Origin of the sequence: Actinomadura sp. NAK00032 (assembly GCF_013364275.1) — a bacterium.
In the GTDB taxonomy this organism is placed as follows: domain Bacteria; phylum Actinomycetota; class Actinomycetes; order Streptosporangiales; family Streptosporangiaceae; genus Spirillospora.
The window spans coordinates 166282-222025 of record NZ_CP054932.1 but is presented as its reverse complement, the minus strand read 5'-3'; the positions used below and the strand labels follow the sequence as shown (position 1 = coordinate 222025).

The following is a 55744-nucleotide window of genomic DNA, read 5'->3' as shown; positions in this document are numbered from 1 at the left end:
CGGGATCGCGTCGTACCAGTCGCCGCCGACGCCGACGTGCGCGTCGGACGGCAGGTAGCGGGAGGCGACGTCGACGGCGCCGCCGCCGGTCAGGTTGCGCGGCAGCAGGTTGCGCTGGAGCGCGAGGGCGGCGGCGTGCTCGCGGGTGTACTGGCGCGCGTTGTCCAGGCTCAGTGCCGCCCGCGCGGCCAGTTCCTCGGCGAGGACCAGGTCGTCGCGGGTGAACGGCGTCCGGTTGTCGGTGCGGACGAACACGGTGACGCCCAGGATGGCGCCGCGCGCCTTCAGCGGGACGACGATCAGCGTGTGCATCCCGGTGGCGGCGATGACCCGGGAGCGGTCCGGGTCGACGTCGAGCCAGCCGCCGGGCGAGGTGTCGAGCACCGGCTCGAAATGGGACCGGCCCGTGTCCAGGACGCGGGTGAACGGCGAGGCCGGCGGCACGTACACCGGCTCCCCGAGCGGCCACAACGACTCGGGGACGCCGTCATGGACCGACGCCACGCCCGCGCGGCGGAACACCGGGACGCTGTTCTCCGACGAGTCCAGGTACTCCAGCGGCTCGGCGCCCGGCAGGACGGACTCGGCCAGGTCGACGGTCACGTAGTCGGCGAGGCCCGGCACGGCCAGGTCCGCCATCTCCTGCGCGGTCCGCCGGACGTCGAGGGTCGTGCCGATGCGGGTGCTGGCCTCGCGCAGCACGGCGAGGCGGCGGCGGGCCCGGCTGTGGCTGATGTCCAGCGCGACCGAGCAGACGCCGAGCGGCCGGCCGTCCACGCCGTCGAGCCGGAAATGGGAGATCGACAGGGTGATGTCCTCGCGGCCGTCGGGCGACGTCCGGTGCACCTCCTCGTCGAACAGGGGCTCGCCGCCCGCGAGCACCCGGCTGACCGCCTCCACCGCCGCCCGCGTGTCGATGCCGGGCGGCGGGTCGGTGAGCCGGCGGCCGACCCGGTAGTGCGGGAACACCGTCTGCAGGCGCTCGGCCGCCGTGTTCGCCCAGACGCACCGCAGGTCGCGGTCCCAGACGAGCAGGGCGAGGGGCGAGCGCCTCATGAGCGGTTCGAGCATCGAGGACATGCGGTCGGACGCGTCCTCCGTGGAGCCCATGCAGACCAGCCAGGACGGCTGCTCCCCCGCGCCGTCCAGCCGGAGGACGTCGGCGTGCACGACGAGCGCGCCCCCGTCGCCGCGCCGCACCTCCAGCAGCCCCGACCAGTGCTGCTCCGCGCCGTCCGGCCAGGCCGGCGCCGCGGCGTCCGGGCCGCGCGGCGGGAGCAGGCGCACCTCGCCGCGGCCGAGATCGGTGTCGGCGTGGCCGAGGAGGTCGCGCGCGGCGCGCGTCCAGCCGGCCACGGTCCCGTCGGCGGCGAGCACGACGGCCGCGTCCGGTCGCCCGCGCGGCGCCCCGCCGCCCGCCCTGCTGTCGGCTGTCGTCATCGTGGCTCCCGTCCGATGTGAAGACCCGGCACCTCTGGGCAATGCCCCGATACGGAGAGTGAGCGACATCTGATCATTAAGGAGTCCCATGGGGATGGATGTCGGGGCCCGGCCGCTGGAGCGCGGCCCGGAGGCGCGCGCGGTCGTTCTCACCGTCAACGGCCGGGAGCGCGACCTGCGGATCGAACCCCGCGTGAGCCTGCTGGACGCGCTGCGCGAGCATCTCGGGCTGACCGGCTCGAAGAAGGGATGCGACCAGGGCACGTGCGGCGCCTGCACGGTGTGGGTGGACGGCCGCCGCGTGCTGGCCTGCCTGACGCTCGCGATCGCCTGCGAAGGGCGCGAGGTCACCACCATCGAGGGCCTGCCGGACGGCGACCGCCTGCACCCGATGCAGGAGGCGTTCATCGCCCGGGACGCGTTCCAGTGCGGCTACTGCACGCCGGGTCAGATCATGTCGGCGGTCGCGCTGCTGGAGGAGGGCCACGCCTCCGACGACGGCGAGATCGCCGAATGGATGAGCGGCAACATCTGCCGGTGCACCGCCTACCCGAACATCCGGGCCGCGATCCGCGACGTCCGCGACGCGAAGGGCGGCGCGGGGCGGTGAGGGCGTTCGACTACGCGCGGGCGGACGGCGTCGACACGGCGATCGCGGCGGTCGGCGCCCACCCGAGCGGCGCGTTCCTCGCCGGCGGCACGACCGAGATCGACCTCGTGCGCCAGAACGTCCTGCGCCCGGACCTGCTCGTCGACATCAACGACCTGCCCCTGGACCGCGTCGAGGACCTTCCGGACGGCGGGCTGCGCATCGGCGCGCTCGCGCGCATGAGCGACGTCGCCCGCGCGGCCGGAGTGGTGGACAGGTACCCGCTCGTCGCGCAGTCGCTGCTGCTCGGCGCGTCGGCGCAGCTGCGGAACATGGCGTCGATGGGCGGCAACCTGTGCCAGCGGGTGCGGTGCGGCTACTACCGCGACGCCGTTTCACCGTGCAACAAGCGCGAGCCCGGCAGCGGATGCTCGGCCATCGGCGGCTTCCATCGCGGGCACGCGGTGCTCGGCACCAGCGACCTGTGCATCGCGACGCACCCGTCCGATGTGGCGGTCGCGCTGGTGGCCGTGGACGCGGTCGTCCGCTCGCGCGGGCCGGGCGGCGAGCGGGCCATCCCGATCGACGACTTCTTCCTGCTCCCCGGGGACACCCCGCACCGCGAGCGTCCGCTGGAGCACGGGGAGCTGATCACGGCGATCGAGGTACCGGCTCTCCCGGTGGCCCGCCGGTCGGTGTACCTGAAGGTCCGCGACCGGGCGTCCTACGAGTTCGCGCTGGTCTCGGTCGCGGCGGCCGTGGACGTCCGGGACGGCGCCGTCGCCGAGGTGCGGCTGGCGCTCGGCGGCGTCGCGACCAAGCCGTGGCGGGCGCGGGCCGCCGAGCGGAGTCTGCTCGGCGGCCCGGCGACGCCGGACGCCTTCGCCGAGGCCGCCGCGCGGGAGCTGGCGGCGGCCGAGCCCCGGCCGCAGAACGCCTTCAAGGTCGAACTGGCGCGCCGGACGATCGTCCGGGCGCTGACGACGCTGACGAACGGGGATGACCGATGAGCGGATCCATCGGACGTGAGGTCCCGCGGGTCGACGGCCGGGAGAAGGTCACCGGCGCGGCCCGCTACTCGGGGGAGATCGCGCTGCCGGGCCTGGCGCACGCGCGGATCGTCGGCGCGCAGGCGGCGGCCGGGCGCGTCGTCTCGATCGACACGGCGGAGGCGGAGCGGGCCGCCGGGGTCGTCGCCGTCCTGACCAGGCACGACATGCCCGAGGTCGCCCGCGTGCCGCTGGTGCCGTCCCTCATGGGCGGTCCGGCGCCCGGCGAGACGTTCTTCCCGATGCAGGACGACATGGTGCATTACGCGGGCCAGCCGGTCGCGATCGTCGTGGCCGACGGGCTGGAGCAGGCGCAGTACGCCGCGTCGCTCGTCCGGGTGGAGTACGCCGAGGAGCCGTCCGTGACCGTCGTCGACCAGGCCCGCGACGACGCCTACGAACCCGAGAGGCTCTTCGGCGGCTTCATGCCGGCCCAGTCGCGGCGCGGCGACGTCGAGGTGGGGCTCGCGGCGGCCGACACGCGGATCGACACGGTGTTCCGGTTCGCCGCCAACCACCACAACGCGCTGGAGCCCATGACCACCACCGCCGTGTGGGACGGCGACCGGCTGACGCTGTACGACTCGTGCCAGGGCATCAAGGCGGTGCAGCTCACCGTCGCCGCCCTGCTCGGCATGTCGCCATCGAAGATCAGGGTGCTGACCCGGTTCGTGGGCGGCGCGTTCGGGTCCAAGGCGATGGTCTGGCCGCACGTGACCCTCGCCGCGCTGGCCGCCCGGCACGTCCGGCGGCCGGTCCGGCTCGCGGTCACGCGCGAGCAGATGTTCACCTCCTGCGGGCACCGGGAGGAGCAGGAGCAGCGCATCGTGCTCGGGGCGCGGCGCGACGGGACGCTCACCGCGATCCGGCACCACAAGATCTCCGTCACCTCGCCGTTCGACGACTGGGCCGAGCCCGCGTTCGGCGCGTCGTCCCAGGTGTACGCCAGCCCCGCGTTCGAGGGCGTCCACCGGCTGGTGCGCGGCAACACGATGACGCCGACCTTCACGCGGGGGCCGGGCGAGTCCGCCGGGATGTTCAGCCTCGAATGCGCGCTGGACGAACTCGCCTACGAGCTCGGGATCGACCCGGTCGAGCTGCGGCTGCGCAACATCAGCGACGTCGACCCCAACACCGGTCACCCGTGGTCCAGCAGCGGGCTGGCCGACTGCCTGCGGCGCGGCGCGGAGCGGTTCGGCTGGGACGGCCGCGACCCGGCACCCGGCGTCCGCCGCGAGGGCGACTGGCTGATCGGGACCGGCATGGCCACCGCCGCCTACCCGGTGGCGTTCTTCATGCGCACCCAGCGCGCCCGCGCCCGCCTCTACGCCGACGGCACCGCCGTGGTGTCCACTGCCGCTCAGGAGTTCGGCACCGGGATGACGACCGTCCTGACCCAGGTCGCCGCCGACGGCCTCGGGGTCGGCCTCGCGGACGTCCGGCTGGAGTACGGCGACACCGACATGCCGACCGCCGGGTCACCCGTGGGCTCCAACGGCGCGATGATGGTGAGCGCCGCCGTGCACGACGCCGCCGTCGCCGTCCGCGACCAGATGATCGCCGCGGCCGTCGGCGACCCGGACTCGCCCCTGCACGGCGCCAACCCCGTCACCGTCACCGTCGCGGACGGGCGGATGACCGCCTCCGGCGGCGCCGAGACCTACCGCGACCTGATGGAGCGGCACCTCATGACCGACGCCGAGGCCATCGGCAGCTGGGACCCGCCACCGCTGGACACCCCGTACGGGCTGCTGACGTTCGGGGCCCAGTTCGCCGAGGTCGCGGTCGACGCCGACCTCGGGCTCGTCCGGGTGCGGCGCATGACCGCCGCGTTCGCGCCGGGCCGCGTCCTCAACCCCATGACGGCGCGCAGCCAGCTGATGGGCGGCATGCTCTGGGGCATGAGCCAGGCCCTGCTCGAAGGCACCCGCATGGACACCGGCCTCGGCCGGTGGGCCAACACGAGCCTCGGCGACTACCTGGTGCCGGTCAACGCCGACGCGCCCGACGTCGACATCGCGCTGATCGAGGCGGCCGACCCGGTCACCGGCCCGCTCGGCGTCAAGGGCGTCGGCGAGATCGGCCAGGTCGGCTCCGGCGCCGCGGTCGCCAACGCCGTCTTCCACGCGACCGGCATCCGCGTCCGCGACCGCCCGATCACCACCGAACACCTCCTCAACAACCTGCCCGACGCCCCGCGACCAGGGTGGTGACCAGGGACCGAGTCCCGTTTGGCCCCTTCACCGGGTGGAACACATCCTTCGCCATTCGATGTGAACCCGGAAGGAACCCGCACATGAGCACGGACGGGACCCGACCCGCCGGCAGCCAGCCATGGCTGCACCAGCACGGCCGAGAGATCCAGCAGTTCGGGACGGTACGGCAGTTCCCGCTGGCCCTCTCCCATGACGCCCGCTTGTACTCCTGCCAGCGCCTCAACCGCGTCCTCGCGGACACGCAGATCCTCTACGCGCTCTACAAGAAGCACCACTGGCTCGTCCGGGGGCACACCTTCTACCAGCTCCATCTGCTGCTGGACAAGCACGCGGGAGAGCAGCTCGCCCTGGTCGACACCATCGCCGAGCGGGTGCAGACCCTCGGCGGCGTGGCCGTCGGCGACCCGCGGCACGTCGCCGAGATCACCGCCGTCCCGCGCCCGCCGGACGGCGTCGAGGAGGTCCCGGCGATGCTGTCCCGGCTGCTGGAGGCCCACGAGATCATCCTGACCGAGGCGCACGACGCCGCCGCGCGCACCGCCGAGCTGGGCGACGACGGCACCAACGACGTGCTCGTGTCCGACGTCATCCGCACCGGGGAGCTGCAGGCGTGGTTCCTGGCCGAGCACCTCGTCGACACGCCGCTCGTCGTCGCCGACGGCGGCTGAGCCGGCGCGACGGCTTGCCCCGGCCCGGCGTCGTCCGGGCCGGGCTTCGCCGTCGGCGGTTGTGCCTTGCTCCGCTTTGCCGGGGTTGGTGGGCTTAGGCTGTCCGCCGTGACCTCTGCGAAGACGGTGATCGACGGCCGTTTCGAACTGCGCGACCGCCTCGGCAGCGGCGGCATGGGCACCGTCTGGCGCGCGTTCGACCTCGCCCTGGAACGCGAAGTCGCGCTGAAGGAGGTGCGGCTCGCCGAGGCCGGGGCCGCCGACCCCGACCCGGACGTCGCGCGGATGCTGCGCGAGCGGGTGATGCGCGAGGCCCGCGCCCTCGCCCGGCTCGACCATCCGAACGTGGTGACCATCCACCACATCGTGGACTCGCCCGACATGCCGCACCCGTGGCTGGTCATGGAGCTCGTCCGCGGGGAGTCCCTGCACGACCGGCTGGCGCGCGGGCCGCTGAATCCCGCGGAGGCCGCCGCCGTCGGGCGCGGGCTCCTGGCGGCGCTGCGCGCCGCGCACCAGGCCGGGATCTGCCACCGGGACGTCAAGCCCGCGAACGTCCTGCTGCGCGCGGACGGGACGCCGGTCCTCACCGACTTCGGCATCGCGGTGCTCGCGGAGGCGTCCCGCGTGACCGCCACCGGCGGGCTGGTCGGCTCGCCGGAGTACATCGCGCCGGAACGGCTGAACGGGCACGAAGGAGACCCCGCCTCCGACCTCTGGTCTCTCGGCCTGCTGCTCTATGTGGCCGTCGAGGGGACCAATCCGCTGCGCCGCTCCACGACGGCCGCGACGCTGGCCGCCATCATGACGGCTCAGGTACCGCCGCCCCGCAACGCCGGGACCTTGGCGCCCGTCCTGCAAGCGCTTCTGGTGGCCGAGCCCACGGCCCGTCCCACGGCCGACCAACTCGACCACATGCTCACGCAGGTCGCCGGTCAGAGCCCGACGCACCTGTCTTTTGCACCTGCTCCTGGTCCCGTGCCCGTTGCCGGGCCTCGCACCCATCCCGCGCAGGCGGCCCCTCCGCCGCTGCGCCGGCGGAGCCGGGCCGGGCTGATCGCCCTCCTCGTCGCCGTCCCGGTGGTCACCGTGATCGTCGCGCTCATCGGGACCGCCTTCGTCGTCCTTCCCGGCCTGCTCGACGAGGCCGGCGAGACGGGGTCGCTCAGCGAGGGCCGCCCGAACACCTCGCCGACCGACGCCCTCGCCGAGTCCGGCAGCGACCCGAAGGAGCCCAAGACCCTGCTCACCCCGGCCGCCGTCCGGGACGTGATCAAGAAGTTCGCGGCCGCCTCCGGGAGCAGGGAGTTCGCCGAGCTCACCGTGTACCCCGGGCACGCCGACGCGGACGCGCCGGTGGCCGGGCGGCGCGGCGCCTTCGACAACTACACCTACGAGAAGGGCGCGGACGCGGCGGTGCGCCGCCGGGCCAGCATCGCCATCACCACCGGCGACGCCAAGGTGAATCCGGCGACCTTCAACTGGGAGGCGCTGCCCGCGCTGATGCGCCGCGCCGAGCGCACGCTCAAGGTGCCCAAGCCGACCAACAGGTACGTCATCGTGAAGGCCGCCTGGACGTTCAACGGCGACCAGCCGACGATGATGATCTACCTCACCGACGACTACGGCGGCGGCTACCTCGCCGTGAACCGGAAGGGCAAGGTCATCAAGACCGTCCCGTCCAGCTCGTAGGGCCGTCCGGAACGAAAACCGGGGTCAGGTCACCAGGCCGCGGCGGTAGGCGTAGACGACCGCCTGGACGCGGTCGCGCAGGTCGAGCTTGGTGAGGATCCGCGACACGTACGTCTTGACGGTCTCCTGGCTGATCACCAGCGTCCCGGCGATCTCGCTGTTGGACAGGCCGTCGGCGATGAGGCGCAGGACCTCAAGCTCGCGCGGGGTCAGCGCGGTCTCGGGCGGGGTGTCCTCGGTGGGGCGGATCCGGGCCGCGAACCGGCCGACGAGCTGCCGCGTCACCTCGGGCGCGAGCAGCGCGGCCCCCGAGGCGACGGTGCGGATGCCGTGCAGCAGCTGGCCGGGCGGGGCGTCCTTCAGCAGGAAGCCGCTCGCACCCGCGCGCAGCGCCTCGTACACGTACTCGTCGAGGTTGAACGTCGTCACCACGAGCACCTTCACGGGGTCGGCGACCCCGGCGCCCGCGAGCAGCCGGGTCGCCTCGATGCCGTCGAGGACGGGCATCCGGACGTCCATGACCACCAGGTCGGGCTTCAACCTGCCGACGAGGTCGATGGCGGTGCGGCCGTCGCCGCACTCGCCCACCACCTCCAGGTCGGGCTGCGCGTCGATGATCGTCGCGAAGCCGGTGCGGATCAGCGCCTGGTCGTCGCAGACCAGGACCCGGACCGGTTCGGTCACGAGGCGCTCTCCGCGGGGATGCGCGCCCGCACGGTGAAGCCGCCGTCCGGCCGCCCGTCCGCGCTGAACTCCCCGCCGAGCGTGCCGACCCGCTCGCGGAGCCCGGTGAGCCCGCGCCCGCTGCCCCCGGGGGACCCGGACCGCGACCCGGACCCGTCGTTCCCGACCTCCACGATGATCTCCTTCTCGGCATAGCGGACGCGCACCTCGGTCCGGCTGCCGTGAGCGTACTTGAGCGCGTTCGTGAGGGCCTCCTGAACCACCCGGTAGGTGGTGAATTCGGCGTTACCGGTCGAGGTGGCCGGTGTGCCCTCCTCGGTGAAGTCCACGGGCTGCCCGGCGCGCCGCGTCTGCTCGATGAGCGTCCCGAGGTCGTCGATGGACGGCATCCGCGGCTCGCCGCCGTGGTCGGGGTTCAGCACGTCGAGCAGCTGCCGCAGGTCGCTGATGGCGCGCCGGCCGGTGTCGGTGACGGCGCTGAGGGTGTCGTCCAGCCGCTCGGGCGCGGTGGTCAGGTAGCGCGCCGCCTCCGCCTGGACGACCATCGCCGTCACGTGGTGCGTCACGACGTCGTGGAGTTCGCGGGCGAGGCGGCTGCGCTCGGCGGCCCGGGTGGCCTCCGCGACGCGGAGCCGGCGCTCGGCCTCGGCGGCGCGGGTGGACCGCAGCCATGCCCCCACGCCCCACACGACGCCCAGCGCCAGGTAGAACGTCACGTACTCGTCCGGCCGCTCGCCGCCGCCGGCCCGGTCGATGGCGACCGCCAGCACCGCGTAGACCGCGGTGAGGACGGCGATGGCGGTGCGGCGGAACCGGTCCAGATGGGCGCCCGTGCTCAGCACCGCGATGGCCAGGCCGGTGCCCGCGAACGTGTGGTAGCCGCGGAGCTGGTCGATCGCGAAGCCGGCCACCACGAGCGCGAGGCACACGGTCGGCCAGCGGCGGCGAACCACGAGGGGGAGGCCCTGGAGGACGACCGCGACGATCGCCAGCGCGTCGTAAGGGCGGTTCGGGATGTCGCCGACGTGGGTTCCGTAGCCGTGCAGGGCCGGGATGAGCGACCCGACCACCAGCACCAGTGCGAGGGGCAGATCCCGGACCATGGCGTCCCATCGGCGCCACATGTCCGGGATCGTCCGGAGATCGATCACTGGGCGAGGCTAGCGGTCGCGGCGGCGCGGTCGCGGCGCCTCCGGGGAACCAGGTTGCCGCGCCGGTGGGCCAGCCGCAGGAAGGCGACCGTCAGCAGGGCGCCGAACACGACCGAGTACAGGCTCGCCTCCGGGCCGAACGCCCCGCCGCTGACCAGGGTCGGGCCCGAGGTCACACCGTCCAGCAGCCCCTTGGGGGTGTCGTTACCGGAGACCGCAGTGCCGAAGATGCCGGCGCCGGCGAAGTTCCAGGCGAAGTGCAGGCCGATCGGCAGCCACAGGCTCCGGGTCGCGACGTAGGCGGCGCCGAGCATGCCGCCCGCCTCGATCGCGATGGCGATGGCGCCCCAGAAGGTGGCGTTCTCGTTGCCGAGGTGCATCAGGCCGAACACCAGGCCGGTCAGCGACAGCGACCACCAGGTGCCGATGCGCTTCTCGATGATGCGGAACAGGACGCCGCGGAAGAGCAGCTCCTCCGTCACGGCGGCGGCGGCCATGAAGCCGACCAGCGCGATCGGGCCCGTCAGCGAGCCGAAGCCGTCGATCTCGTAGTCACCGAGGAAGGCGATGTTGACGATGACGGCGCCGAACATCGCGAAGCCGATCAGCGCGCCCCGGCCGAGGGCGGGGAGGGCGCCCTCGCGGGCCAGCTCGTCCACCTGGCGGCGCTCCGTCCGGCCCACCACGAAGGCGTACACGAACAGCGCCAGCACGGCGGACGCGAGGCCGAGCCCCAGCGTGGGAAGCGTGCTCCACGTGACCGCCTGGGTGATGCCGCCACCGACCGCGGCCACCGCCCCGACCGCCAAGAGCTGGATCAGCAGCTTCATATCGACTCCTTCGCGAGATCCCCGCGGCATGGGCGCCGCGGCCAGGTAGAACGCTATGGATCACGCGATTCGGAATCTTCACCGTACGGTGGACACTCTCCGGTAGCTCGCTCGGGGGACAAGCGGCCCGTCCCGGCCCGGGCGTGCCGGGCCGGGACGGGGGTCGGGCGGGCCGGCGAGCGGCCGGATCAGCGGTGCTCCTGGACGCGGAGCAGGTTCCCGGCCGGGTCGCGGAACGCGCAGTCGCGGATCCCGTACGGCTGGTCGGTCGGCTCCTGGACGACCTCGACGTCGCGGGCCTGCACCTTCTCGAAGGTCTCGTCGAGGTTCGGGGTGGCCAGCAGGATCCAGCCGTAGGTGCCCTTCGCCATCATCTCCGCGATGGTGCGGCGCTCGTCCTCGGTGATGCCGGGGTCGGTCGCCGGCGGCGCCAGCAGGATGGACGTGTCGGGCTGGCCGGCGGGGCCGACCGTGATCCAGCGCATCTTGCCCTGCCCGACATCGTTGCGGACCTCGAAGCCGAGGACGTCCCGGTAGAAGGCCAGCGACTCCTCCGGATCGTCGTGCGGCAGGAAGCTCGTGTGAATGGTGATGTCCATGGACACCACGCTAGGCACGGCCTCCTGACCTGCGCTTCTCGATTCCTGACCGATTCGGTCCGGACTCGGCCGCGGCCACGATCGCCGCCGCGTCCTCCGGCAGCAGGTAGCGCGCGTCCACGGACTGCTGCGCGGCCGCCCGCACCTTGGCCACGTAGTCGGCGTGCGTCGGGTAGAGGCTGCTCAGCACCGGTTCGGCGGTGCGGGGGAACGACGGGTCGGACGGGTCGCCGTCGTCGTGCCGGTCCCACGGGTCGGCGTCGCCGTTCCACGGGTCGCTGGCGCCGTACAGCCCGCAGAAGACACCGCTGCCGCTGGTGTCGCGCTCGCCGCTGAGGGTCCGGGTCGGGACCGCGACGTCCGGCAGCCGGATGCCGCCGGTGGCGAGGCCCGTGCGCGGATCGCGCAGGACCGTGTTCAGCTCCTGCCCGCTCGGCGGCGCCGCCCCGCCCCGCGCCCAGCCCGCCAGCAGGCGCAGCGCGGCGTTCATCGAGTAGTGCCCGGGTCCGTCGTTGAACGGTGCCGACCCCGCCGCGCAGTCGGGCTTGGGCACGGCGTCGCCGGCGGACTTCTTCAGTGTGGGGCCGCCCAGGTCGAACGCCCACTGGTCGCCGTGCGCGGTGCCGGCCAGCTCCCAGTGGACGACGCGGCCGGTGTCGGGCTGCCGGGCCGCGAACGCGCCCGGGATGTCGGTCTCGGTGAGCACGACGAACGTCGGGACGGTCAGGTCCGTCCTGATCCTGGACGGGTTCGGCATCCACAGGATGTCGGTCAGCTCGCCGCTGATCGGGGACGCGACGGCGCTGTTGCTGTGGATCAGGAAGCCGTCGTAGACCCGCGCGACGGGCTGGACCGCGTTGGCGTAGGTGGTCATGAAGCCGGCGGACTGCGACTCGCCGTCCGCGAGCAGCGTCGTGACCTCCAGCCCGCCGAGCGGGTCGGGGCCGTCCGGGCTGCGCAGCGCCCGCCCGGCCTGGGAGAAGATGTCGTAGGCGTAGGCGTCCCCGGGATGGACGAGGGTGCCGTAGCGGGCCGGGTCCCAGCCCTTGAGGCCCTTGATCTCACCGAGCCCGCCGTTGACGCCGACCGACTGCGCGGAGACGCCGACCCAGGCGTACCCCTTGCGCAGCAGTTCGTCCCGCGCGAACCAGTAGTCGGGGGAGAGTTCGATCTGGCCGCTGACGTTGAGCCACTCGACCACGACGGTGCCGTTGAACTTGGCCGGATCGGCGGGCCGGCGCACCAGGAGCCGGCTCTTGAACGCGGCGCGGCCGGACTCGCGCACGTCCCACCGGCCGTCCGAGCGCCAGAAGCCGGACTTGGCGTAGGACGCGGCCGTGCCGGAGAAGAAGTACTCGCTCTCGGTGTAGCCGAACGAGCCGAGGTCCTCGGCCGCGGCCAGGAACGGGAAGCCGTGCTCGCCGGTGGGCGGGACGCTGGTCACCGGGTCGTCGGCCGCGTGGGCGGCGGGGACGGCGGCCGGGGCGCTGAGCAGTGCCGCGGACAACACGGCACTCAGCGTCGCGGCGGCCGCCCGCCGCTTGGGGAGCCGTAAGGGCAGGCGCATGGTTGCCTCCAGGGGAGGGGGTTGGGGGAAGCACAGTGTCCGCCGCCCCCGGCGCCCGAGGCATCGCGCAAATCACCGGTCTTCTCCCCCACCGCAGGCCACCGGGACGCGGCGCGCTCGGCGGCGGGCGGTCAGGCGTGGCGGGGGCGGCGCAGGACGTAGGGCCTTACGCGGCCCAGGCCCTGGAGAGGACGGGGCCGGAGGCCGGAGGTGTGGAAGGTGCCGGACGAGAGGGCCGCCGCCAGGTCGGGGCCTGCCAGGACCGTCCCCGGGTAGGCGGTGGAGGTCAGGCGGGCGGCCATGTTGACCGGCGTGCCGAACACGTCGCCCAGGCGCTGGATGACCTCGCCGTAGGCGAGACCTACGCGGACCTGCGGGAAGTCGGGGGCCTCATTGAAGTGCTCCGCGATGCGCAGCCCGATCTCGGCGGCGGCGGACGGGGTCGGGGCGACGAACAGGACCTCGTCCCCCAGAGTCTTCACCACGCGGCCGCCGGCCTCGGCGACGATCTCGGCGGCGGCCGACTCGAAGCGCTCGACGAAGGCGGCCAGGCCGTCGCCGTCGAGGCGGCGGCTCAGGCGGGTGAAGGACACGACGTCGGCGAAGCCGACGCCGAGGTGGGCGAGGCCCGCCGCCGGGTCGGACTGGGCGGCGGCCGTGGTGGCGGCGGCGCGCATCCCGGCGGCGGTGAGCTGGCGGCGCCAGCCCTGCAGCAGCAGCCGCTCGAACGCCGGGCGCAGCTCCTCGGTGGCGGCGAGCGCGGCGGTGACCAGCTCGGCCGTCACGGGCTCGTCGGACGGCAGCGCGGCGAGCCGCTGCAGCCACACGTCGCCGAGCCAGCTCGCGAGGCGGCCCATCGTCTGGCCGACGGCGCGGGCGAGCTGGAGCACCATCTCCTCGTCCACCAGCGCGTGGGAGAGCAGGTCCTTGATCTCGCGGAGCGCGGCGACGTCGCCGTCGGTGAACGCGACCTCGTCGTCGGGCGGTGCCGGGAAGCCGAGCGCCTGCCAGATCCGGCGCGCGTAGTCGTCCGTGACGCCCGAGAGGGCCTCGACCTCCTTGCGCGTGTAGCGCAGGGGGCCGCCGAGGAGGGTCTCCTCGATGTCGTCCGCCATGCCCGGCAGCCTATGTGCCATCAGCCGATGTAACAATGCCGCGCGGGTAAGATCACGGGGGGTATATCGAACGAACCGGCGGACGGGGCATGGCCGAGTACCGAATCGACGAGCTGGCGCGGCTGGCCGGAAGCACCGTGCGCAACATCCGCGCCTACCAGGACCGGGGGCTGCTGCCGCCGCCGCGCCTGGAGGGCCGCGTCGGGCTCTACGGCGACGCGCACCTCGCGCGGCTCCGGCTGATCGGCAACCTGCTCGGCCGCGGCTACACCTTCGCGATCATCAAGGACCTGCTGTCGGCCTGGGAGACGGGCAAGGACGTCGGCGAGGTGCTCGGGCTGGAGAAGGTCCTCACCGATCCGTGGTCGGACGAGATCCCCGGCACCACCACCTACGCCGAGCTGGTCGAGATCTTCGGCTCCGGGCTCAGCGCGGACGAGGTGGCCCGCGTCCAGCGGCGCACGATCGAACTCGGGCTGATCGAGCCGGACGGCGACGCCTTCCGGGTGCCGAGCCCGCGGCTGCTGCACGTCGGCGCCGAACTGGTCGCCGCCGGCATCCCGCTGGACTCGGTGCTCGACATCGCCGCGCAGATCCGCGCCGACTGCGACGTGATCGCCGGGCGGTTCGTCAACCTCGTCCAGGAGAACGTCTTCGACCGGCTGGAGTCGCAGCCGTCCCCGGACGGCGCCGAGGTCGCGGAGATCGCCGCCGTGGTCCGCCGGATGCGGCCGCTGGTGAAGATGGTCGTCGACCCGTTCATCGCGCGGGCGATGGAGGTGCGCGTCCAGGAGGCGCTCGGCGAGCGGCTCGAAACGCTCCGCGACGCCCTGGAGCGGCAGCCCGCCGACGGCTGAGCCGTCAGAGCGGCTCAGCCCCCCGTCACAGCAGAGTCGCTCCCCATACGACCTCCACTTGGTGGGTCGCGCCCTCGGAGTCGGTGAACGTGAGCGATCCCTGGCCGGGCAGCCCGATGAGCGCCGTGCGGAGGGTGAGCGTCAGGTCCGTGGTGCCGCCGGCCGACATGCCGCCCTGCATCTCCGACAGGATCAGCTGGTTCGACGACGTCATCGCCGTCCACGTCACCGGCCCGCTCTCGGCGGCGAGGCTGACGTGGGCGGTCTTGGTGCCGTACATCTCGACCTTGCCGGGGTTCACCACGAGGACGCCCGTCTTCGCGGGCGGCCGCGTCGGCTGCGTCGGCGACGGCGAGGACGGGCCGCTCGGGCGCTGCGTCGTCTTCTCTTCGGGCCGCAGGCCGGGGGACGGCTGGACGGGCCGGGCCTGCGGTCCCCCGCTGGGTCCGCCGGGCGTCGGGTGCCCGCCGCCGCGGGAGCCGTGCTCCTGCGGCGACTCATGGGTGATCGACGGCTGCGGGCCCGTCCGGAACGGCGGCCAGGACAGCGTGCCGCTGCCGATGCCGGGCCCCATCGCGAACACCGCGACCAGCGCGGCGACGAGCGCGCCCGCCATGCCGCCGACGGTGAACAGCCACCGGCGGGTGAACGGCGACGGGACGTCCGGCTGGCTCGGCAGGCCGGACGGGGTGAGCGGGCCGCCGCGCGCGGCGATGTCGGCCCGGTAGCCGGCCAGCTCCGGGTCGGTGGCGGTGTGCATGACGCGGTGCCGCAGCGCGGCCGGCAGCACCGGCGCGGGCGCCCGGCGCAGCAGCGCGGCGGGGGACACCCGGCCGCGGCGCAGGCAGTCCAGGCAGTCGGCGACGTGCCGCTCGGTCTCGGGGTCGGCGGGGGAGTCGTCGCCCCCGCCGCGCAGCATCCGCAGCACCCGTCCGGCCGGGCCCGGCCGGACGGCGGGCGCGGGAGGCGCCGCCTCCTCGGCCTCCTGCACCGGGGCACGGGCGGCCAGGACGGCGATCCCGGCGTCCCCTGCGGCTTCGGGGGCCTCCTCCACCGGACCGGCCGCGCAGGCGCGCTCAGCGGCGCGCACCGCGTCCCGCAGCGCGGCCTCCAGCTCGGCGCGGGCCTTGCGCACCCGCATCGCCGCCCGCCGGGGCGACAGCCCGAGCGCGGCGCCGAGCCGGGCGGGCCGCAGCCCGTGCCGGAACGCCAGGAGCATCACCTCCTGGTCGACCGGCTCCAGCCGGGCGAGGGCGGCGCGCAGCAGGCGGTGCATGGCGTCGGACGGCGGCCACTCGAAGCCGAGGTCGTCGCCGTCGGCATGGTCGAGGAACGGCGCGTCGGCGAACTCGGCGTCCCGGTCCCAGTACAGCGCCTTGCCGCGGCCCCGCCGGACGCAGCGGCGCCGCGCCGCCCCGTACAGCCAGGAACCCAGGTGCAGAGGGTCGCGCATCCGGGGCGCGCGGCGGCAGGCGTCGATGAACGTGTCGTGGACGATGTCGGCCGCGACCTTCGCGTCCCCCGACATTGACAGTACGTAGTCATAAAGGCGCTCGGCGTACTCGTCATAGAGCGCGGCGAGCGCCGCCTCGTCGCCTTCGTTCAGCCCCTTGACCAGTTTGTGGTCGGCCGAGCGTGCGGAGGTGGACAACCTGGGCATTCACGCTCCCGGCAGCGGCATGAGGGGCCCGCCCCCACGGGGGTCATCCGGACAATCAGCCCACCTTGCATACACCCGCGGACCCCATTCGCACCACATCATCTCCCGAAATCACCATTAAGGTAACACCCGGGTGCGTTATCGCCTCTCTCTGTGACCACGTGGCGCATGACTCGTCGTCAGAATCGAGTCAGCCGCCCGGTCGGCGCCTCCTCGCGCCGGGGACTCAGCCGGCTTGGTGAACCTCCAGGTCACCGTCGGCGTACCGGCGCCGCAGCACCTTCTTGTCGAACTTGCCCACGGACGTCTTGGGCACCTCGGCGATGAACGACCACCGCTCAGGGAGCTGCCACTTCGGGATCCGGTCGGACAGGAACTCCCGGAGCGCCTCCGGGGTGACGTCGGCGCCCTCGCGCAGCACCACCGAGGCGAGCGGCCGCTCCTGCCACCGCTCGTCGGGGACGCCGACCACGGCCGCCTCGACGATGTCCGGATGCGCCATCAGGTGGTTCTCCAGCTCCACCGAGGAGATCCACTCGCCGCCGGACTTGATGACGTCCTTCGCCCGGTCGGTGAGGACGAGGAAGCCGTCCGCCGACAGGGTCCCGACGTCCCCGGTGCGCAGCCAGCCGTCGTGGAACCTCGCGGGGTCCTCGTCGAGGTGGTAGGCGCCGGTGATCCACGGGCCGCGGATCTCGACCTCGCCCACCGCCTCGCCGTCGTTCGGCAGCACCCGGTCGCCGTCCCCGACGATCCGCATCTCCAGGCCCGCGAGGACGCGGCCCTGGCTGATCCGGGCCCGCCACGCGTCCGCCTCCCCGGCCTTCACCGGCGGGTGCGCGACCGACGCGACCGGCGAGGTCTCGGTCATCCCCCACGCCTGCACGATGCGGACGCCGACCTCGTCGAAACCGCGCATCAGCGCCTCCGGCACCGCCGACCCGCCGCACGGCACGAGCCGCAGCGAGCTGAGGTCGGACTCGTGCTCCTTCGTGTACCGCAGGACGTCCGACCAGATCGTCGGCACCGCCCCGGCCACCGTCGGGCGCTCGGTCTCGATCAGCCGGACGAGCGGCTCGGCCTGGAGGAACCGGTCCGGCATGGCCAGCGAGGCGCCCGCCATCACCGCCGCGTAGGGCATCCCCCAAGCGTTCGCGTGGAACATCGGGACCACCGGCAGGACGATGTCGGACGCGCTCAGCCCGATCGAGTTGCCCGTGCACGTCGACATCGAGTGCAGGTACGCCGACCGGTGCGAGTACACGACGCCCTTCGGGTTCCCGGTCGTGCCGCTCGTGTAGCACATCGCCGCCGCGGACCGCTCGTCGAGCTCCGGCCACGCGAACTCCGCCGGCGCCGCGCCCAGCAGCTCCTCGTACCCGTGCAGCTCCTTGCCCGCGCCCTCCAGCGGCCCGCGGTCGCCGTCCCCCACCACGACCACGTGCCGGACGGTCTCCAGCCGCGGCAGCACCGGCGCCAGCAGCGGGATCAGCGACCCGTCGACGAGGACGACCCGGTCCTCGGCGTGGTTGGCGATGTAGACGAGCTGCTCGGGGAAGAGCCGCAGATTGAGGGTGTGCAGGACGGCGCCCATCGACGGTACCGCCAGGTATGCCTCCAGGTGCTCGGCGTTGTTCCACATGAACGTGGCGACGCGCTGGTCACCGTCCACCCCGAGGCCGCGCAGCGCCCCGGCCAGCCGGGCGGCGCGCTCCCCGACCTCCGCGTAGCTCCGCCGCCGCGCACCGTCCCCGGTCCAGGTGGAGACCTCGGCCGTGCCGAAGATCTCCGCGCCGTAGCGCATGATCGTCGTAATCGTCAGCGGAAATTCCTGCATGGTGCTCCACATGAGCGCAGTTTCCCCCAGGGGGGCTGTGTTTCCCAGGGGGGCGACCCCCTGGAACCCCCGTCACGACGCAGGCGATCCTCACGCCGCTGTTGCGGTCTGTCGTGCCCGTGCGGGTGTGCGTGGCGTCGCTGCGGTCGCCTGCGTCGGCGGGCATGCCCGCTGCGCTCGCTGGCGCTCGCTCCGCGTGCCTGCCCGTGCCCCCGGTCACGGTTCAGGCAAAGCGACACCCCCAGGTTCGAAGCTCAGCCACCGGTCACGGGTCGGGCGGCCGGAGGGCGCCCTAGCGCCCGGAGGCCGCCCGACCCGACGGTCGGCGGGCTGTTTCACCGAGACGCGCCAGCGGATCGGGGAAACGGTCCGCCGACCGGGCGGGGGTTCCAGGGGGTCGCCCCCCTGGGCTAGTACAGCTCTCTTAGGCGGGTCATTGCTCGGGAGACCGTGGATTTCACCGTGCCTACGCTTACGCCCAGGACTTCGGCGATCTCTCTTTCCGACATGTCCTCGTAATAGCGGAGCATGACGGCGAGGCGCTGGCGTTCGGGGAGGCGGTCGAGCGCGCGGCCGAGGGCGTCGCGCATCTCGCTGCGGTCGGTATGGTCGTCGACGGGGCGGTCCGGGAGCCGGTCGGTGGGGTAGACCTCCAGCTTGCGGCGCCGCCACCAGGAGATCTGCGTGTTGACCATGGCGCGCCGGACGTAGCCGTCCACGGCGGCGCGGTCCTCGATACGGTCCCAGGCGAGGTAGGTCTTGGCGAGGGCGGCCTGGAGGAGGTCCTCGGCCTCGGCGCGGTCGGGGGTGAGCCGGGTCGCGGCGCGCAGCAGCACGGGCCCGCGCTCCGCGACGTACGCGCGGAACTCCTCGTGCCGCGTCGCGTTCACATCACCACCGGACCAAGGGGTTGCGGAGCCGCCGTCGGCAACTCCCGGGTATGGTCGACCCTCGCATGAAGATCGTAATTCGGGGCCTACAAAAACTACATATCCGGGTCAACCAGTTCATAATCTTCATCCCAGGTAGATCAGACATCCCCCGGCGGTCGACTTATCGCGACAAATCCGTCGACAGGGCGAGTCACGGCACGTGACTCTTGACGCACCGTCTTCCCGGCGGTCGCCCAGAGTGATCAATCTGCCGGAGTCTCGCGATGCCGCCGTCCCCGCGCCCTGCCGTACGCCGCGAAGCGCACATCCAGCTTGACCTGGTCGAACGCCGGGCTGCGCGGCGTCGGCGGCGGGAGGCCGTGTTCGGGGGGACGGCGGCCATGGCGCAGGACGCCGAGCCGCCGCTGCGCGCGCTGGCCGGGACCGTCCTGGACGCCAGCCCGCACCTGCTGGTGCTGGACGCGGGCGGCGCGGAGGTCCGGCTCGCGATGAGCGACGCCACGCGGATCTGGCACGGCGGGCGCGGGGGCCTCGCCGCGCTCCGCCCCGGGCGGCCCGTGGTCGTCCGGCAGCGCGAGGGTACGGCCGGCGCCGGTGCGCCGGGGGTGGCCGCCGCCGACCGGGTGTGGGTCGGGATCGGGCGCGTCGCCGGCACGGTCCTGGCGTGCGGGAGGGACACCGTGGAGGTGGACATGGGGGCGCACCGCGGGCGCGCCCATGTGGTGATCCCCCCGCACGCCCTGCAGCGGATCCTGGTCCGGCACCCGCGGCTGGAGCCCGGATACCTGCTCGACGTGATCTGCGTCGGGTCCCCCGACGGGCCGCACGCGGTGCGGCCCGGCACGTCCCAGCCCGGATACCGGGCGGACGACCTCGCCGCGCCGGACGCGACGGCCCCCGTGCCCGGGGTGCTGCGCGGCACGGCGACCTGGTTCGGGGACGCCGGCGGCGAGACGCCGGACGGGGCGGCCTATCCGGCGGTCGACTCCGAGGGGGCCGCCGGCGGGTGCGCGGACGCCCCGTCCGGCTGCGTCCCGTTCCCGTACCTGTCGGTGGGCGGGGAGCTGACCGTCCGCAACGAGTGCGGCGGGCGGGCCGCGACCGTCCCGGTGGTCGAGTGCGGCTGCACGGCGGCCCGCTTCTGCGACCGGTGCGTGGAGTGCGACGCGTCCCCGCGCGGCCGGATCGTCGAACTGACGCCGGTCGCGTTCGCCGGGCTCGGCGGCGACCTGGAGGCGGGATGCTTCAACGCCTCCGTCCGCCCGCACGTGCCGCCCGTGGAGGGGCCATGGTGACCGCGTTCCAGAACACCCAGGTGCTGCTGCTGGCGGCGGTGCTGCTGGCGGCGGGCGCGGCGAAGCTGATGGTCCGGGAGCGGACGGCGGGCGCGCCGCCCGACCATGTGCACGGGGTGCCGGTGCCGGCCGGGCTCGCGCGGCTCACCGCGCTGCGCGGCAGCCGCGGCATGGCGGTCGGCCTCGGCTTCGGCGAGGGCGTCCTCGGGCTCGCGCTGCTGGCGACCTCGCACTTATCGGTGCGCCTCGCGACGACGATCGCGTTCGCGGCGGCGACCTGGGTGGTCGGGGAGCTGCGGGTGCGCCGGCCGGACGCCGGATGCGGCTGCTTCGGCGGCCTCAGCGGCAAGCGGGTCGGGCGGCGCAGCGTGCTGCGGGCCGTCCTGTTCACCGGCGCGGCGGTGGCCTCGCTCGGCGCGCCGCTCGCGGGCGTGGACGTGCTGCGCGACGTCCAGGTCCAGGTGGGGCTCGTCTTCGCGGTCGAGGTCGCGCTGTTCGCGGTGCTCTCTCCCGAGCTGGCGGAACTGGCGGAGCGGCGCCGGCGGCCCGCCGGCCTGCCGAGCGAGCGGCGGCGCAGCCCGCTGGCGGAGACGTACGAGACGCTGTACGCGAGCGCGGCGTGGGCCGAGCACGAGAACGCGATCGCCAGCGCCGTCCCGCTGGACGTGTGGCGCGAGGGCTGCTGGCGGTTCGCCGCGTTCGCGGGCCGGGTGGACGAGCGTGATGTGGAGATCGTCTTCGCCGTGTCCACGGCCGAGCGGGACCGCACCGTCCGCTCGGCGATCGCCGTCCCCGATCTCGCCATGTCCGTCTAGCCCCATATTGGACGAGTCCAATAGCCCCGTAGAGACCGCTCGACCGGTGGCCGGGCGACGCTCTTGGACGCGGTCATCGCAGTGTTACACTGAGTAATCATTCGTTCGATAGCGGCATCCACCTCGTCGAACGCGGTGATCGCGCGGCTGTGGGGATGGTCATGGTGGCCGAAGAGTCAGAGGCAGATGGAGACCGCATGGAAACCGGGGACGCCGCCCAAGATCCGACGGACGCGCAGGTACGGGCCCTGGTCACCCGGCTGTTCTCCGAACTCGGCTACGACGGGGTCTCCAACGAGATGATCGCGAACGCGCTCGGTGTCACCGTCAACGCGGTGACCGAACGCTACGGCGGCAAGCGCGCTCTCTACGTGCAGGCCTTCGAGGAGGCCAACCAGTTGTGGCGCGATCACGTGCAGGCTGCCGCACCGAACATCACCCGCGACGCGGACGGTCTCCGCCAGTTGCTGAACCTCTACGTCGACCACTGCTTGGAGCATCCGGAGATGGCCAGGCTGTGGATACATCGTTGGCTGTCCGATGCGAGCGACATCGCCGGCCTTGAGGAGCGGACGAGTGCGCTCAACATGGGGCAGGCACTCGAGATCATCCGCCCGGCGGTCAGGCCGGACGTCGATCCCGAAGCGCTCATGCTGACCCTGGTCTGGTCGATCAACGGTTACCTGCAATCGGGCATTCCCGACGCGTCCGGCCGACCGACGGCGCCTGACACCCCCGACGCCCTGGACCGGTTTCGCCGCTACCTGGACCAGCTCATCCGGCTGATGACCGCCTCCGCACACTGACCGATGCGTCTTCGGGCGCGATCACCAGGTGCTGTCGTCGCTCCCGGACTCGTCCTCGAAGCTTCCGAAGTCGTCGTCATGGCGGGACGGCCCGCGCCCCTCGCCTGGCGAGGACTCGTCCTGCCACCGGTAGCGCCCCGGGTCGTGCCGCGCCGACGGCTCGTCCTGGGCGTCGTCGTCCTGGTTGAACTGGTGATCCGGATCCTGACCGCGGAAGCGGTCGTCGTCTGCCATGCTTCCCCCCGACATGCACGTCCTGCCCGTCACATGGGCATACGCCACCTATCTACCCATCCACCGGTGCCGTCACGTGCCCTGCGGCATGGTGGTCGAGGAAGGGCCGGGCCGCCCGCGGGCGCTGACGGAAAGGACCCGAAACGTGAGTAAGACCGTGCTGTACATGTCAATGTCGGTGGACGGCTTCATCGCCGGGCCCAACGTGGCGCCGGGCAACGGCCTCGGCGACGACGGGCATCGGCTGCACGAGTGGTTCGCCGGCCACATGGCGGACGTGGACCGCGAGGTCATGGACGAGGTCCTGGCCACCGGGGCGGTCGTCGTCGGCCGGCGGACGTTCGAGCTCGCCGGCGGCTGGGGCGGCGACCACCACGACGGCGTGCCGATCTTCGTCCTGAGCCGCCGTCGGCCCGCCCCGGAACCGCGGTGGCCCGGGGTCACCCATGTGAGCGACGTGACGGCCGCGATGACCATGGCCAGGGACGCGGCCGGCGACAGGGACGTCCTGGTCCACGGGGCCCGCACCGCTCGGCTGGCACTCGCCGCCGGCGTCCTCGACGAGCTGCAGATCCACCTGGTCCCGGTCCTGATCGGCCAGGGTGAACCGCTCTTCGCGGACATGCCGCCCGACCACATCGAACTCGAACTGCTCCGGAGCGCGGACGGGGCGGGCGTGACGCACCTGCGCTACCGCGTGCGGACGGAGGGCTGAGGCGATGGCGCTGATCCGGCTGTACATGACCATGTCCCTGGACGGTTACGTCGCCGGGCCGCAGGACGGCCTGGACGCGCCCATGGGCATCGGCGGGTTCCGGCTCTTCAACTGGCTCGACCGGCGCGACGACCCGGGGCCCAGCGGGCAGGTGTACCAGGAGGTGCTGGCCACCCGCGCCGTCATCGCCGGCCGCCGCACCTACGAGCACGCGGGCCGCTGGCAGGGCGACCACCACGACGGCGTCCCCGTCTTCGTCCTGACCCACGACGTCCCGGACGACCCGCCGCCGGGCAGCGTCCGCTACGTAACCGATGCCGCCGAGTGCGCCGCCCAGGCCCGCGCAGCGGCCGGGGACGCCGACGTAATGGTGCACGGTGCCGGAGCGGCGCAGGCGCTGCTGCGCGCGCGCCAGCTCGACGAACTGGAACTGCACGTCGTCCCAGTCCTCCTCGGCCAGGGCCGCCGCCTGTTCGACGGCCTCCCGCCCGAACACATCGAACTCACCCCGGTCCGCCGCTTGACCACGCCCCAGGAGGAAGACCCCACAAAGCACGTCCTGCACCTGCGCTACCGCATCCACCACCCCTAACCCCACCACCACCCTCGAAGTAGGGCGGCGGGGGGTGGTTCTGGGGATTTCTAGTGCTTTCTACAAAAGGAGCTAGAGAGCTTTAGATTTGGCCAGAGGTGTGGCGAGGGGAATATACGGCTCTCTATGGGTGGGGCTAGAGAGTCGTATATTCGGGTGACGGTGCTGTGCCGATGCGGCTTTCTACTGTTCTCTAGCTTTTTTGCTAGAGGACTGGATAGATCCGCAGCGGGGTTCAGGCGGGTTGGGAGCGGAGGAACTTGCCGAAGTGCGGGACCGTGAAGGCGACCATGCCGCGTTCGGCGCTGTAGATGAGGCCCTTCTTGATGAGTCCGTCGCGGGCGGGCGACAGGCTGGACGGTTTGCGGCCCAGCTCGTCGGCGACCGAGGCCGTGGGCACCGGATCGTCGCCGAGCATGGCCATCGCGCGCATGTAGTCGCGCTCGGCGGGGGTGGCGCGCTCGTAGCGGCTGCCGAAGAAGCCGACCGCGAGTTCGCTCTCCGCCTCGGGGGCGGCGACCTTGATGTCGTCCGCCGTGATCGGGGTGTCGGGGGCGACGTCCCAGACGACCTTCGCGTAGGCCTGGACGAAGTAGGGGTAGCCGTCGGCCGCGCCGTACAGCGCGTCGAGGGCGTCCTCGGTGAAGGTGACGTCCTCGCGTTCGGCCGGGGCCATCAGGGCGTGGTCGGCGGACTCCCGGTCGAGCCGGTCGATCCGCGCGTACCGGAACAGCCGCTCGGAGTAGGACTTGCTGGCCGACAGGACGGCCGGCAGGTGCGGCAGCCCCGCGCCGACCACGATCAGCGGCCCGCCGACCTGCGACAGCTCGTGGCACGCGGCGCACAGGGCGGAGACGTCGTCGGCGGGGATGTCCTGCATCTCGTCGACGAACAGGGCGATCCCGACGCCGACGTCGGTCGCGACGGACGCGGCGTCCACGAACAGCTCGGTGAGGTCGATCTCCAGGTCGCCGGAGTCGGCGCGGCCGCGCGCGGCGGGCACGTCGATGCCGGGCTGCCAGCGGTGCGCGCGGGCCTGGGACTTGCCGGACGGCTCGGGCCCCGACTGCGCGAACGCCTTCAGCACGCCGAGGAACTCCTCGATGCGGTCGGGCGCGCGGTGCCGGGGCGCCAGCTCGCGGACGGCCCGGTGCAGCGCGGAGGCGACCGGGCGCCGGATCGACTGGTCGGGCCGGGCCTCGATCTTGCCCGTCCCCCACAGCCGCTGGATGGCCATCGAGCGGAAGGCGTTGAGCAGCACGGTCTTGCCCACGCCGCGCAGCCCGGTGACGATCATGCTGCGTTCGGGGCGGCCGCGGGCCACGCGTTCGAGCACCACCTCGAACTGCTTGAGCTCGCGGTCGCGGCCGGCCAGCTCGGGAGGGCGCTGCCCGGCGCCCGGGGCATAGGGGTTGCGCACGGGGTCCACGCTGTCGGACTCTATGAGGCGATATAGCTGCGGCCGTAGATTTGCGTAGAAAACGCTGCGGCGTGTCGCCTGCCGCCGCCCGCAGCGCGCCGGGGCCTCATGCCCTCGCGTGGCCGTCGCCACCATGTCGCCTCCCGAGGCGAGCGCGTTCCGAACAAGTCGAACTTCTGTTCGACTGTTCGAACACACTAGCGCATGCGCCCGGTCGCGTCACGCGAACCGCGACAACCCGCGGAAGAAGGCCCGGGGGCGGGCCTGTCCGGAGCGGGGTACCGGACAGGACCGCCCGCCGGAGTCAGGCGAGCGACTCGTCGGCGTCGGACCGGTGCGGCACCTTCTGCGCGGGGACGGTGCCCATCCGTCCGGCCTGGAAGTCCTCGAAGGCCTGGACGATCTCGTCACGGGTGTTCATCACGAACGGCCCGTACCGGGCGACCGGCTCGCGGATCGGCAGCCCGCCGAGGACCAGGATCTCCCACCCGTTCGCGCTGGCGAGCGGCTGGGTGTCGGCCGCGCGGACGACCAGCCCGTCACCGGTGCCCTTGTGGTGGGAGCCGGCGAACACGGCCAGCTGGCCCTCGTCCAACCCGACCTCCTCCACGCCGACCGTACCGCGCCCGGAGAGCACGTACACGAGCGCGTTGAAATCCCGCGGCCACGGCAGCGCCAGCTTGGCGCCCGGCGCGACCGTCGCGTGCAGGTAGTTGATCGGCGTGTAGGTGACGCCGGGGCCGTCGTGTCCGGCGACCGATCCGGCGATGACGCGCACGAGGGACGAGCCGTCGTCGGCGGCCAGCAGCTTGACGTCGCGGGCCTCGATGTCCTGGTAGCGCGGCGCGACCCACTTCTGGGAGCGCGGCAGGTTCACCCACAGCTGGACGCCGTGGAACAGCCCGCCCTTGTCGACCATCTCGGGCGGCGGCTGCTCGATGTGCTGGATCCCGGACGCGGCGGTCATCCACTGCGTGGCGCCGTCCGAGATGAGGCCGCCCCCGCCGGTGGTGTCCTGGTGCTGGAACGCGCCGTCGATGATGTAGGTGACCGTCTCGAAGCCGCGGTGCGGGTGCCACGGCGTACCCTTCGCCTCGCCGGGCGCGTACTCGACGGCGCCCATGTGGTCGAGGAGCAGGAACGGGTCGGCCAGGGACAGGTCGATGCCCGGGAAGGGGCGCCTGACCTGGAACCCCTCGCCTTCGAGGTGGCGCTTGGCGGTCACGACCTTGGCGACGCGCCGCCAGTCGGTGTCCGCCTGCGGCAGCAGCGGGAGGCGGGGCAGGGTCAGCGGGTCGGCCATCACGGCGGGCATGGGGTTCTCCCCTCGTTCGGGTGCCCGTCCCGGCCGGGGCGGTGCACTGCTCCCCACAACATAGTTGATGCTTCAACTATTCCGGCGGACGGGTTCCGGCGGCGGGTGCTGCTACCGTGAAGATAGCCTGGGCTAGTTGAATCTTCAACATATGTTCTATACTTTCCGGTATGAGCGAACCTCGCTGGCTCGATGCCGCCCAGCAGCGCGATTGGCGGGCATACGTGGACGGCAGTGTCCGGCTCACCGAGATCATGGACCGGGACCTCAAGACCAAGCACGGCCTGTCGGTGTCGGAGTACGAGATCCTCGTCCGGCTGTCGGAGGCCCCCGAGCGGCGGCTGCGGATGGCCGAGCTCGCCGAGAACGCCAGCCAGTCGCGCAGCCGGCTGTCGCACACCTGCTCCCGCCTGGAGGGCAAGGGCCTGGTCAAGCGCGACAGCTGCCCCAACGACAAGCGCGGCGTCTTCGCGCACCTCACCGACGACGGCTACGCGGCGCTCGAACGCGCCGCCCGCGACCATGTCGAGACCGTCCGGACGTTCTTCGTCGACGTGGTCGACCCGGCCGACCTGGAGGCCGTCGGGCGCGCGTTCAGCCTCGTCCTGAAGCGCCTCGGCCCCGTCTGACTCAGCGCGGCCCCGTCTGACTCAGCACGAGCCGCCTGACTCAGCGCGGGCCAGGTCAGAGGGGGAACGTCACCCCGGTCAGGAAGCCGACGGAGACCAGCGTCAGGAACACCCAGGCGAGCATCATGCCGATGCCGAACGTCCGCCACCTCCCCCCGACCCTCCACACCAGCAGCCCGCCGAGCCCGTACGCCAGCAGCAGCAGCGTGACGAACTGCGGCAGCAGGCTCGGCCGGCGGCTCATCATCAGCGGCGCCCACATCATCACGATGTCGACGAACAGGAACACGCCGAAACCCGCCGCCAGCGCCTTCACGTCCCGGCCGAGGAACACGCGCGCGCGCTCCACCAGGACCTGCGCCCTGTCCGCCGGCAGCCGCGGCTGCACGGCCCCCTGCTCCACCTCCACACTGTGCGCCACGGCGAAGATCTCGTCTTCGAGGCTGGGGAGGTCGCTCTCCTGAGCTTCCGTCATGCCGGCTCCCTGCGACCGGACGTCACCGGGCGACATGCCCGGCGGTTGAGTGAGCGTCCACGGCCCGTCCGTCCCGGCCCCTATCCGGCGGGCGCGCGTTCAAACGCACCGTAGCGAACGCGCAGTGCCGCACGTGCCGCTCCTGAGCTGCGTATGCTGCAAAGATGCCAGGTAGAGGGCCGATTTCCAGCGCGACCATCCTCGCCGCACTGCTCGGGGTGGCGCTCGCGGCGACCGGATGTGGCCGCGGCGACGACTCCGGCGAGTCACCGTCCGCCACGCCGCCCACCGCGTCCGGCGCGCCGTCGCCGTCGGCGGCCCCGACGAACCAGGCCTTCCAGGCCGCGGTCAAGAAGGTGACCGCCGGCGACCTGAAGTCGTCCTGGCGCAAGGGCTGCCCCGTGGCGCCGTCCGGGCTGCGGATGATCGAGATGACGTACTGGGGCATGGACGACAAGCCGCACACCGGCGGGCGCCTCGTCGTCAACGCCAAGGCGGCGGACGACCTCGTCTCCGTCTTCAAGAAGCTGTACGGCATGCGCTACCCGATCGAGCGCATGGAGCCGGTCGACAAGTACGGCGGCAGCGACTTCGACTCGATCGAGGCCAACAACACCTCCGCGTTCAACTGCCGCAACGCGACCGGGTCCAGCTCGTTCTCCCAGCACGCGTACGGCCTCGCCGTCGACATCAACCCCTGCCAGAACCCCTACGTCTACGCGGACGGGCGCACCGCCCACAAGGACTGCGCGAAGTACAAGAACCGCGAGCTGGACGCACCGGGCATGATCCACGCAGGCGACAAGGTCGTGAAGGCGTTCGCGTCGATCGGCTGGGGCTGGGGCGGCGAATGGAGCGGCGCCAGGGACTACCAGCACTTCAGCAGCTCGGGCCGGTGACTCCGCCCTAGGGCTAGCCGAGCATCATCACCGCGGCGACGAGCACCACGACGACCGCGACCACCGCGACGATGCCGACGATCATGCCCACGTTCGGGCCGGACTTCTGCGGCTGCGCCTGGCTGGCGAAGTTCTGGAACTGGTGCGTCGTGCCCGCCGGATCATTCGGTGTCTGCGACATGCCGAAGAGGGTAACGGATGCCTTCTGCCCGAGTCGGCCCCTTTGTAACGTTCGGCGAGTCTCACGGCGAACGTCCCGCATGGGTGGTGCACACCGCTCCGAGCGGAGAGTGTGGGATTCGAACCCACGAGGACTGTCCCCAGCCCTGGGCGCTTTCAAGGCGCCTGCACTAGTCCACTATGCGAACTCTCCCGGCGGCCGGTCGTCCGGCCACCGACCACGATAGCGGTCACGGCGGCGCGTCCGGGACACCTATCGCTCCTCCGGGACGCGGTAGCCGGGGATGGACGGCCACCGGACCGTCATGACGACCGACTCCTCCTCGGCCTCCCACGAGTGGTCGACGCCGCGCCCCCACACCACGTAGTCGCCCTGCTCGGCGAGGACGACGTTCCGGCCGGGGAACTCCAGCCGGAACCGGCCGCTGATCAGGACGAGCAGGGCGGTGCGCTTCTCGCCGTCCGTCCACTGGGCGCGCCGCTCCCCCTTCGGGTGGACGCCCCACTTGATCTCGACCTCGTCGCTGTGCCGCAGGTCGCCGGGCGCCTTGAAGTGCCCGAGCAGCCACCCCCGGTCCCCGGCCGCGTCCGGCCCCGCCTTCCCCACGTACAAGCCATCGGCGTCCGTCACGGAACGTGACCCTACCCGGCCGGTCAGGGCTGGGGCGGGCGTTGGAAGGCGAAGCCGTCGCCGACGACGGCCGCGAGGGTGAGGTACGCCTCGCGCGTCGCGGGGGCGAGCTGCTCCAGCTCAACCTCGGCGCCCTCCTCCAGGTGGTCGTCGTAGGGGATGCGGACGACCGCGCGGCAGCGGCTCTCGAAGTGCGCCTGGAGCTTGTCGAGGTCGACCTGGCTGCGGGTGCGGTTGCGGACCATCGACAGGACGACGACGCCGTTGCGCACGAGGTGCCCGTGGTCGTGCGCCTCCAGCCAGTCGAGGGTCGCGCTCGCGGAGCGGGCGCCGTCCACCGACGGGGAGCTGACCAGGACGAGCTGGTCGGCGAGGCTCAGCACGCCCGCCATCGCCGAGTGCAGCAGGCCGGTGCCGCAGTCGGTGATGCAGACCGAGTAGTACTGCTCCAGGACGACGGCGACGGCGGCGTAGTCCTCGGCGGAGAACGCCTCGCTGACCGCCGGGTCGCGGTCGGAGGCGAGGATCTCCAGCCGCGCCTCGTTCTGCGAGGTGAACGCGCGCACGTCCGCGTACCGGGTGATGTTGTCGCGGTTGTTGAGCAGGTCGCGGACGGTCGCCGCGGTCTCCAGCCGCACCTTGTCCGAGAGCGTGCCGCGGTCGGGGTTGGCGTCCACCGCGATCACCCGGTCGCCGCGGAAGGAGCCGAGCATGGAGCCGAGGCCGGTGGTGGTGGTCGTCTTGCCGACGCCGCCCTTCAGCGACATGACCGCGACCCGGTGGTGCCCGCCGGCGACGGGGGTGCGGGCCCGCGCGATCAGGTCCTTGCGGCGCAGCTCGCCCTGCGACTCGCCGGGGTGGATGCCGCCCGCGGTCGCCTTGTAGACGGCGCGCCGCCATCCGGAGGACGGTGCGATGCGGCGCTCGCCCAGCAGGTTCTCGGAGCTGAGGCTGTCGGTGTTCTGCGGCTCCTGCGGCGGGGCGGCGTGCCCCGGCGGGATCATCTGCCCCTGCTGCGGCCCGTAGCCGGGGTACGGCTGCCCGGTGTTCGGGTCGATGGGCACGTACGGCTGGCCGGTGGCGGGGTTGATCTGCTGGTACTGCTGGTACTGCTGGGCGTTGGGGTCCTGCGGGTAGGGCTGGCCGGTGCCGGGGTCGACCGGCAGGTACGGCAGGCCCGTGGCCGGATCGGACTGCGTGTACGGCTGCCCGGTGTTCGGATCGACCGTGGGGTGCACCCGCGGCAGGGGCGGGGCGTACGGCGGGCCGGCGTTCGGGTCGGGCTGCGGGTACGGCTGCCCCGTGGTCGGGTCGGCCGGCGGGTACTGCTGGGCGGCGCCGTTGGCGTCCTGCTGGTACTGGACGTCCTGCGAGTACCGGACGTCCTGCTGGTACTGCGCGTCCTGCGGGGGATACTGCGCGTCCTGCTGCGGGTACTGCTGGACGGGCCCGGGCTCCATCATCGGCGGGAACTGCGGGGCGACGGCGTCGGGCGGCAGCGGGCGGCCGGTGGCGGGGTCGATCGGCACGTAGGGGCGGCCGGAGTCGTCGGTGTCCTGCGGGTAGGGCTGCCCGGTGGCGGGGTCGATCGGCTGGTACTGCCCGGCGGCGTTCTGCTGCTGCGCGAACTGGTCGGACGGGTAGGGCGGCAGCTGGTCGAGGGGCGGAGCGGCGCTGTCGCCCGCCTCGTACGGCGACTGCTGCGGCGGCTGAGGCGGCTGAGGCGGCTGCGGGACCCGCGACGGGTCGTAGGCCGGGGCCGGGTAGTAGGGCGGCGGGAGCATCCCCCCGTCGAACGGCTGCGGCATGGGGCCGCCCTCGTAGGGCGGCGGCTGCGGGACGGGGCCGCCGTCGTAGGGCGGGGGCGGCGGCTGCGGCGGGCCGTAGCTCTCGGCGCCGAAGCCGGTGTTCTCGGGGGCGCCCTGGAAGGCGGGCGGCGCGGCGAGCCAGGGGTTGCCGTTGTCCGGGACGGGCGGCGGCCCCTGCTGCTCCGGCGCGGGCCCCTGGGCCTCCGGCGCGGCGGGCGGTGGCCCCGGCGCGGCCTGGGGTTCGGGCGCGGCCTGCGGCTCGGACGCGGCCTGCGGTTCGGGTGGGGCGTTCTCCTGCTCGGCGGGGGCGGTCCGCGCCGCCTGCTCACCGTCCTCCGGCGGGCCGGCCGTGTCGCCGCTCATCGCGTCCAGAGAGGCCAGCCGCTCCTCCAGGGAACGCCCGTCGTGCTCGTTCCTCGCCACCGTTTATCCCCCTCGGGCACGCCTCTGATGATCAACACGGTGCAGGTGGGCAAAATGGCCCCCACGCAGGATACCCATCACCCAATACCACGCATCCCGCGCGTAGATCGACCTTGGGGTGGGATGCCGGGGACGGGAGAGCCCCACCGCGCGCCCGGGTAGCGTGATCGGTATGCATGCGATCGTGATCCGCGAGCCGGGGGGTGCCGACGTCCTGGAGTGGACGCGGGTACCGGATCCGGAGCCGCAGCCGGGCGAAGTGCTGATCGATGTGGCGGCGAGCGCGGTGAACCGCGCGGACGTCATGCAGCGGCTGGGCTTCTACCCGCCGCCGCCGGGCGCTCCCCCGTACCCCGGGCTGGAGGTGTCCGGCCGGATCTCGGCGCTGGGCGCCGGCGTCACCGGTTTCGCCGCCGGCGACGAGGTGTGCGCGCTGCTCGCCGGGGGAGGGTATGCCGAACGGGTCGCCGTGCCCGCCTCGCAGGTGCTCCCGGTGCCGCGCGGGGTGGACGTCGCGGCCGCCGCCGGACTCCCGGAGGTCGCGTGCACGGTGTGGTCGAACGTGTTCTGGCTGGGCGGGCTGCGCGCGGGCGAGACGCTGCTCGTCCACGGGGGCGGCAGCGGCATCGGGACGTTCGCCATCCAGTTGGCCAAGGCGCGCGGCGCGCGTGTGGTGACGACCGTGGGCAGCGCGGAGAAGGCGGCCCGCTGCCGCGAACTCGGCGCGGACGTCGCCGTGAACTACCGCGAGGACGACTTCGTCGAGAGCGGCCCGTACGACGTGATCCTCGACCTGATCGGCGCCAAGTACCTGGCCCGGAACGTGGAGGCGCTCGCCACCGGCGGACGGCTGATGGTGATCGGCCTCCAGGGCGGCGCCAAGGCGGAGCTGGACATCGGCATGCTGCTGCGCAAGCGGGCGCTGGTGCACGCGACGGCGCTGCGGTCCCGCCCCCTGGAGGAGAAGGCGGAGATCGTGGCCGGGGTCCGCGAGCACGTGTGGCCGCTGCTGGAGTCCGGAGACGTCCGTCCCGTCATCGACCAGTCCTTCCCCATGGCGGACGCGGCGCGCGCGCACGAGTTGATGGAAGAGAGCGGTCACGTCGGCAAGATTCTGCTGACCGTGTGAGGATGTGATGTTTATGAGCGAGCCTTCGAAGAACCAGTCTGAACAGGAACCGCAGGTGCTCGTGGTCGGCCCCAACGGCATCGCCATGGAGAGCACGGGCGAGGGCGAGTCCGAGGGCAAGTCGGTCACCGAGATGGTCGAGCAGCCCGCGAAGGTCATGCGGATCGGCGGGATGATCCGGCAGCTCCTGGAGGAGGTCAAGGCGGCCCCGCTGGACGAGGCGAGCCGGGCCCGGCTGCGGGAGATCCACAAGTCGTCCATCAAGGAGCTGGAGGACGGCCTCGCCCCCGAGCTGGTCGAGGAGCTGGAGCGGCTGTCGCTGCCGTTCGCCGAGGGATCGGTGCCGAGCGAGGGCGAGCTGCGGATCGCGCAGGCGCAGCTCGTCGGCTGGCTGGAGGGCCTGTTCCACGGCATCCAGACGACGCTGTTCGCGCAGCAGATGGCGGCGCGGGCGCAGCTCGAGCAGATGCGCCGCGCGCTGCCCGCCGGCATGGTGCCGCCCGGCGCCGAGGAGGAGCCGCAGTCCCGCCACCACTCGTCCGGCCCCTACCTGTAGGAGCCCCGACCGGGAGGCTCAGGCCGCACCCTCCGGCGAGGGTGCGGCCGTCCACTACGGGAACAGGCGCTCCAGGACTTCGGCCACGCCGTCGTCGTCGTTGCGGGACGTCGTGTGCGTCACGGCGGCCAGCACCAGCGGGTGCGCGTTGCCGACGCCGTAGGACGCGCCCGCCCAGGTGAGCATCGGCAGGTCGTTGGGCATGTCGCCGAACGCGACGACGTCGCCCGCGGTGAACCCGTGCTCGGTGCACAGCGCGGCGAGCGCGCTGGCCTTGGTGACGCCGAGCGCGCTCATCTCCAGCAGCCCCCGCCCGGACGAGTGCGTCACCGTGACGATGTCGCCCACCGCCTGCACCGCCTTCTCCGACAGCGTGTCGGGATCGGCGTCCGGGTGGAAGGCGAGCAGCTTGGTGCCGGGCCTGGTGACCAGCTCCGCGGCGTCCACCCGGCGGCCGCCGAGCGCCTCCACGTCCCAGCGGCCCAGGTGGTAGCTGTCCTCGAAGTAGAACCCGGTCGGGTGCTCCACCGCGAACTGCAGCTCGGGCGCGATGCCGCGCAGCCGCCCGACCGCCTCCGCGATCACCTCCGGCGGGATCTCCCGCGCCTCCAGGACGGTCTCGGTGTGCAGGTCGTAGACCACGGCGCCGTTCGCGCAGATCGCGACGCCGTGGTGGTCGACGGCCGCGGCGACGTCGGTCATCCAGCGCGGCGGCCGGCCGGTGACCATGACGAGCATCGCCCCGGCCCGCTCGACCCGGGCCAGGGCGTCGACGGTCCGGGCGGAGATCGTGCCGTCGGAGCGCACGATCGTGCCGTCGAGGTCGGTCGCGATCACGCGCGGCGAAGACTGGCTCATGTCACCTTCCAGGGCAGATGCCACAAACCATAGGCGACGCCACCGACGCCGGACGCCCGAGGGTCAGCGCTTGACCGGCTCCAGGACGTCCTGCCCGAGGAACTTGCGCAGCGCCTCCGGCACCCGCACCGACCCGTCCGCCCGCTGGTGGTTCTCCAGGATCGCGACCATCCACCGGGTCGTCGCCAGCGTGCCGTTCAGCGTCGCGACCGGCTGGTTCCTCCCGTCCGCGTCGCGGTGCCGGACCGACAGCCGCCGCGCCTGGAACTCGGTGCAGTTGGACGTCGAGGTGACCTCGCGGTAGGTCTGCTGCGTCGGCACCCACGCCTCGCAGTCGTACTTGCGGGCCGCACTGGAGCCGAGGTCGCCCGCCGCGACGTCGATCACCCGGTACGGGAGCTCGACCTTGGCGAGCATGTCCTTCTCCCAGTCCAGCAGCCGCAGGTGCTCGGCGTGCGCGTCGGCCGGGTCGCAGTAGGAGAACATCTCCACCTTGTCGAACTGGTGGACGCGGATGATGCCGCGCGTGTCCTTGCCGTAGGAGCCGGCCTCGCGGCGGAAGCACGACGACCACGCCACGTACCGCCGCGGCAGCTCGTCGATGATCTCGTTCATGTGGTACGCGGCGAGCGGGACCTCCGACGTCCCGACCAGGTACAGGTCGTCGTCCGGCAGCCGGTACACCTCGGCGGAGTGCGCGCCGAGGAACCCGGTGCCCTCCATCGCCTCCGGCTTCACCAGCACCGGCGGGTACATCGGGACGAACCCGTTCGCCACGGCCGTCTCCATGGCGAGGTTCAGCAGCGCGTACTGGAGCCGCGCGCCGACGCCCGTCAGGTAGTAGAACCGCGCGCCGGACACCTTCGCGCCGCGCTCCATGTCGATGGCGCCGAGGCGCTCGCCGAGCTCCAGGTGGTCCTTCGGCTCGAAGTCGAACTCGGGGGGCTCGCCGATGTGCTCCAGGACGACGAAGTCCTGCTCGCCGCCGGGCGGGGCGCCCTCCTCGATGAGGTTCGGGACGCCCTTCAGCAGCGCGTCGAGCTCCTCGCCGAGCCGGTCGGCCTCCGCCTCCCGCTCCTTGACCTGCTGCGCCAGCTCCTTCGCGCGGACGAGCAGCGCGTCGCGCTCCTCGCCCTTCGCCCTGGACACCGACTTGCCGAAACTCTTCTGCTCCGCCCTGAGCTGCTCGAACGAGGTCAGCGCGGAACGGCGCCTCCCGTCCAGGTCGAGCAGCCGGTCGACGACGGCGCCATCCTCACCGCGGGCGCGCTGCGACGCGCGCAGCCGCTCCGGATCCTCTCGAAGAGCTCGCAGGTCAATCACAGACCCGAGGCTACCGGTACGGGCCCCGCGTCCGCGCGCGCATAACGGCGCTTCTACCGGACGCCGCTCGCCAGCAGCGCGTGCGCGGGCAGCGCGACCTTGCCGCCGTCCACCCCGTAGTCGGCGATGATCGTGTCGTAGGCGTCCTTGATCCGGGCGACGGTCTGCGCGTCCTGCCGCCCGACGATGACGCCGTTCGTGCCGACCTTGGACAGCGCGCCCGTCTCCCACCACTCCTCGGGGTCGACGACGTGCTCCCAGGTCACCTCCTCGACGGCGACCTCGGCGACGCCGGCCTCCGTCACCAGCCGCCGGAACGGCGCCGCCTCCCCGTACTCCATGAACGGCGACTCGGGGATGTCGTCCGGCCACGGCACCCCGGCCTGCTCGATCGCCTCCCGGACGATCCCGAGGGCCCCGCTGCCCGGCATCACCCAGCAGCTCAGCGCCAGCCGCCCGCCCGGCCGCAGCACCCGCCGCAGCTCGCCGATCGCCGCGGCGGGGTCGCTCACGTGGTTGATGACGAAGTTGCCGGCGACCGCGTCGAACGTCCCGTCGCCGAACGGCACGTCCGGCAGGACGGCGACCCGCACGTCCAGTCCGGGCACGTTCCGCCCGGCCGCCTCCGCCATGCTCGCCTCGGCGTCCACCGCCGACACCTCGGCACCGCGCCGGGTCGCCTCCCGCGCGACGAACCCGGGGCCCGTCCCGACGTCGAGGAACCGCGTCCCGCCGGTCACCCCGGCCGCGTCCAGCAGCGGACCGACCAGGTAGCGGGTGAGCCGGGCGAACCCCCGCTCGTACGCGGGGCCCCGCCCGGCCCACAGCTCCCGCTCGTAGAGATCGAAGTCCTTGGCCACCAGGGCAGCCTACGTCAGCGCACGTCCACGTAGTCGGTAGGCGCGTTGGAGGCGATGTAGGTGCTGCTCCCCGGGTACTTCGCCATCCACGTGCCGTCCTTGGACGCGGTGAACGTCTTCCGGAACCACCCGTCGCTTCCCGTCTTGGTGTCGGCCATCCACTTCCACGTGGACGTGCCGCTGGCCTTGAAGTAGACGGAGATCTTCGCACCGGGGCCAGGGTCCACCGTGTCCCGGAAGCGGTACAGCAGCCCCTTGACCGTGATGGTCTTCCCCTTGCTCACCGGCTCCGGCGAGGCGTTGAAGTTGTACATGTACGTCCGGTACTTGACGTCGATGTAGTCGACCCAGCTGATCAGGGGCGCGTTCCGCTCGTTGCCCGGGTAGCGGACGCGCCAGTAACCATCCTGCTTCACGAGCTTGTCGTCGTTGAAGTAGAAGCTTCCCGGCTCGTCCAGGGTCCGGCTCTGGAAGACCGTCCATGTCTTGCCGTCGGGGGAGAACTCCAGGTACACCGGCAGCTTCGCGTCGTCGTCGTAGAAGGGCTGGAAGGCCAGCGTGCCGTGCGCGAGGATCCCATCGCCGTAGGGGAGGGGCTCCGGCCCCGGGTTGAATCCGCTGAGCACAGGGATGTTCCGGACGTTCAGCGTGCCGACATCGCTCTGGCTGCCGGTGAGGAAGCCCGTGCCGTAGTAGTTGGCGACCACGGTTGCCGACGCTCCGGCATTCCGGCCGGCCTTGAAGTACGTCCGGAAGGTGCCGTCCGCCGACGTCCGCACGGATCGGGGATGGGAGTCGACCACCTCGGCGGGCACATGGACCCGGACCTCGGCATCGGCCAGGGGAACCGGTCCTGCGGAACTCTGGCGGACGAGCCTGCCCTCCACGGTCATCTCGGTGTACGGCGCCACCGCCGTCGCCGGTGTCATCTTCGCCGTGATCTGCGTGGCCTGCTGCTGCACGGTGACCGAGGCGATGTGGAACGCGGCGCAGAGCTGCCCCTGTCGGGGAACGTTCACGCTGGGAGCATGATCACCACTCGTCGTCAGGGAGAAGGAGCCGTCCTCGCCCGTTGTCACGGAGTCGTCCGCGCTCCGTGTGGCGACCTTGGCGCCCGCCGCCGGTTCCGGCGCGGCTTCGCGGTACCTCTGCACCATGACCTTGCCGCGCATCGTCACCTTCGAGTGATCGAAGTCGATGACGTCCGGCGCGTTGGCGAAATCGACGACGGTCGTCGTATAGCAATCGTAGAAGCCGTTGTTCCGCGTCACGGTGGCGCCGTCTTCCCTGGTCATCACCACCTCCACGCGAGTCAGGCCAGGGCGGGCGTCGATGTCGGGACGGAACTCCCCCGTCCAGACACCGTCGTGCCCGGTGCCCTCCGCGCGTTCGAGGTCCACCGTGGCGTACGGCTCCGCGTCGGGAGTCAGGTAGTGCATCTTCGCCTGCACGCCGGTGATGGCGCTCTCCGACTGTGCCTTCAGCGTGAACTTCACGACACGGTCCTTGGCCAGCCTGTCGAAGTCGAGCGTCAGGACGGCGTCCGTGGGGTCCGCCCGGGCGGCGGTCGCGGGGACGAGCAGGACCGATGCCGCGAGGGCGGCGGTGGCGAGCAGGGCTGACGATCGGCGCACGGGGCCTCCATGATCCAAGGTGCATGGAGGAGACGCACTTCACATTCGGCCGGTTTACCACGAAAACCGAGAATTCCGGCACGAAATGATCACGAAGGCCCCCGAGCGGGGTCAGTGCTGGCGCGGGGGGACGGCGCAGGTGTCGTCGGTGCAGGCTTCCGCGTCGCCGCCGATGGTGGTGAGGGCGGGGTTGGCGTCCGTCCAGGCGCGGTTCAGGGCCTCCGTGAACGCCTCGGGCGGCTGGGCGCCGGAGACGCCGTAGCGGCGGTCGAGGACGAAGAACGGCACGCCCGTCGCGCCGAGGGCGGCGGCCTCGCGCTGGTCGGCCTCCACGTCGGCGGTGAACGCGCCGGTGGCGAGCGCCTCGCGGGCGGCGTCGGCGTCCAGGCCCGCCTCCGCGACGACCTGCACCAGGGAGTCGCGGTCGAACACCGAGCGGCGGTCGGTGAAGTGCGCCTTGTAGAGGGCCTCGACGACCTCGTCCTGGATGCCCTGCTTCGCCGCGAGGTGGACGAGCCGGTGCGCGTCCACGGTGTTGCCCGCGCGGCCGCCCTCCAGGTGGTACTCCAGGCCGACCCCGGCGGCGCGCTCCTCCATCTGCCGGTTCATCTCGACGGCCTGCTCGCGCGTCATGCCGTACTTCTCCGCCAGCATGCCTGCCACCTCGACGGTCTCACCGGGCGGGAACGTCGGGTCGAGCTGGAACGACCGGTGCACCACCTCTACCTGGTCGCGGTGCTCGAACCCTTCGAGGGCCTTCTCGAAATGACGCTTCCCGATGTAGCACCAGGGGCAGACGACATCGGACCAGATCTCAACGCGCACGGGGCAACCCTTCGGTTAGAGGTTCACCCGCTTGCAACACGCGAAGGGCCGAATCTGTTTCAGCTCGGACGGCCGGTGCGGATCGAGGTGAGCCAGTCGGCCGCCTCGGTGAAGTCGGTGTCGTGGGTGCCGCGCCGGATCTCGGGGCCGACGCTGTCGGCGCGGGGGTAGGAGCCGACGAAGCGGAGGTCGGCGCAGACGCGGCGCAGGCCCATCAGCGCCTCGCCCACGCGGGCGTCGGAGACGTGGCCCTCGAAGTCCATCCAGAACAGGTAGGAGCCGAGACCGGCGCCGGTCGGGCGCGACTGGATCAGCGTCAGGTTGATGCCGCGCATGGAGAACTCGGTGAGGATCTCCAGCAGGGCGCCCGGGTGGTCCTCGCCGATGAAGGCGACGACGGTCGTCTTGTCGGTGCCGGTCGCGGCGGGCGGCGGGCACGGGCGGTGCAGGACGACGAAGCGGGTGACGGCGTCGGCGACGTCGTGGATGTCCTCGGCGAGGATCGACAGGCCGTAGCGGGCCGCGGCGAACGAGCCGGCGAGCGCGGCGTCGTAGTGGCCGTCGGCGACGCGCTGGGCGGCCTCGGCGTTGGACGTGGCGGCGCGCCACTCGGCGTCCGGGACGTGCTCCAGCAGCCAGCGGCGGCACTGCGGCTGCGCGATCGGGTGGGACGCGACGGTCTTGATGTCGTCGATCGCGGTGCCGGGCCGGACGAGCAGCGCGAACGACACCGGCAGATGGATCTCGCCGACGATCTGCAGGGGCTCGCCGGTGGCCAGCTCGTCCAGCGTGGTGGGGACGGAGCCCTCGACGGAGTTCTCCAGCGCGACGACCGCCGTGTCGGCCGCGCCGGTGCGCAGGGCCTCCAGGACGGCCGGGACGGTCGCGTACGGGAGGTGCTCGGCGCCGGCGGCGCCGGGGAGGGTGAGCAGCGCCGCCTCGGTGAACGTGCCCTGCGGACCCAGGTAGGCGTAGCGCGCTGTCCTGTCGTCTGCGGTCACGGGTCCCCCGGGGCGAATGGTGTTGGTGGAGTACCCGAGTCTACTTCCCGCCGGGCGGAGCCTCGGCGTCAGGCGGCCGGGAGCCTGGCGTCAGGCGCGCGCCGAGGTGCGCTCGCCGCCGCCGAAGTCGGGCAGCGGGTCGTCCATCGAGACGACCGGGCCCTTGCCGAGCCGGGCCGCGCGCAGGGCGTGGCTCTCCTCGGGGGACAGCATCTCCACCGGGTGCCCGGCCTGCACGACCTTGGCGTAGGTGCGGGTCTCGGTGCGCCCGTTGATGGAGCTGACGACGACGCCGTCGCCGACCGCGTTGATCAGCGCGAGGGAGAACGACCGGTGCCCGGACATCTCCTTCAGGGCGTCGTAGTGGACGATGGCGAGGTCGCGCAGGGCGCGCTCGTCCACCGATCCGCTGGCGACCTGGAGCTGGCGCCTGAGCATTTCCCCGCACTCGTCGACGACCTGGTTGACCCGGTTGTGCGCGACCACCGCGATGGAGAGGCCCGCAACACCGGCGACCAGGCCCGCGACGGCCACCGCGACTAGCATCACGGGGCGAGCGTACCCACCTCGACCTCCGGTTGCGAAGGATCCTCCAGGGCAGCGTCCGGTTTCAGCCGGTTCACCAGCCAGCCGCCGAGGAGCGCCATGGCGGCGAGCGCCGCGATTCCGAACGAATCGCGCAGGACCTGGCCTGCGAATTCCGCTATGACGGAGTGTTCCGGGCCGATCCACGCACGTCCCCACCAGGGGAGCGGCCACAGGAACAGCAGCCACACGGCGCCCGCGAACAGACATCTTCGCGTGTCCCGTCCATCACCGGCCAAAGCCCCAATGACCGCGATCATCCAGACAAGGTGGTGGATCCAACCCACCGGGGACAGCATCACCGACAGCAGCCCGGTGATCGCGACACCGGCGAGCAGCAGGCTGGAGGCGGCGGGCCCGGTCAGCTCGTCGGCGGCGAGGGTGGCGCGGCGGGCCCACCGGAAGCCGAAGTAGGCGACGGCCAGCGCAAGGACGAGCCACACCGCCGTCCGGACCGGCCCCTCGTCGAAGATCCGCGCGACGATCCCCTGCACCGCCTGGTTGGTGGTGCCGTCGACCGCGCCCGTCCGGTCGCCGCCCTGCAGCAGCGCGCCGAACCAGTAGGCGGACGAGTCGGCGGGCAGCAGCATGAACCCGCCGAGCGTCGCGGCGGCGGCGGTCAGCACCGCGTTGACCAGCGCGTCCCGCCGCCCGGTGAGCAGGAAGTAGATGAGGAAGACGCCCGGCACCAGCTTGATCGCGACGGCCAGCCCGACCAGCGCGCCGCGCGGCCAGCGGGGCGTGCGGGCGCAGCAGTCGGCGAGGCACATGGCGAGCAGGAACAGCCCGACCTGCCCGAACCGGACCTGGTCGCGGACGGGGTCGAGCCAGGCCATCGCGGCGAACAGGACGCCGGCCGTGAGCGGCGCCCAGCGCCCGGTCCGGCGGATGAGGTCGCGGAACGCGAACCACACCACGATCGCCAGCGCGACGTAGATCAGCACGACCCAGATCCACTGCGCGACCGGCCAGGACATCAGGGTGAACGGCACGGCGAGCGCGGCGGCGAACGGCGGGTAGGTGAACGGCAGCAGCTGCGGCGGCTGGGTGAGGAACTCGTACAGCGGCGCCCCGCGCAGCACGGCGAGCCCGCCCTCCCGGTACACCTCCAGGTCGACGAGCCGCTGGTCGGGCGGATTGCTGAGCCACCGGGACGCGATCGGGACGACCGCGATCACGGCGACGGCGATACCGGCGAGCAGAAAGGGCAGGCGCGACCGCCAGCCCCGCCCGCCACCGACCTGATGCGCCCTGGGACCGTCCACAGCCGCAGGATATGGCCCCTGCGCGGTGTTGGCGCTCTTGTAGCCTTGACGCCATGATGCGCCGGGGAACCAAGATCGCTGTGTTCCTCGCGACCCTCGGCATGGTGGTGACCGGGGTCCTCGGCTGGGCTCCCGCGTTCGCCGAAGGCCAGGCGGGCGCGCTCGCCGGTGCGGGTGCCGCCACTGGGCGGGTCGTGGTCGTCGGCGTTCCCGGGCTCATGTGGAGCGACGTCACCAGGGAGAACACGCCGGCGCTGTGGGAGCTGACGGGTGACGGGTCCGCCGCGGGCCTCAGCGTCCGGACGACGCGGGTCAACACCTGCCCCACGGACGGCTGGCTGACGCTGTCGGCGGGGCAGCGGTCCCGGCTGCCGCACGGCGACTGCGCGCTGCCGGCCGCGCCGATCCTGCCGGGGCAGCCCTCCCCCACCGGCCCGCCGCCCGCGGACGGCGCGATCGCCGCCGGCTGGCCGGCCATCAAGAGCGACAACGCGGGCACCAACTACCACGCCGAGATCGGGCTGCTCGGCGACGCCGTCCACGAGGCGGGCGGCTGCACGCTGGCGGTCGGGCCCGGCGCGGTGTTCGGCGCCGGCGACGGCGGCGGCCGGGTGGACCGCTACGTCGCCTCCCCCGACAAGGTCACCGCCGCCGACTGGGCGCGCTGCCCGCTCGCCGCGGTCGACGTGGACGACCTGTTCCGGGCCTACATCGACGCGGGCGTCGACCCGAAGGGCGATCAGATCCCGCTGTCGGACGCCAAGCGCGCCGACGCCGCCGCCGCTGCCGACCGCCGTGTCGCGCAGGTCGTCAAGGGCGTCCCGCAGGGCACGACGATCCTGCTGGCAGGGCTGTCGGACACCGGTGTGAACCCGCATCTGCGGGTCGCCGTCGCGAAGGGCGACGGCTACGGGCCGGGCTTCATGACATCCAGCGCCACCCGCCAGGAGGGCCTGGTCACGCTGACCGACCTCACCGCGACCACGATGAAGCTGCTCGGGCTGCCGCAGCCGAAGCAGGCGGTCGGGTCGGCGTGGACGTCGCAGCCGTCGAAGGCGTCCACGCAGGACCGGGTCGACGCGCTGGAGGACGAGGACGTCGCCGCCCAGGCGATCCGCAACGTGCAGACGTCGTTCTACTGGGTGCTGTTCGCGACGCAGCTCGTCCTGTACGGGATCGCGGTGGTGGCGCTGCGGCGCCTCGGCGGCGACCGGCGGTCCAGGGCGCGGATACTCGGCGGCACCCGCGTGATAGCGCTGCTGGGCGGGGCCGTGCCGGGCGCGTCGTTCCTCGCCGGGCTGCTGCCGTGGTGGCGTGCCGACCATCCGACGCCCGTGCTGATCTGCACCGTGCTCGGCTTCGCGGGCCTGCTGACGGGCGTCGCGCTGGCCGGGCCGTGGCGGCGGTCCGTGGTGACCCCCGCGCTGATCATCACCGGGGTGACCGCGGCCGTCCTCGCGCTGGACGTGATGACCGGGTCGAACCTCCAGCTCAACACCCTGATGGGGTACACGGCGCTGGTCGCCGGCCGGTTCTACGGCTTCGGCAACCAGGCGTTCTCGCTGTTCGCCGTCGCCGCGATCCTGACGGCCGCGTGGCTGACCGAGCATCCGCTGCGGCAGGGCCGCAAGCTCGTCGCGGTCGCGATCGTCGCCGTGCTCGGGGTGGCGGCCATGCTGGTGGACGGCCTGCCCGCGTTCGGCAGCGACTTCGGCGGCGTGCTCGCGATCGTCCCGGCGTTCGCGATGCTCGGGCTGATGGTCACCGGGCGGCGCGTGTCGGCGCCGCTGCTCGGCGCGTTCTTCGTGGCGGGCGCGGTGATCGTGCTGTTCATCTCCTACCTGAACGCGCAGAGCGCCAACCCGACGCACCTCGGCCGGTTCTGGCAGGACCTCATGGACGGGGACGCGTGGGCCATCGTCACCCGCAAGTTCAACGCGATGCTGAACAGCCTCGGGTACTGGCCGTACACGCTCGCGATCGCCGCCGCCGTCGTGTTCCTGTTCTTCGTGCTGGCGCGGCCGACGCGGTGGCGGGTGTCGCTGCTGCAGGGCGCCTACAAGCAGAGCCGGTCGATGCGCCCGGCGCTGATCTGCGCGCTGACCGTCGGCGTCGTCGGGACGCTGGTGAACGACTCCGGCGTGGTGATCCTGTCGGTGGCGTTCAGCCTGGCGACCCCGCTGATGCTCGCGGCCGGGCTCCGGTCATTGGAGATCGATCTGAGGAACGCAGACACGCCGCCACCAGCGCGGCCAGAATCGCCAGAAGCGTCCACGGAACAACGGTCGGCCGAACGACGGTGAACAGCCACTCCAGGTCGTCCGGGAGCCGGATGCGGGCGGGCGCGCGGGCCGGCAGGTAGGCGAGGCTGAGCGCGGCCGTGTGGGCGAGCAGGATCCAGTCGATCCGGGTCCAGGGGAGCAGCGCGAGGACCGCCCAGCCGAACCCGTCGTACCAGGGCAGCGCGTAGGGGGCGACGAGCAGCCACGCGAGGACGAGGGCGGCGGCGACGCGCCGGTCCTCCTCGACGCCCTCCTTGGGCAGGGCCCGGATGAGCAGCACGAACAGCACCAGGCCGAGCAGCATCGCGCCCGTCTTGATGATGTCGCGCTGGGAGCCGCGCCCGAGCGACTCGTCCAGCAGGTGCCAGGGCGTCGCGAACGACACCATGTCGCTCGCCTCCCGGACCTGGTCGAGGGAGTGCGGCCCGGCGAGGAGGTAGGAGACCACGGTGACCGCCGCGGCGCCGCAGGTCAGCGCGGCGAGGTGGCCGATCGACCGCCACCTGCGGCCCGTCCACGCGGAGCGGAGCAGCGCCCAGGCGGGGCCGCCGGCGACGAGCGCGGCGGGGAGCTTGATCGCGGCGCCGGCGCCGGCGAGGGCGCCGGCGGCGAGCGAGCGCACCCATCCGGCCCGCTGCCCGAACGCGGCGAGCGCGGCCACCATCGGCGCGATCGCGAGGACGTCGTTGTGCGCGCCCGCGACCAGATGGAACAGCACGAGCGGGTTGCACGTCCACAGCAGCGCGGTGCGGAGCCGCCGCTCCTCGGTCTTGGACGTCCGGTAGAGGATCAGCGCCGTCAGCGCGAACGCGAGCACGTTCACCACCGACATGACGAACACCGTCAGCCGGACGGAGCCGTCGCCGATCCACGCGGCGAGCGCCTGCTCACCGGTCGCGATGGGCCCGTACACCGACGGCGTCGTCCGCCACTCCTCGGGCGCCCCGGCGACCGGGTCGCGCGAGAGGTCCTCGGCGCTCGTCGCGTACGGGTCGTGGCCGGTCGCCGCCATCCGCCCGTAGGACGCGTAGTTCAGGTGGTCGGTGGAGCCGACCGGCGGCATGCACATGAACGCGACCGCCGCCAGCAGCCCGGCGGCGACCAGCGGCAGCGCCCGCACGCGCCAGCCCTTGCGGACGGCGGCGAAGCACAGCGCGAGGCCCGCGGTGCTCGCCGCGATGCCCGCGACGACCAGGCCGATCACCAGGTACGGCGACGGGTGGACGTCCAGCGCCCACGGCGGCTGCCCCGCGCGGCCCTCCAGTTCCGGCTCGAACACCGACGGGCCCAGCAGGGCGGTGCCGAGGAAGCAGGCGATGCCGGCCCCGATGCCCCACAGCCCGCCCGTCCCGAGACGGGTCACGGGCGGCTGCCGCGCAGCCGGTCCAGCCGCCGCGCCACCGCCGGATCGCGGCCCGCGAGCGCTCTCGCGACGTCCCGGAACTGCCGGCCGCGGTGCAGTTGCGCGCGCCAGTCGGTGCCGGTGGCGCGGTGCGCGAGCGGCACCTCCACCTCCCGCACCCGGAAGCCCTGCCGCAGCAGGTCGATGGTGAGCGCGGTCTCCACGCCGAACCCGGGGGCGAGCGGCAGCGCGGCGTCGAACGCGGCGCGGGTCAGGCAGCGCTGGCCGTTGAGGGGGGCGTCCGGCTCCCAGCCGGTGGCGCGGCGGATGCCCTCGCGCGAGAGCCGCACGACGAAGCCGTGCCCGCCGAGCTTCACCGTCGTGGTGAACACCGCGATCGTCATGTCGGCGTCGCCGGCCCGGACGGGCGCGACGAGCGGCGCGGCCTCGCGGGCGGTCTCGGCGAGGTCGGCGTCGAGGAAGAGCAGGTGGCGGGGCTGGTCGCGGCCGTCGTCGAGCAGCCGCGCCGCCTCGGCGCCGGTCTCCATCGCGGCGCCCTTGCCGCGGTTGCGGCTGTGCCGCACGACCCGGGCGCCGGCGTCGCGCGCGACCCGGCCGGTGCCGTCGGACGACCCGTCGTCGACCACCACCACGAGGTCGGCGCCGGGCAGTTCCTGGGCGGCCTTGACGGTGGCCGCGATGCGGTCGGCTTCGTCCTTGGCCGGGATGATCACCGCTACGTCCTGCATATCGCGATGGTAGTCCGGTGGCGGCGCGGGCGGCGGCAAGGCGCCGCGAACCGTTGCCCGCGCGCCGACGCGGCGACCCCCGGGGTTCACCCGCAGGCCGCCTCCGGTCGAAGGGCGGATGGTCGAGGACGGAAAGGTCGGGCGGTCGGACGGAACGAACGGGTCGAACGGAACGGACGGTCGGGTCGGACGGTCAGCCGGCGTCCAGCACCGGTGCCGCCTTCGTCACGGTGAAGACGGTGTCGAGCCCGGTGACCTGCAGGATCCGCTTGACGGCCGGGCGCGGGGCGGCGAGTTCGAGCGCACCGCCCTGCTCCTTGAGCCGCTTCATCGCCGAGAGCAGCACGTTCATGCCGGTCGAGTCGCAGAACTCGACGCCGCTCATGTCGACTACGACGCGGGTGACCTGCTCGCGCAGCAGCCCCGCGAGGGCCGCCTGCAGCCTGGGCGCGGTGTACAGGTCCAACTCGCCGGTCGCCGTGACGACGGCGTGACCCCCTTGAGACGCGGTCGAGACATTTAGCTCCACGTTCGGCACACTATCTCGCGAACGGCCGGTGGGCCAGGCAGTTCGCCAAGTCCCCTGCCCCGTGGGTGTTTCCTGGGCGTGTCGCCGCCTTGCCAGCCCCGCACGCTTTGGTTACTACGTACCGTGATGTCCTGGTTTCAGACGTTCCGGGGCGCGATCACGCCCGGACCATCTCCCCGGTTCGCCCTTCACGGGGCCCCCGAGTGAGAGAGGCTGAGCGGGTGCAATCGAAGGCCGATCCGAGAGAGACCCGGCTCCGCGAACGCCTGGAGGCGATCCGGACCCGCTCGGCGAAGTCCAGCTCGTGGCGGACGTCCACCCAGCTGCTGTCCCGCCTGGTGAACCGGAACGGCTTCGTCCCCGTCCGGACGCGCCTGTCCCGCGAGGACCTCGCCTTCCTCGCCGGCGCCCGGGAGGAGGTCATCGCGTTCGCCGACCTCGGCGTCCGCCTTCTCGACCTGCACCGCCCGCAGGAGTCCGGCGGCATCACCAGCGACCCCGACCGGCCCATCCGCCGCTGCCGCGCCTGCATGTCCCGCTGGCCCTGCCCCACCTTCCGCACGATCGCCGAGACCCTGGAGACCTGAGGCCGCGCGGCGTCCTAGCCGGCGGTCAGCGGGAGCCTGACCTCGAAGCGGCAGCCGGGCCCCTCGTTGGCGACGCCGATCCGCCCCGCGTGCGCCTCGACGATGCCGCGGGCGATGGCGAGGCCGAGGCCGGCGCCGCCGCCCGGGGTGCGGGCCGCCTCGCCGCGGAACGCGACGTCGAACACGCGCGCCAGGTCGTCCTCGGGGATGCCGCCGCACGCGTCGGCGACCGTCACCCGCGCCTCCCCGTCGGCGACCTCGCCGATGATCTCGACGGCGCCGTCGCCCGGGGTGTGCCGGATCGCGTTCACGACGAGGTTGCGCAGCGCGCGACCCAGCTCCCCCGCGTCCACCTGGACGGGCAGCCCCTCGCGGACGTCGCCGCGCAGCCGCACGCCCTTCGCGCGGGCGAGCGCCTCGGTGCCCGCGACCGCCTCCGCGACCAGGTCCGCGAGGCCGACGCGCTCGCGGGACAGCCGCAGCGCGCCGGCGTGGATCCGGGACAGCTCGAACAGGTCGTCCACCATCTCCGTGAGCCGCTCCACCTCGACGCGGATCCGGCCGTGGTAGCGCTGGACGGTGTGCTCGTCGGCGACGACCTCGTCCTCCAGGGCCTCGGCCATCGCGCGCAGGCCGGCCAGCGGGGTCCGCAGGTCGTGGCTCACCCAGGCGACCAGCTCGCGGCGGCTCGCCTCAAGGGCCTGCTCGCGCTCATGGGACGCGGCCAGCCGGTCGTAGGCGGCCTCCAGCTCGCGGGACAGCTCGGCCAGCTCGGCGGGAAGGCGCGCCGCCGGCGGCTGGAACCGGTCGGCGCGGACGGCCTCGACGAGCGTGCGGTTCGCGGCCACCAGCCGGCGTCCGAGCAGCACCGACACCGCCATCGCGACCACGCCGGCGGACGCCACGACCGCGAGCACGACCGCCCGGTCATGGTCGTTCAGCACCATCATGAAGGAGATCACGATGATGCCGGAGATCGTCGCCAGCACCGTCGCCACGCCCACGACGATCAGCTGGGTGGCGACCGAGCGGCCGCGCAGCGCGTACAGGACGGCGAGCGCCACCGCCGCCACCGTGCACGCGGCGAGCACCGCGTACCAGACGACCCACAGCAGATCCTCGAAGGGGATCACGGCGCGCCCGCCGCGCCCTCGTCCGCCGCGGGCTCGTACCGGTAGCCGACGCCCCACACGGTGACGATGCGGCGCGGGGTGGTCGGGTCGTCCTCGATCTTCTCGCGCAGCCGCCGGACGTGCACGGTCACCGTGGACGAGTCGCCGAACGTCCAGTCCCAGACCCGTTCCAGCAGCTGGTCGCGGGTGAACGCCTGCCGCGGGTGCCGGAGCAGGAACGCCAGCAGGTCGAACTCGCGGGAGGTGAGCGCGAGCCGCTCGCCGCGCAGCTCCGCCTCGTGCGCGCCGACGTCCACCGCGAGGTCGCCGTCGCGCAGCGGCCCGGCCGGGACGGCGGGGACCAGCGCCCCGCGCGCCCGGCGCAGCACCGACCGCACGCGCAGGGCCAGCTCGCGCGGGCTGAACGGCTTCGTCACGTAGTCGTCGGCGCCGGTCTCCAGCCCGACGAGCCGGTCGGTCTCCGCGCCGAGCGCCGTCAGCATCACGATCGGCACGGCCGAGGTCTCGCGGAGGCGGCGGCACACCTCCAGGCCGTCCATGCCGGGCAGCATCAGGTCGAGGACGATCAGGTCCGGCGGCTGGTCGAGCGCCCGGCGCAGCGCGGTCGGGCCGTCGGCCACGCAGACCACCTCGTGCCCGTCGCGGGCCAGGTAGCGGGCGACGACCTCCGCCACCGTCGGGTCGTCGTCGACCACCAGGACGCGTCCCGCGGGGGTCACGGAGTTCACGCCGCACACGGTATGCGCTGGACGGACCATTCACCCGGCCACGTCACCACCCTGTAAGGATTCGCCGATCGCGGAGCCGTGACCTGGCGACCTGCGTGACCGCGTGATCACCGGTTTAATGTCCGGATGGCCCAGACCCGTACCGCGACGCCCGTTGTCGGGACCATCGCGCTCATCCTCGTCGGCGGCGCGGTCGCCACCGGGGTCGGCGCGTTCATGATGTTCTTCGGCATCTACCAGAGCGACCTCCTCGCAGGCTTCCGGCACTCGACGGGGTACTACATCCTGCTGTGCCTCGCCGTGGGCTTCTTCACCGCGATCGGGCTCATGCTCACCCGCCCGCGCGGCCCGGTCGCGCCCATCGTCGCGGTGGTCTCGGCCTACATCGCGCTGTACGTCGGGGCACGGCTCGGCATCCTGCTGTACTCCTTCACGCACGGCGCCACACCGGGCGCGTTCATCGTGGAGGTGCTGAAGCCGCACTTCAACAAGTGGGACCTGCTGGCCCCGCTCATGGCGGGAGCGCTCGGCGGCCTGCGGGTCGCGATGGTCGCGGGCAGCCTCGCACCGCGGCAGCCGTCCGGCCCGCCCTTCCCGCAGCCCGGCGGCTACGGCCAGCCGTACCAGCCGGCACCGGGCCAGCCGCCTGCGCCCGGCCAGCCCCCGGTCCACGGGCAGCCCCCCACCCCCGGCCAGCCGCCCTTCCCCGGGCAGCCGCCGGGCGGCCCCTTCCACGGCGGGCAGCAGTAGGGGTTCGTCCCCGACGTTCTCAGGGTCCGGCTCCGCCGCGCGTCGGGGACGGGTCAGGGCCAGGGTCGTCCCCAAGGGTGATGTCCCGTGCCGAACCGGCGCATACGGTGGAGCCATGGGTAAGACGATCCTGACCATCATCGGTGTAGTGCTCGCGATCTGGCTGGCGATGACCGTCATCGGCGCCATCATCTCGATGCTCAAGTTCTTCTTCTTCATCGGACTCGTCGCCGTCATCGTGGTACTCGCCGTGACCGCCGTCTCCAAGATGTCCAAAAGCCGCTGACCGAGCAGCTCATACCCCTTGCGGGGCGTCGCCGGTGACCGCATGATGCCGGAATAACCAGGCGGTCATCGGCGAAAGGGACATACCGTGCCCGGTCTGACTGAGGTGCTGCGCGAACGCGCACGTTCACATCCCGATCGCCTCGCGTACATCGCGGGCGACAATGAGATCACCTTCCGCGACTTCGACCGGCGCGCCGACCGGGTCGCGGGCGCGCTCACCGCCGCGGGCGCCGGCCCCGGCGACCGGGTCGCGATCCTCGACAAGAACTCGCTCGAGTACGCCGAGCAGCTGTTCGGCGCGGCGCGCATCGGCGCCGTTCAGGTGCCGGTGAACTACCGGCTGGCCCCCGACGAGGTCGCCTACATCGTCAACAACGCGCAGGCGAAGGTCTTCATCGTCGGGCCGGAGTTCGTCCCCGTCCTGGACGCGATCGCCGGCAAGCTCGAACACACCACCCACATGGTGGTCGTCAACGGCACCGACCACGCCTACCAGGACTACGCCGCCTGGGTGGACGCGGCGCCCGACACCCCGCCGGACCACGAGCCCGCCACGTCGGACGTGTTCGTGCAGCTCTACTCGTCGGGCACCACGGGGCTGCCCAAGGGCGTCATGCTGACGCACGACAACTTCCTCGCCGCGCTGAGCGTGACCACCGACGTGTGGGACATCGACGAGTCGTCCGTCCTGATGGTCGCGATGCCGATGTACCACGTCGCGGGCAACGTCCTCACGGTCTCCGCGATCTACAACGCGATCACCGGCGTCATCGCGCGCGAGCCCGACCCGACGCTGATCGCGCAGGCGATCGAGCGGCACCGCGTCACGCACATCTTCCTCGTCCCGGTCCTGCTGCAGTTCATGCAGCTGATCCCGGAGGTCGCCGCGTGCGACCTGTCCAGCCTGAAGCTCATGCTGTACGGCGCGTCCCCGATCAGTGAGGACGTCCTGCGCGGCGCCATGCGGATGCTGCCGAACACCGAGTTCATGCAGGTGTACGGGCTGACGGAGGTCACCGGCGCGATCACGATGCTGCCCGCCGCCGACCACGACCCGGACGGCCCACACACCGGCCGGCTGCGCAGCGCCGGGCTCGCCAACGACAACACCGTCCTCAAGATCGTCGACCCGGCGACGCAGGAGGAGGTCCCCGCCGGGCAGGTCGGCGAGATCCTCTGCCGGACCCCGCAGAACATGAAGGGCTACTGGGGGATGCCGGAGGCGACCGCGAGCGCCCTGTCCGACGACAACTGGTTCCGCACCGGCGACGCGGGCTACCTCGACGAGGACGGCTACCTCTACATCCACGACCGCGTCAAGGACATGATCATCTCGGGCGGGGAGAACATCTACCCGGCGGAGGTCGAGAACGTCCTGATGGGCCACCCCGCCGTGTCCGACTGCGCGGTCATCGGCGTTCCGGACGAGCGCTGGGGCGAGACCCCGAAGGCGCTGGTCGTGCTCTCCGCCGACGTCCCCGAGAAGGACGTCATCGACTACTGCCGCGAGCACCTCGCCCACTTCAAGTGCCCCAGCTCGGTCGAACGCCGCGACGAGATCCCCCGCAACCCCACCGGCAAGATCCTCAAACGCGAACTCCGCGCCCCCTACTGGCAGGGCAAGGACAGGTCCGTGCACTAGCTCATTGCTTCGCCCTCGGCGGTCGGCGCTGGCGCGCCTCCCTTCAACGGGCCAAGCGGCGATCGCTGCATCGCTCCGGCTCGCCTTGCGGCTCGCTGCGCGATCATGTTCTCGCTTCGCTTGAACCTGGCTTCGCACGCGATCGCAACGCCGAGGCAGTTGGCGGCCAAGCTTCAGACACCGTGCATGCGGTGTCTGAAGCTCGGTCCCGTCTCAGCTGAAGCGGACTTCGGCGGACATCGGGCGGTGGTCGGACGTCCGGACGCGGGCGGCGGGGACGCTGCACGAGACCCCGGCCGACTTCGGGATGAACAGGTAGTCGGTCTTCTGCACGGCGGCACCCTGCCAGTTCTGGCGGGTCATCGCGCCGGTGCGGGACGAGCCGGACTGGTCGCACTCGGCGTAGGAGCCGTAGAGCGGGTCGAGGGCCGGGCTCTCCGGGCTGTCGGCGAAGTCGCCGCCGAGCAAGACGCGCCCGCCGCCGCCGAGCAGGGCGAGCGCGCGGGCCTCCTTCTGCCGCCAGTCGCCGCCCTCGGACGGGTCGAGCTGCGTGACGCACACCCGGGTCGCCCACGACTCGACCTCGCCGCACAGCGCGATGCGCGTCCGGCCCGCCGGTGCCGGGAGCTTGGCCTGGCGGGTCTCGGTGAGCGGGCTGTCGGTGCCGATCGCGACGCCGACCCGGCCCTGGCCCTGCGCGCAGGACGCGCCGCCGGGGGTCGCGGCGAACGCCCACGTCCAGGTGGCCGCGGACTTCTTGGCGGTGCGGATCTGCCCCTCGCAGACCTCCTGGAGCAGGACGGCGTTCGTCTTGACCTCGCGCCCGCCGACCTCGGTGGCCCGCGTCCGCTGGACGATCTGCTTGGCGAGCGCCGCGGGCGCCGCCGCGGACGGGCAGCCGGGGCCGCCGCAGACGTTCCAGGTGACCGCGTTGATCGTCACCGCGGCGGGGCGGGGGGCCGGGGCGTCGGCGTGGGCGGGACCTCCACCCCCCGGCAGGCCGTCGATGCTCGCGCCGGTGGCGGCCGCGGTGACGACCGCGGCGGCCGCGCAGACCGAGAGCAGGGGAATCAGGGCGCGGGGGGATCGCACACGTTCTCCAGTATGAGGCTATCTGCGGGGGTAATGCCGAAATCTCACCACATCAAGATCGCATCCGCCAGCGTTTCACGACCAAGCGGTCATCCCGGATACGGCGATTCCCGGCGTCCCCAAGGCTAAGGGGCCCGGCGGATGCTCCCGCCGGGCCCCCGCGCCGCTAGCCGAGCAGCTCGGTCACCGTGCCCGCGCCGACCGTCCGGCCGCCCTCGCGCACCGCGAAGCCGAGCCCCTCGGTCATCGCGACCGGCTTGCCCAGCTCGACGGCCATCTCGACGGTGTCGCCGGGCAGCGCCATGCCGCCCTCGCCGCCGAGGTCGATGCCGCCGACCACGTCCGTCGTGCGGAAGTGAAACTGCGGCCGGTACCCGTGGAAGAACGGCCTGGAGCGGCCGCCCTCGGCGGCGGTCAGCACCCGGACCCGCGCCCGGAACCGCACGTGCGGCCGGATCGCGCCCGGCGCGCTGACCACCTGGCCGCGCCGCACCTGGTCGCGCTTGACCCCGCGCAGCAGCATGGCCGTGTTGTCGCCCGCCTCCGCGCGGTCCATGGTCTGGCCGAACGTCTCCAGCCCCGTCGCGACGGAGCCGAACGACTCGCCGAGTCCGACGACCTCCACCGCGTCCCCGAGCCGGACCGAGCCCTGCGCCACGACCCCGGTCACGACGGTGCCGCGCCCGGTGATCGTGAGCACGCTCTCGACCGGCATGAGGAACGGCGCGTCCAGCACCCTGCGCGGGACGGGCACGTACGCGTCGATCGCGTCGAGCAGGTCGCCGATGCGGGCCGTCCAGTACGGGTCGCCCTCCAGCGCCCGCAGCCCGGACACCCGGACGATCGGTATCTCCTCGCCCGGGAACCCGTACTCGGAGAGCAGCTCCCTGACCTCCAGCTCGACGAGGTCGAGCAGCTCGGTGTCGTCCACCGTGTCGGCCTTGTTCAGCGCCACCACGATGTGCTCGACGCCGACCTGCCGCGCGAGCACGACGTGCTCCCGCGTCTGCGGCATCGCGCCGTCCTGCGCGGAGACCACGAGCACGGCACCGTCCACCTGCGCGGCGCCGGAGATCATGTTCTTCACGTAGTCGGCGTGGCCGGGCATGTCCACGTGGGCGTAGTGCCTGGTCGCGGTCGAGTACTGGACGTGCGCGACGTTGATGGTGATGCCGCGGTCGCGCTCCTCCGGGGCGCGGTCGATGCGGTCGAACGGCACCGCCGACGCGAGCCCGCGCTCGGCGAGCACCTTCGTGATCGCCGCGGTCAGCGTCGTCTTGCCGTGGTCGACATGCCCCATCGTCCCGATGTTCAGGTGCGGCTTGTCGCGCTCGTAGAGCTTCTTCGCCATTTGTCCGTCCTCACGATGATGTGAACGTGAGAACCCGCGCGGCGCACAGGCCGCGCTCACTCGGACCACCCCCCTCCGCTGGTTCTCCGGAGGCAGGACGGAGAGGGGTCAGCGTCGGACGCCGTCTGCTGCGCAGAGGGCGGCCGGCAGCGCGCTCAGCAGGTCGGTGCCTGCGAGCGTCGGAGTGCCGGCCGCGAAGAACATGCCCCGCACACTACGGAGCCCGCCGCCGGAAGTCGACGCATTAAAAGGAAGCGGCCGGCGCCGCGCTCAGCGGGATGATGACCGCGAGCGTCCAGGTGCCGGCCGCAAGCCTCGCGCTTCGGACATTACGGACGAACGCCGTCCACGTCGACCGGTTTTTCCCGCCCGGGGACGTACAGCAGAAGCATCCCCACCGCCGCGCCGACGAACTGGAAGCCGGCGATCCCCAGCACCAGGCCGACGGGCCCGAGCGCGTCCGCCGCGACGGCGGTCAGCGCGGCGCCGAGCGCGGACGCGCCGATCTTCAGGCTGCCGGCCGTCGTGTTGACCTGGCCGAGCCGGTCGGGCGGCGACTCGCGCTGGCGGAGCATCAGCGTCGCCGCGAACACCGGCCCCTCGGCGATCCCCGCCGCGACGAACGCCGCCGTCGCCCACGGCAGCGACGGCGCCACCGCGAGGGCCGCCAGCGACGCGCCGAACGCGACCAGCCCGGCCAGCATGACGGGCTCCGCGTGCTTCGGCGTCAGCCACCGGCTGGACGCCAGCGAGCCGATCAGCGACCCGACCGCCAACGCCACGAGAAGCCGTCCGCCCGCACTCGGCGGGGCCCCGATGTGCTCGGCGAGCAGCACCGCCGTCACCGCGACGCCCCCGAAGCCCGTCCAGGCGAGCGTCGTGGCCGCCGTCAGCGCCCGCAGGACCCGCCCTTCGACCAGCACGACGAGCCCACCCGTGATCACCGAGAACCCGCCCCGCCTCTGCACCGGCGGCCCGGCGTCCGGACCCGGGAAGGGAAGAAGCGGCAAGGTCAGCAGCCCGACGACACCCACCGCGACGACGGCGGTTCCCGCATACTGCCCACCCGCCAGCGACGCGAGCGCCGCGGCGAGACCGGGCCCGGCGATGCCCGCGAGGTTGTAACTCGACGCCTCCAGCCCATAAGCACGCGAAAGCCGTCCCTCCGGAACGAACCTCGGCAACAAGCTGGTCAGCGCGACGACGATCGGCTCAGTGCAGCCGATCACCGCAGCGATAAGGAGCGCAAGCACCAGCGGCGACTGCCCCGCCGTGACCAACAACAGCCCGGTGGCGACGGCGTAGCAGGCCGCGAGGACGACCGCGACCGTCCGGGGCCGCAGCACCCGGTCAAGCGCGTTCCCGATGATCGGCCCGCTCAGCACGTACGGCAGCGTCATCGCGGTCTGCAGGTATCCGGCGGTGGCCGCGTCTCCCGTCCGCGCCTCGACGGTCAGCACCAGCGCCGTCGCGACGCCTTCGGCCGAGACCCGCAGCAGCGTCGCCGAGGTGAGGTGGAGCGGCAGCGCCGCCGTCCGTCCGATCACGCTCGCATGTTGGCACATGCTTAGACTTCGAAGAGTGACGGCAGCGAAGACAGAGCACCGGGTCACCAGTGAGGTCGGACGGCTGCGGACCGTCCTGCTGCACCGCCCGGGCGCGGAACTGAAACGGCTCACCCCGCGCAACAGCGACAAGCTGCTGTTCGACGCGATCCCGTGGGCGGGGCGCGCCCAGGAGGAGCACGACGCGTTCGCCGAGGCCCTCCGCACCCGCGGCGTCGAGGTCCTCTACCTGACCGAGCTGCTCCAGGACGCGCTGGAGTACGAGCCGGCCCGCGACCAGGCGATCGCCGACGCCGTCGTCGACCTGCGCCTCGGCGATCAGCTCCGCCGCATCGTCGAGGAGTACCTGCGCGACCTCGACCCGGAGAACCTCACCCAGACGCTGATCGGCGGCCTGGCCCACGAGGAGCTGAAGTCCGGGCACGGCCTGGTCTACCGGCTCATGGACCGGCTCGACTTCATCATCGACCCCCTGCCCGGCCTGCTGTTCACCCGCGACAACAGCACCTGGATCGGCGACCGCGTGGCGGTGACGAGCCTCGCCATGGAGGCCCGGCGCCGCGAGTCGGCCCTGACCGGCCTCGTC

Annotated in this window: 53 protein-coding genes, 1 tRNA gene and 1 pseudogene (2 of these 55 running past the window's edge); 21 read left to right on the top strand and 34 right to left on the bottom strand. The window is 72.7% G+C overall.

The window, feature by feature from the left end; translation table 11 throughout:
- Window positions 1-1440: the 5' portion of a SpoIIE family protein phosphatase gene (locus tag HUT06_RS01100; protein ID WP_176193968.1), read on the bottom strand. 591 nt of this gene lie to the left of the window's left edge; the window shows 1440 of its 2031 coding nt (coding positions 1-1440); it begins with the start codon at window positions 1438-1440; its stop codon lies off the left edge, out of view.
- 94 nt (window positions 1441-1534) lie between these two features.
- On the opposite strand from HUT06_RS01100, the gene HUT06_RS01095 reads away from it, so the two are divergent.
- From HUT06_RS01095 to HUT06_RS01075, 5 genes are all read left to right on the top strand, one after another.
- Window positions 1535-2050 (top strand): (2Fe-2S)-binding protein, encoded by a 516-nt coding sequence (locus HUT06_RS01095; RefSeq protein WP_254715714.1) that lies wholly within the window; start codon window positions 1535-1537, stop codon window positions 2048-2050.
- Window positions 2047-3039 carry a xanthine dehydrogenase family protein subunit M gene (locus HUT06_RS01090; protein WP_254714909.1) on the top strand — a complete coding sequence of 331 codons (993 nt, stop codon included), beginning with the start codon at window positions 2047-2049 and terminating at the stop codon, window positions 3037-3039. The genes HUT06_RS01095 and HUT06_RS01090 overlap by 4 nt, the downstream gene beginning before the upstream one ends.
- Entirely contained in the window at window positions 3036-5291 is a 2256-nt protein-coding gene (locus tag HUT06_RS01085; protein WP_176193965.1) for a xanthine dehydrogenase family protein molybdopterin-binding subunit, read from the top strand. Before HUT06_RS01090 ends, HUT06_RS01085 begins: the two co-directional genes overlap by 4 nt.
- 83 nt (window positions 5292-5374) lie before the next feature.
- Window positions 5375-5962 carry a Dps family protein gene (locus HUT06_RS01080; protein WP_176193964.1) on the top strand — a complete coding sequence of 196 codons (588 nt, stop codon included), beginning with the start codon at window positions 5375-5377 and terminating at the stop codon, window positions 5960-5962.
- Window positions 5963-6070: 108 nt separating this feature from the next.
- Window positions 6071-7654: a serine/threonine-protein kinase gene (locus HUT06_RS01075; protein ID WP_254714908.1), complete on the top strand. Its 1584-nt coding sequence runs from the start codon at window positions 6071-6073 to the stop codon at window positions 7652-7654.
- A 24-nt stretch (window positions 7655-7678) separates the two neighbouring features.
- Here the strand turns inward: HUT06_RS01075 and HUT06_RS01070 are convergent, their stop codons facing one another.
- The 6 genes from HUT06_RS01070 to HUT06_RS01045 all read right to left on the bottom strand — a co-directional run bounded on the left by HUT06_RS01070 (window position 7679) and on the right by HUT06_RS01045 (window position 13600).
- On the bottom strand, window positions 7679-8338 hold the full coding sequence (locus HUT06_RS01070; RefSeq protein ID WP_176193963.1) for a response regulator transcription factor: 660 nt from the start codon (window positions 8336-8338) through the stop codon (window positions 7679-7681).
- On the bottom strand, window positions 8335-9489 hold the full coding sequence (locus HUT06_RS01065; protein WP_176193962.1) for a sensor histidine kinase: 1155 nt from the start codon (window positions 9487-9489) through the stop codon (window positions 8335-8337). The genes HUT06_RS01070 and HUT06_RS01065 overlap by 4 nt, the downstream gene beginning before the upstream one ends.
- Entirely contained in the window at window positions 9486-10319 is an 834-nt protein-coding gene (locus tag HUT06_RS01060) for a CPBP family intramembrane glutamic endopeptidase (protein ID WP_176193961.1), read from the bottom strand. Before HUT06_RS01060 ends, HUT06_RS01065 begins: the two co-directional genes overlap by 4 nt.
- A gap of 188 nt (window positions 10320-10507) precedes the next feature.
- Window positions 10508-10918 (bottom strand): VOC family protein, encoded by a 411-nt coding sequence (locus HUT06_RS01055; protein ID WP_176193960.1) that lies wholly within the window; start codon window positions 10916-10918, stop codon window positions 10508-10510.
- 10 nt (window positions 10919-10928) lie between these two features.
- Entirely contained in the window at window positions 10929-12485 is a 1557-nt protein-coding gene (locus HUT06_RS01050) for an alpha/beta hydrolase domain-containing protein (RefSeq protein WP_176193959.1), read from the bottom strand.
- Between the two features lie 131 nt (window positions 12486-12616).
- On the bottom strand, window positions 12617-13600 hold the full coding sequence (locus tag HUT06_RS01045) for an adenylate/guanylate cyclase domain-containing protein (RefSeq protein WP_176193958.1): 984 nt from the start codon (window positions 13598-13600) through the stop codon (window positions 12617-12619).
- An 89-nt stretch (window positions 13601-13689) separates the two neighbouring features.
- Between HUT06_RS01045 and HUT06_RS01040 the strand changes: the two genes are divergently transcribed.
- A complete protein-coding gene (locus HUT06_RS01040) occupies window positions 13690-14457 on the top strand; it encodes a MerR family transcriptional regulator (RefSeq protein WP_176193957.1) in 768 nt (255 codons plus the stop codon).
- Window positions 14458-14482: 25 nt separating this feature from the next.
- Here HUT06_RS01040 and HUT06_RS01035 read toward each other — a convergent pair whose 3' ends face one another.
- The 3 genes from HUT06_RS01035 to HUT06_RS01025 form a co-directional block, all read right to left on the bottom strand.
- The gene (locus tag HUT06_RS01035) at window positions 14483-16117 is read right to left on the bottom strand and encodes an RNA polymerase sigma factor (RefSeq protein WP_176193956.1); all 1635 of its coding nucleotides are present in this window, start codon (window positions 16115-16117) and stop codon (window positions 14483-14485) included.
- 226 nt (window positions 16118-16343) lie between these two features.
- The gene (locus HUT06_RS01030; protein ID WP_176193955.1) at window positions 16344-17966 is read right to left on the bottom strand and encodes a long-chain fatty acid--CoA ligase; all 1623 of its coding nucleotides are present in this window, start codon (window positions 17964-17966) and stop codon (window positions 16344-16346) included.
- A 398-nt stretch (window positions 17967-18364) separates the two neighbouring features.
- Window positions 18365-18844 carry a SigE family RNA polymerase sigma factor gene (locus tag HUT06_RS01025; protein ID WP_176193954.1) on the bottom strand — a complete coding sequence of 160 codons (480 nt, stop codon included), beginning with the start codon at window positions 18842-18844 and terminating at the stop codon, window positions 18365-18367.
- A 383-nt stretch (window positions 18845-19227) separates the two neighbouring features.
- On the opposite strand from HUT06_RS01025, the gene HUT06_RS01020 reads away from it, so the two are divergent.
- The 3 genes from HUT06_RS01020 to HUT06_RS01010 all read left to right on the top strand — a co-directional run bounded on the left by HUT06_RS01020 (window position 19228) and on the right by HUT06_RS01010 (window position 21763).
- Window positions 19228-20142, top strand: a complete 915-nt coding sequence (locus HUT06_RS01020) for a hypothetical protein (protein WP_176193953.1) — start codon at window positions 19228-19230, stop codon at window positions 20140-20142.
- Complete coding sequence (locus tag HUT06_RS01015; protein WP_176193952.1) at window positions 20136-20957, top strand: MauE/DoxX family redox-associated membrane protein; 822 nt, start codon at window positions 20136-20138, stop codon at window positions 20955-20957. The genes HUT06_RS01020 and HUT06_RS01015 overlap by 7 nt, the downstream gene beginning before the upstream one ends.
- A gap of 197 nt (window positions 20958-21154) precedes the next feature.
- Complete coding sequence (locus tag HUT06_RS01010) at window positions 21155-21763, top strand: TetR/AcrR family transcriptional regulator (RefSeq protein WP_176193951.1); 609 nt, start codon at window positions 21155-21157, stop codon at window positions 21761-21763.
- A 21-nt stretch (window positions 21764-21784) separates the two neighbouring features.
- On the opposite strand, the gene HUT06_RS01005 is transcribed toward HUT06_RS01010, so the two are convergent.
- Window positions 21785-21997, bottom strand: a complete 213-nt coding sequence (locus HUT06_RS01005) for a hypothetical protein (protein ID WP_176193950.1) — start codon at window positions 21995-21997, stop codon at window positions 21785-21787.
- A 145-nt stretch (window positions 21998-22142) separates the two neighbouring features.
- On the opposite strand from HUT06_RS01005, the gene HUT06_RS01000 reads away from it, so the two are divergent.
- Window positions 22143-22712 carry a dihydrofolate reductase family protein gene (locus HUT06_RS01000; RefSeq protein WP_217711135.1) on the top strand — a complete coding sequence of 190 codons (570 nt, stop codon included), beginning with the start codon at window positions 22143-22145 and terminating at the stop codon, window positions 22710-22712.
- Window positions 22713-22716: 4 nt separating this feature from the next.
- Entirely contained in the window at window positions 22717-23304 is a 588-nt protein-coding gene (locus HUT06_RS00995) for a dihydrofolate reductase family protein (RefSeq protein ID WP_176193948.1), read from the top strand.
- 235 nt (window positions 23305-23539) lie between these two features.
- Here the strand turns inward: HUT06_RS00995 and HUT06_RS00990 are convergent, their stop codons facing one another.
- Both HUT06_RS00990 and HUT06_RS00985 read right to left on the bottom strand, forming a co-directional pair.
- Complete coding sequence (locus HUT06_RS00990; protein WP_176193947.1) at window positions 23540-24733, bottom strand: ATP-binding protein; 1194 nt, start codon at window positions 24731-24733, stop codon at window positions 23540-23542.
- Between the two features lie 295 nt (window positions 24734-25028).
- A complete protein-coding gene (locus HUT06_RS00985) occupies window positions 25029-26039 on the bottom strand; it encodes a pirin family protein (protein WP_176193946.1) in 1011 nt (336 codons plus the stop codon).
- Between the two features lie 170 nt (window positions 26040-26209).
- Between HUT06_RS00985 and HUT06_RS00980 the strand changes: the two genes are divergently transcribed.
- Complete coding sequence (locus HUT06_RS00980) at window positions 26210-26668, top strand: MarR family winged helix-turn-helix transcriptional regulator (protein ID WP_176193945.1); 459 nt, start codon at window positions 26210-26212, stop codon at window positions 26666-26668.
- A gap of 55 nt (window positions 26669-26723) precedes the next feature.
- Here the strand turns inward: HUT06_RS00980 and HUT06_RS00975 are convergent, their stop codons facing one another.
- Entirely contained in the window at window positions 26724-27143 is a 420-nt protein-coding gene (locus HUT06_RS00975; protein WP_176193944.1) for a hypothetical protein, read from the bottom strand.
- A 164-nt stretch (window positions 27144-27307) separates the two neighbouring features.
- Between HUT06_RS00975 and HUT06_RS00970 the strand changes: the two genes are divergently transcribed.
- On the top strand, window positions 27308-28042 hold the full coding sequence (locus HUT06_RS00970; RefSeq protein ID WP_176193943.1) for a M15 family metallopeptidase: 735 nt from the start codon (window positions 27308-27310) through the stop codon (window positions 28040-28042).
- 13 nt (window positions 28043-28055) lie between these two features.
- On the opposite strand, the gene HUT06_RS00965 is transcribed toward HUT06_RS00970, so the two are convergent.
- The 4 genes from HUT06_RS00965 to HUT06_RS44270 all read right to left on the bottom strand — a co-directional run bounded on the left by HUT06_RS00965 (window position 28056) and on the right by HUT06_RS44270 (window position 31084).
- Window positions 28056-28223: a hypothetical protein gene (locus HUT06_RS00965; protein WP_176193942.1), complete on the bottom strand. Its 168-nt coding sequence runs from the start codon at window positions 28221-28223 to the stop codon at window positions 28056-28058.
- A 103-nt stretch (window positions 28224-28326) separates the two neighbouring features.
- Window positions 28327-28415, bottom strand: a tRNA-Ser gene (locus tag HUT06_RS00960).
- A gap of 60 nt (window positions 28416-28475) precedes the next feature.
- Entirely contained in the window at window positions 28476-28853 is a 378-nt protein-coding gene (locus tag HUT06_RS00955) for a signal peptidase I (RefSeq protein WP_176193941.1), read from the bottom strand.
- 23 nt (window positions 28854-28876) lie between these two features.
- A complete protein-coding gene (locus HUT06_RS44270; protein ID WP_254714907.1) occupies window positions 28877-31084 on the bottom strand; it encodes an AAA family ATPase in 2208 nt (735 codons plus the stop codon).
- A 172-nt stretch (window positions 31085-31256) separates the two neighbouring features.
- Here HUT06_RS44270 and HUT06_RS00945 point away from each other — a divergent pair, with 172 nt between their 5' ends.
- Both HUT06_RS00945 and HUT06_RS00940 read left to right on the top strand, forming a co-directional pair.
- On the top strand, window positions 31257-32213 hold the full coding sequence (locus HUT06_RS00945; protein ID WP_176193940.1) for an NAD(P)H-quinone oxidoreductase: 957 nt from the start codon (window positions 31257-31259) through the stop codon (window positions 32211-32213).
- A gap of 13 nt (window positions 32214-32226) precedes the next feature.
- Entirely contained in the window at window positions 32227-32769 is a 543-nt protein-coding gene (locus HUT06_RS00940) for a bacterial proteasome activator family protein (protein ID WP_176193939.1), read from the top strand.
- A 54-nt stretch (window positions 32770-32823) separates the two neighbouring features.
- On the opposite strand, the gene HUT06_RS00935 is transcribed toward HUT06_RS00940, so the two are convergent.
- From HUT06_RS00935 to HUT06_RS00900, 8 genes are all read right to left on the bottom strand, one after another.
- Window positions 32824-33627: a Cof-type HAD-IIB family hydrolase gene (locus HUT06_RS00935; RefSeq protein ID WP_176193938.1), complete on the bottom strand. Its 804-nt coding sequence runs from the start codon at window positions 33625-33627 to the stop codon at window positions 32824-32826.
- A 63-nt stretch (window positions 33628-33690) separates the two neighbouring features.
- The gene (gene serS / locus HUT06_RS00930) at window positions 33691-34950 is read right to left on the bottom strand and encodes a serine--tRNA ligase (protein ID WP_176193937.1); all 1260 of its coding nucleotides are present in this window, start codon (window positions 34948-34950) and stop codon (window positions 33691-33693) included.
- 53 nt (window positions 34951-35003) lie between these two features.
- A complete protein-coding gene (locus HUT06_RS00925) occupies window positions 35004-35810 on the bottom strand; it encodes a class I SAM-dependent methyltransferase (protein WP_176193936.1) in 807 nt (268 codons plus the stop codon).
- Between the two features lie 14 nt (window positions 35811-35824).
- On the bottom strand, window positions 35825-37444 hold the full coding sequence (locus tag HUT06_RS00920; RefSeq protein WP_176193935.1) for a hypothetical protein: 1620 nt from the start codon (window positions 37442-37444) through the stop codon (window positions 35825-35827).
- Between the two features lie 111 nt (window positions 37445-37555).
- Window positions 37556-38269 (bottom strand): DsbA family oxidoreductase, encoded by a 714-nt coding sequence (locus tag HUT06_RS00915; protein ID WP_176193934.1) that lies wholly within the window; start codon window positions 38267-38269, stop codon window positions 37556-37558.
- 59 nt (window positions 38270-38328) lie between these two features.
- Window positions 38329-39270 (bottom strand): prephenate dehydratase, encoded by a 942-nt coding sequence (pheA, locus tag HUT06_RS00910; RefSeq protein ID WP_176193933.1) that lies wholly within the window; start codon window positions 39268-39270, stop codon window positions 38329-38331.
- 90 nt (window positions 39271-39360) lie between these two features.
- Window positions 39361-39816, bottom strand: coding sequence for a DUF4446 family protein (locus tag HUT06_RS00905; RefSeq protein WP_138636692.1), 456 nt, complete (start codon window positions 39814-39816; stop codon window positions 39361-39363).
- On the bottom strand, window positions 39816-41120 hold the full coding sequence (locus HUT06_RS00900; RefSeq protein WP_254714906.1) for a glycosyltransferase 87 family protein: 1305 nt from the start codon (window positions 41118-41120) through the stop codon (window positions 39816-39818). The genes HUT06_RS00905 and HUT06_RS00900 overlap by 1 nt, the downstream gene beginning before the upstream one ends.
- A 53-nt stretch (window positions 41121-41173) precedes the next feature.
- Between HUT06_RS00900 and HUT06_RS44265 the strand changes: the two genes are divergently transcribed.
- Window positions 41174-43423: a hypothetical protein gene (locus HUT06_RS44265; RefSeq protein ID WP_254714905.1), complete on the top strand. Its 2250-nt coding sequence runs from the start codon at window positions 41174-41176 to the stop codon at window positions 43421-43423.
- Window positions 43424-44063: 640 nt separating this feature from the next.
- Here the strand turns inward: HUT06_RS44265 and mptB are convergent.
- The 3 genes and pseudogenes from mptB to HUT06_RS00885 all read right to left on the bottom strand — a co-directional run.
- Window positions 44064-44465: pseudogene (gene mptB / locus HUT06_RS44260) on the bottom strand (polyprenol phosphomannose-dependent alpha 1,6 mannosyltransferase MptB); the annotation flags it as partial.
- 296 nt (window positions 44466-44761) lie between these two features.
- Window positions 44762-45493 carry a glycosyltransferase family 2 protein gene (locus HUT06_RS00890; RefSeq protein WP_176193931.1) on the bottom strand — a complete coding sequence of 244 codons (732 nt, stop codon included), beginning with the start codon at window positions 45491-45493 and terminating at the stop codon, window positions 44762-44764.
- A gap of 193 nt (window positions 45494-45686) precedes the next feature.
- Window positions 45687-46022: an STAS domain-containing protein gene (locus HUT06_RS00885; protein WP_176193930.1), complete on the bottom strand. Its 336-nt coding sequence runs from the start codon at window positions 46020-46022 to the stop codon at window positions 45687-45689.
- A gap of 221 nt (window positions 46023-46243) precedes the next feature.
- Between HUT06_RS00885 and HUT06_RS00880 the strand changes: the two genes are divergently transcribed.
- Complete coding sequence (locus HUT06_RS00880) at window positions 46244-46609, top strand: hypothetical protein (protein ID WP_176193929.1); 366 nt, start codon at window positions 46244-46246, stop codon at window positions 46607-46609.
- 14 nt (window positions 46610-46623) lie between these two features.
- Here HUT06_RS00880 and HUT06_RS00875 read toward each other — a convergent pair whose 3' ends face one another.
- Together HUT06_RS00875 and HUT06_RS00870 are read right to left on the bottom strand one after the other, a co-directional pair.
- The gene (locus tag HUT06_RS00875; protein ID WP_254714904.1) at window positions 46624-47742 is read right to left on the bottom strand and encodes a sensor histidine kinase KdpD; all 1119 of its coding nucleotides are present in this window, start codon (window positions 47740-47742) and stop codon (window positions 46624-46626) included.
- The gene (locus HUT06_RS00870) at window positions 47739-48461 is read right to left on the bottom strand and encodes a response regulator transcription factor (protein ID WP_254715713.1); all 723 of its coding nucleotides are present in this window, start codon (window positions 48459-48461) and stop codon (window positions 47739-47741) included. The genes HUT06_RS00875 and HUT06_RS00870 overlap by 4 nt, the downstream gene beginning before the upstream one ends.
- A 135-nt stretch (window positions 48462-48596) precedes the next feature.
- Between HUT06_RS00870 and HUT06_RS00865 the strand changes: the two genes are divergently transcribed.
- From HUT06_RS00865 to HUT06_RS00855, 3 genes are all read left to right on the top strand, one after another.
- Entirely contained in the window at window positions 48597-49220 is a 624-nt protein-coding gene (locus HUT06_RS00865; protein ID WP_176193927.1) for a hypothetical protein, read from the top strand.
- Window positions 49221-49335: 115 nt separating this feature from the next.
- Window positions 49336-49506: a hypothetical protein gene (locus HUT06_RS00860; protein ID WP_171069016.1), complete on the top strand. Its 171-nt coding sequence runs from the start codon at window positions 49336-49338 to the stop codon at window positions 49504-49506.
- An 87-nt stretch (window positions 49507-49593) separates the two neighbouring features.
- The gene (locus HUT06_RS00855; protein WP_176193926.1) at window positions 49594-51150 is read left to right on the top strand and encodes a long-chain-fatty-acid--CoA ligase; all 1557 of its coding nucleotides are present in this window, start codon (window positions 49594-49596) and stop codon (window positions 51148-51150) included.
- Window positions 51151-51363: 213 nt separating this feature from the next.
- Here the strand turns inward: HUT06_RS00855 and HUT06_RS00850 are convergent, their stop codons facing one another.
- The 3 genes from HUT06_RS00850 to HUT06_RS00840 all read right to left on the bottom strand — a co-directional run bounded on the left by HUT06_RS00850 (window position 51364) and on the right by HUT06_RS00840 (window position 55140).
- On the bottom strand, window positions 51364-52242 hold the full coding sequence (locus tag HUT06_RS00850; protein ID WP_176193925.1) for an endonuclease/exonuclease/phosphatase family protein: 879 nt from the start codon (window positions 52240-52242) through the stop codon (window positions 51364-51366).
- Window positions 52243-52408: 166 nt separating this feature from the next.
- Entirely contained in the window at window positions 52409-53593 is a 1185-nt protein-coding gene (gene tuf / locus HUT06_RS00845; protein ID WP_176193924.1) for an elongation factor Tu, read from the bottom strand.
- 329 nt (window positions 53594-53922) lie between these two features.
- Entirely contained in the window at window positions 53923-55140 is a 1218-nt protein-coding gene (locus tag HUT06_RS00840; protein ID WP_176193923.1) for an MFS transporter, read from the bottom strand.
- Between the two features lie 34 nt (window positions 55141-55174).
- Between HUT06_RS00840 and HUT06_RS00835 the strand changes: the two genes are divergently transcribed.
- Window positions 55175-55744, top strand: partial view of an arginine deiminase gene (locus HUT06_RS00835; protein ID WP_254714903.1) — the beginning only. 633 nt of this gene lie beyond the right edge of the window; only the first 570 of its 1203 coding nucleotides appear in the window; its start codon is at window positions 55175-55177; its stop codon lies off the right edge, out of view.

What these genes read in the sequence shown, in the direction of transcription:
- HUT06_RS01095 (WP_254715714.1), top strand. Translation starts at nt 1,535, where the DNA reads ATGGATGTCGGGGCCCGGCCGCTGGAGCGCGGCCCGGAGGCGCGCGCG.
- HUT06_RS01085 (WP_176193965.1), top strand. Translation starts at nt 3,036, where the DNA reads ATGAGCGGATCCATCGGACGTGAGGTCCCGCGGGTCGACGGCCGGGAG.
- HUT06_RS01080 (WP_176193964.1), top strand. Translation starts at nt 5,375, where the DNA reads ATGAGCACGGACGGGACCCGACCCGCCGGCAGCCAGCCATGGCTGCAC.
- HUT06_RS01060 (WP_176193961.1), bottom strand. Translation starts at nt 10,319, where the DNA reads ATGAAGCTGCTGATCCAGCTCTTGGCGGTCGGGGCGGTGGCCGCGGTC.
- HUT06_RS01055 (WP_176193960.1), bottom strand. Translation starts at nt 10,918, where the DNA reads ATGGACATCACCATTCACACGAGCTTCCTGCCGCACGACGATCCGGAG.
- HUT06_RS01050 (WP_176193959.1), bottom strand. Translation starts at nt 12,485, where the DNA reads ATGCGCCTGCCCTTACGGCTCCCCAAGCGGCGGGCGGCCGCCGCGACG.
- HUT06_RS01045 (WP_176193958.1), bottom strand. Translation starts at nt 13,600, where the DNA reads ATGGCGGACGACATCGAGGAGACCCTCCTCGGCGGCCCCCTGCGCTAC.
- HUT06_RS01040 (WP_176193957.1), top strand. Translation starts at nt 13,690, where the DNA reads ATGGCCGAGTACCGAATCGACGAGCTGGCGCGGCTGGCCGGAAGCACC.
- HUT06_RS01035 (WP_176193956.1), bottom strand. Translation starts at nt 16,117, where the DNA reads ATGCCCAGGTTGTCCACCTCCGCACGCTCGGCCGACCACAAACTGGTC.
- HUT06_RS01030 (WP_176193955.1), bottom strand. Translation starts at nt 17,966, where the DNA reads ATGTGGAGCACCATGCAGGAATTTCCGCTGACGATTACGACGATCATG.
- HUT06_RS01020 (WP_176193953.1), top strand. Translation starts at nt 19,228, where the DNA reads ATGGCGCAGGACGCCGAGCCGCCGCTGCGCGCGCTGGCCGGGACCGTC.
- HUT06_RS01015 (WP_176193952.1), top strand. Translation starts at nt 20,136, where the DNA reads ATGGTGACCGCGTTCCAGAACACCCAGGTGCTGCTGCTGGCGGCGGTG.
- HUT06_RS01010 (WP_176193951.1), top strand. Translation starts at nt 21,155, where the DNA reads ATGGAAACCGGGGACGCCGCCCAAGATCCGACGGACGCGCAGGTACGG.
- HUT06_RS01005 (WP_176193950.1), bottom strand. Translation starts at nt 21,997, where the DNA reads ATGGCAGACGACGACCGCTTCCGCGGTCAGGATCCGGATCACCAGTTC.
- HUT06_RS00995 (WP_176193948.1), top strand. Translation starts at nt 22,717, where the DNA reads ATGGCGCTGATCCGGCTGTACATGACCATGTCCCTGGACGGTTACGTC.
- HUT06_RS00985 (WP_176193946.1), bottom strand. Translation starts at nt 26,039, where the DNA reads ATGCCCGCCGTGATGGCCGACCCGCTGACCCTGCCCCGCCTCCCGCTG.
- HUT06_RS00980 (WP_176193945.1), top strand. Translation starts at nt 26,210, where the DNA reads ATGAGCGAACCTCGCTGGCTCGATGCCGCCCAGCAGCGCGATTGGCGG.
- HUT06_RS00975 (WP_176193944.1), bottom strand. Translation starts at nt 27,143, where the DNA reads ATGACGGAAGCTCAGGAGAGCGACCTCCCCAGCCTCGAAGACGAGATC.
- HUT06_RS00970 (WP_176193943.1), top strand. Translation starts at nt 27,308, where the DNA reads ATGCCAGGTAGAGGGCCGATTTCCAGCGCGACCATCCTCGCCGCACTG.
- HUT06_RS00965 (WP_176193942.1), bottom strand. Translation starts at nt 28,223, where the DNA reads ATGTCGCAGACACCGAATGATCCGGCGGGCACGACGCACCAGTTCCAG.
- HUT06_RS00945 (WP_176193940.1), top strand. Translation starts at nt 31,257, where the DNA reads ATGCATGCGATCGTGATCCGCGAGCCGGGGGGTGCCGACGTCCTGGAG.
- HUT06_RS00940 (WP_176193939.1), top strand. Translation starts at nt 32,227, where the DNA reads ATGAGCGAGCCTTCGAAGAACCAGTCTGAACAGGAACCGCAGGTGCTC.
- HUT06_RS00935 (WP_176193938.1), bottom strand. Translation starts at nt 33,627, where the DNA reads ATGAGCCAGTCTTCGCCGCGCGTGATCGCGACCGACCTCGACGGCACG.
- HUT06_RS00905 (WP_138636692.1), bottom strand. Translation starts at nt 39,816, where the DNA reads ATGCTAGTCGCGGTGGCCGTCGCGGGCCTGGTCGCCGGTGTTGCGGGC.
- HUT06_RS44265 (WP_254714905.1), top strand. Translation starts at nt 41,174, where the DNA reads ATGATGCGCCGGGGAACCAAGATCGCTGTGTTCCTCGCGACCCTCGGC.
- HUT06_RS00890 (WP_176193931.1), bottom strand. Translation starts at nt 45,493, where the DNA reads ATGCAGGACGTAGCGGTGATCATCCCGGCCAAGGACGAAGCCGACCGC.
- HUT06_RS00865 (WP_176193927.1), top strand. Translation starts at nt 48,597, where the DNA reads ATGGCCCAGACCCGTACCGCGACGCCCGTTGTCGGGACCATCGCGCTC.
- HUT06_RS00860 (WP_171069016.1), top strand. Translation starts at nt 49,336, where the DNA reads ATGGGTAAGACGATCCTGACCATCATCGGTGTAGTGCTCGCGATCTGG.
- tuf (WP_176193924.1), bottom strand. Translation starts at nt 53,593, where the DNA reads ATGGCGAAGAAGCTCTACGAGCGCGACAAGCCGCACCTGAACATCGGG.